At 39.0% G+C, this 57,671-nt stretch carries 51 protein-coding genes, 1 tRNA gene and 1 riboswitch; of the genes, 45 read left to right on the top strand and 7 right to left on the bottom strand.

Annotated features, from left to right (window positions below; all coding sequences use genetic code 11):
* Positions 1 to 340: 340 nt before the first annotated feature.
* Complete coding sequence (locus VEIT17_RS09440; RefSeq protein WP_178885875.1) at positions 341 to 931, bottom strand: nitroreductase; 591 nt, start codon at positions 929 to 931, stop codon at positions 341 to 343.
* Positions 932 to 1,242: 311 nt separating this feature from the next.
* On the opposite strand from VEIT17_RS09440, the gene VEIT17_RS09435 reads away from it, so the two are divergent.
* The 14 genes from VEIT17_RS09435 to VEIT17_RS09370 all read left to right on the top strand — a co-directional run bounded on the left by VEIT17_RS09435 (position 1,243) and on the right by VEIT17_RS09370 (position 16,212).
* Entirely contained in the window at positions 1,243 to 1,671 is a 429-nt protein-coding gene (locus VEIT17_RS09435) for a ferritin family protein (protein ID WP_178885873.1), read from the top strand.
* Positions 1,672 to 1,889: 218 nt separating this feature from the next.
* On the top strand, positions 1,890 to 2,408 hold the full coding sequence (locus VEIT17_RS09430) for a MarR family winged helix-turn-helix transcriptional regulator (protein ID WP_178885871.1): 519 nt from the start codon (positions 1,890 to 1,892) through the stop codon (positions 2,406 to 2,408).
* 161 nt (positions 2,409 to 2,569) lie between these two features.
* Positions 2,570 to 2,968 (top strand): hypothetical protein, encoded by a 399-nt coding sequence (locus VEIT17_RS09425; RefSeq protein ID WP_105089942.1) that lies wholly within the window; start codon positions 2,570 to 2,572, stop codon positions 2,966 to 2,968.
* An 88-nt stretch (positions 2,969 to 3,056) separates the two neighbouring features.
* Positions 3,057 to 3,827 (top strand): carboxymuconolactone decarboxylase family protein, encoded by a 771-nt coding sequence (locus VEIT17_RS09420; RefSeq protein WP_178885869.1) that lies wholly within the window; start codon positions 3,057 to 3,059, stop codon positions 3,825 to 3,827.
* An 86-nt stretch (positions 3,828 to 3,913) separates the two neighbouring features.
* A complete protein-coding gene (locus VEIT17_RS09415; protein WP_024047872.1) occupies positions 3,914 to 4,540 on the top strand; it encodes a site-2 protease family protein in 627 nt (208 codons plus the stop codon).
* A gap of 294 nt (positions 4,541 to 4,834) precedes the next feature.
* Positions 4,835 to 5,068 (top strand): (2Fe-2S)-binding protein, encoded by a 234-nt coding sequence (locus VEIT17_RS09410; protein WP_024047871.1) that lies wholly within the window; start codon positions 4,835 to 4,837, stop codon positions 5,066 to 5,068.
* A gap of 217 nt (positions 5,069 to 5,285) precedes the next feature.
* The gene (locus tag VEIT17_RS09405) at positions 5,286 to 6,434 is read left to right on the top strand and encodes a glycoside hydrolase family 3 N-terminal domain-containing protein (RefSeq protein ID WP_178885868.1); all 1,149 of its coding nucleotides are present in this window, start codon (positions 5,286 to 5,288) and stop codon (positions 6,432 to 6,434) included.
* A gap of 207 nt (positions 6,435 to 6,641) precedes the next feature.
* Positions 6,642 to 7,625: an Abi family protein gene (locus tag VEIT17_RS09400; protein WP_060923720.1), complete on the top strand. Its 984-nt coding sequence runs from the start codon at positions 6,642 to 6,644 to the stop codon at positions 7,623 to 7,625.
* A gap of 116 nt (positions 7,626 to 7,741) precedes the next feature.
* Positions 7,742 to 8,893: a lactaldehyde reductase gene (gene fucO / locus VEIT17_RS09395; protein ID WP_178885866.1), complete on the top strand. Its 1,152-nt coding sequence runs from the start codon at positions 7,742 to 7,744 to the stop codon at positions 8,891 to 8,893.
* 326 nt (positions 8,894 to 9,219) lie between these two features.
* Entirely contained in the window at positions 9,220 to 10,764 is a 1,545-nt protein-coding gene (locus VEIT17_RS09390) for a ClC family H(+)/Cl(-) exchange transporter (protein WP_178885864.1), read from the top strand.
* A gap of 46 nt (positions 10,765 to 10,810) precedes the next feature.
* On the top strand, positions 10,811 to 11,605 hold the full coding sequence (locus VEIT17_RS09385) for a sulfite exporter TauE/SafE family protein (RefSeq protein ID WP_178885862.1): 795 nt from the start codon (positions 10,811 to 10,813) through the stop codon (positions 11,603 to 11,605).
* 563 nt (positions 11,606 to 12,168) lie between these two features.
* Positions 12,169 to 14,991 (top strand): FAD-binding and (Fe-S)-binding domain-containing protein, encoded by a 2,823-nt coding sequence (locus VEIT17_RS09380; protein ID WP_178885860.1) that lies wholly within the window; start codon positions 12,169 to 12,171, stop codon positions 14,989 to 14,991.
* Between the two features lie 202 nt (positions 14,992 to 15,193).
* Entirely contained in the window at positions 15,194 to 15,796 is a 603-nt protein-coding gene (locus tag VEIT17_RS09375; protein WP_178885858.1) for a tetratricopeptide repeat protein, read from the top strand.
* A gap of 2 nt (positions 15,797 to 15,798) precedes the next feature.
* Positions 15,799 to 16,212 carry a hypothetical protein gene (locus tag VEIT17_RS09370; RefSeq protein WP_024064856.1) on the top strand — a complete coding sequence of 138 codons (414 nt, stop codon included), beginning with the start codon at positions 15,799 to 15,801 and terminating at the stop codon, positions 16,210 to 16,212.
* Positions 16,213 to 16,228: 16 nt separating this feature from the next.
* Here VEIT17_RS09370 and VEIT17_RS09365 read toward each other — a convergent pair whose 3' ends face one another.
* Entirely contained in the window at positions 16,229 to 16,606 is a 378-nt protein-coding gene (locus tag VEIT17_RS09365; protein ID WP_005384984.1) for a type II toxin-antitoxin system HicB family antitoxin, read from the bottom strand.
* A 9-nt stretch (positions 16,607 to 16,615) separates the two neighbouring features.
* Entirely contained in the window at positions 16,616 to 16,792 is a 177-nt protein-coding gene (locus VEIT17_RS09360; RefSeq protein WP_105089932.1) for a type II toxin-antitoxin system HicA family toxin, read from the bottom strand.
* A 247-nt stretch (positions 16,793 to 17,039) separates the two neighbouring features.
* Here VEIT17_RS09360 and VEIT17_RS09355 point away from each other — a divergent pair, with 247 nt between their 5' ends.
* Complete coding sequence (locus VEIT17_RS09355) at positions 17,040 to 17,942, top strand: DUF3829 domain-containing protein (RefSeq protein ID WP_105089931.1); 903 nt, start codon at positions 17,040 to 17,042, stop codon at positions 17,940 to 17,942.
* A 177-nt stretch (positions 17,943 to 18,119) separates the two neighbouring features.
* On the opposite strand, the gene rarD is transcribed toward VEIT17_RS09355, so the two are convergent.
* Complete coding sequence (gene rarD, locus VEIT17_RS09350) at positions 18,120 to 19,016, bottom strand: EamA family transporter RarD (RefSeq protein ID WP_178885856.1); 897 nt, start codon at positions 19,014 to 19,016, stop codon at positions 18,120 to 18,122.
* A gap of 269 nt (positions 19,017 to 19,285) precedes the next feature.
* Positions 19,286 to 19,461, top strand: a riboswitch (cobalamin riboswitch).
* Between the two features lie 294 nt (positions 19,462 to 19,755).
* On the opposite strand from rarD, the gene VEIT17_RS09345 reads away from it, so the two are divergent.
* The 10 genes from VEIT17_RS09345 to VEIT17_RS09300 all read left to right on the top strand — a co-directional run bounded on the left by VEIT17_RS09345 (position 19,756) and on the right by VEIT17_RS09300 (position 32,025).
* Positions 19,756 to 21,918 (top strand): methylmalonyl-CoA mutase family protein, encoded by a 2,163-nt coding sequence (locus VEIT17_RS09345; protein ID WP_178885854.1) that lies wholly within the window; start codon positions 19,756 to 19,758, stop codon positions 21,916 to 21,918.
* A 4-nt stretch (positions 21,919 to 21,922) separates the two neighbouring features.
* Positions 21,923 to 24,112, top strand: a complete 2,190-nt coding sequence (gene scpA / locus VEIT17_RS09340; RefSeq protein WP_178885852.1) for a methylmalonyl-CoA mutase — start codon at positions 21,923 to 21,925, stop codon at positions 24,110 to 24,112.
* On the top strand, positions 24,105 to 25,349 hold the full coding sequence (gene meaB / locus VEIT17_RS09335; RefSeq protein ID WP_178885850.1) for a methylmalonyl Co-A mutase-associated GTPase MeaB: 1,245 nt from the start codon (positions 24,105 to 24,107) through the stop codon (positions 25,347 to 25,349). The genes scpA and meaB overlap by 8 nt, the downstream gene beginning before the upstream one ends.
* 429 nt (positions 25,350 to 25,778) lie before the next feature.
* The gene (locus tag VEIT17_RS09330; RefSeq protein ID WP_178886054.1) at positions 25,779 to 26,891 is read left to right on the top strand and encodes an IS1249 family transposase; all 1,113 of its coding nucleotides are present in this window, start codon (positions 25,779 to 25,781) and stop codon (positions 26,889 to 26,891) included.
* A 98-nt stretch (positions 26,892 to 26,989) separates the two neighbouring features.
* Complete coding sequence (locus VEIT17_RS09325) at positions 26,990 to 27,880, top strand: DUF3829 domain-containing protein (protein WP_178885848.1); 891 nt, start codon at positions 26,990 to 26,992, stop codon at positions 27,878 to 27,880.
* A gap of 48 nt (positions 27,881 to 27,928) precedes the next feature.
* On the top strand, positions 27,929 to 28,189 hold the full coding sequence (locus VEIT17_RS09320; RefSeq protein ID WP_178885846.1) for a hypothetical protein: 261 nt from the start codon (positions 27,929 to 27,931) through the stop codon (positions 28,187 to 28,189).
* Between the two features lie 217 nt (positions 28,190 to 28,406).
* The gene (locus VEIT17_RS09315; protein WP_178885844.1) at positions 28,407 to 29,012 is read left to right on the top strand and encodes a MotA/TolQ/ExbB proton channel family protein; all 606 of its coding nucleotides are present in this window, start codon (positions 28,407 to 28,409) and stop codon (positions 29,010 to 29,012) included.
* Complete coding sequence (locus VEIT17_RS09310; protein ID WP_156719869.1) at positions 29,009 to 29,413, top strand: ExbD/TolR family protein; 405 nt, start codon at positions 29,009 to 29,011, stop codon at positions 29,411 to 29,413. Before VEIT17_RS09315 ends, VEIT17_RS09310 begins: the two co-directional genes overlap by 4 nt.
* Before the next feature lie 4 nt (positions 29,414 to 29,417).
* Positions 29,418 to 30,263, top strand: coding sequence for a hypothetical protein (locus tag VEIT17_RS09305; RefSeq protein WP_178885842.1), 846 nt, complete (start codon positions 29,418 to 29,420; stop codon positions 30,261 to 30,263).
* A 133-nt stretch (positions 30,264 to 30,396) separates the two neighbouring features.
* Complete coding sequence (locus VEIT17_RS09300) at positions 30,397 to 32,025, top strand: malolactic enzyme (RefSeq protein WP_178885840.1); 1,629 nt, start codon at positions 30,397 to 30,399, stop codon at positions 32,023 to 32,025.
* A gap of 88 nt (positions 32,026 to 32,113) precedes the next feature.
* Here VEIT17_RS09300 and VEIT17_RS09295 read toward each other — a convergent pair whose 3' ends face one another.
* Positions 32,114 to 32,524, bottom strand: coding sequence for a hypothetical protein (locus tag VEIT17_RS09295; protein WP_024064410.1), 411 nt, complete (start codon positions 32,522 to 32,524; stop codon positions 32,114 to 32,116).
* A gap of 345 nt (positions 32,525 to 32,869) precedes the next feature.
* On the opposite strand from VEIT17_RS09295, the gene purB reads away from it, so the two are divergent.
* The 7 genes from purB (at position 32,870) to VEIT17_RS09260 (ending at position 41,298) form a co-directional block, all read left to right on the top strand.
* The gene (gene purB, locus VEIT17_RS09290; protein ID WP_060923735.1) at positions 32,870 to 34,165 is read left to right on the top strand and encodes an adenylosuccinate lyase; all 1,296 of its coding nucleotides are present in this window, start codon (positions 32,870 to 32,872) and stop codon (positions 34,163 to 34,165) included.
* A 120-nt stretch (positions 34,166 to 34,285) separates the two neighbouring features.
* Positions 34,286 to 35,434, top strand: coding sequence for an MFS transporter (locus tag VEIT17_RS09285; protein ID WP_178885838.1), 1,149 nt, complete (start codon positions 34,286 to 34,288; stop codon positions 35,432 to 35,434).
* Between the two features lie 88 nt (positions 35,435 to 35,522).
* The gene (locus VEIT17_RS09280; protein WP_178885836.1) at positions 35,523 to 36,806 is read left to right on the top strand and encodes an adenylosuccinate synthase; all 1,284 of its coding nucleotides are present in this window, start codon (positions 35,523 to 35,525) and stop codon (positions 36,804 to 36,806) included.
* 541 nt (positions 36,807 to 37,347) lie between these two features.
* Positions 37,348 to 37,692, top strand: coding sequence for an ArsR/SmtB family transcription factor (locus VEIT17_RS09275; protein WP_009352539.1), 345 nt, complete (start codon positions 37,348 to 37,350; stop codon positions 37,690 to 37,692).
* Positions 37,693 to 37,694: 2 nt separating this feature from the next.
* Positions 37,695 to 39,128, top strand: a complete 1,434-nt coding sequence (gene dinB / locus VEIT17_RS09270) for a DNA polymerase IV (RefSeq protein ID WP_178885834.1) — start codon at positions 37,695 to 37,697, stop codon at positions 39,126 to 39,128.
* A 108-nt stretch (positions 39,129 to 39,236) separates the two neighbouring features.
* A complete protein-coding gene (locus VEIT17_RS09265) occupies positions 39,237 to 39,521 on the top strand; it encodes a hypothetical protein (RefSeq protein WP_060923739.1) in 285 nt (94 codons plus the stop codon).
* Between the two features lie 313 nt (positions 39,522 to 39,834).
* Complete coding sequence (locus VEIT17_RS09260) at positions 39,835 to 41,298, top strand: catalase (protein WP_178885832.1); 1,464 nt, start codon at positions 39,835 to 39,837, stop codon at positions 41,296 to 41,298.
* A 150-nt stretch (positions 41,299 to 41,448) separates the two neighbouring features.
* On the opposite strand, the gene VEIT17_RS09255 is transcribed toward VEIT17_RS09260, so the two are convergent.
* The gene (locus VEIT17_RS09255) at positions 41,449 to 42,330 is read right to left on the bottom strand and encodes a hypothetical protein (protein ID WP_178885830.1); all 882 of its coding nucleotides are present in this window, start codon (positions 42,328 to 42,330) and stop codon (positions 41,449 to 41,451) included.
* 187 nt (positions 42,331 to 42,517) lie between these two features.
* Between VEIT17_RS09255 and VEIT17_RS09250 the strand changes: the two genes are divergently transcribed.
* On the top strand, positions 42,518 to 43,507 hold the full coding sequence (locus tag VEIT17_RS09250) for a 5'-nucleotidase, lipoprotein e(P4) family (protein WP_178885828.1): 990 nt from the start codon (positions 42,518 to 42,520) through the stop codon (positions 43,505 to 43,507).
* A gap of 48 nt (positions 43,508 to 43,555) precedes the next feature.
* Positions 43,556 to 43,632: transfer RNA gene (locus VEIT17_RS09245), tRNA-Arg, on the top strand.
* A gap of 960 nt (positions 43,633 to 44,592) precedes the next feature.
* On the opposite strand, the gene VEIT17_RS09240 is transcribed toward VEIT17_RS09245, so the two are convergent.
* A complete protein-coding gene (locus VEIT17_RS09240) occupies positions 44,593 to 45,531 on the bottom strand; it encodes an IS30 family transposase (RefSeq protein WP_119207073.1) in 939 nt (312 codons plus the stop codon).
* A 140-nt stretch (positions 45,532 to 45,671) separates the two neighbouring features.
* Between VEIT17_RS09240 and cas9 the strand changes: the two genes are divergently transcribed.
* From cas9 to VEIT17_RS09185, 11 genes are all read left to right on the top strand, one after another.
* Entirely contained in the window at positions 45,672 to 48,866 is a 3,195-nt protein-coding gene (gene cas9 / locus VEIT17_RS09235; RefSeq protein WP_178885826.1) for a type II CRISPR RNA-guided endonuclease Cas9, read from the top strand.
* A 338-nt stretch (positions 48,867 to 49,204) separates the two neighbouring features.
* Complete coding sequence (gene tnpA / locus VEIT17_RS09230; protein ID WP_178885824.1) at positions 49,205 to 49,669, top strand: IS200/IS605 family transposase; 465 nt, start codon at positions 49,205 to 49,207, stop codon at positions 49,667 to 49,669.
* A gap of 322 nt (positions 49,670 to 49,991) precedes the next feature.
* On the top strand, positions 49,992 to 52,136 hold the full coding sequence (locus VEIT17_RS09225) for a YadA-like family protein (RefSeq protein ID WP_178885822.1): 2,145 nt from the start codon (positions 49,992 to 49,994) through the stop codon (positions 52,134 to 52,136).
* 182 nt (positions 52,137 to 52,318) lie between these two features.
* Positions 52,319 to 53,149 carry a DUF6630 family protein gene (locus VEIT17_RS09220; protein WP_156719883.1) on the top strand — a complete coding sequence of 277 codons (831 nt, stop codon included), beginning with the start codon at positions 52,319 to 52,321 and terminating at the stop codon, positions 53,147 to 53,149.
* 63 nt (positions 53,150 to 53,212) lie between these two features.
* Positions 53,213 to 54,028 carry a DUF2262 domain-containing protein gene (locus tag VEIT17_RS09215; RefSeq protein WP_156719884.1) on the top strand — a complete coding sequence of 272 codons (816 nt, stop codon included), beginning with the start codon at positions 53,213 to 53,215 and terminating at the stop codon, positions 54,026 to 54,028.
* A 20-nt stretch (positions 54,029 to 54,048) separates the two neighbouring features.
* Positions 54,049 to 54,480 carry a hypothetical protein gene (locus tag VEIT17_RS09210; protein WP_156719885.1) on the top strand — a complete coding sequence of 144 codons (432 nt, stop codon included), beginning with the start codon at positions 54,049 to 54,051 and terminating at the stop codon, positions 54,478 to 54,480.
* Between the two features lie 71 nt (positions 54,481 to 54,551).
* Positions 54,552 to 55,052 carry a hypothetical protein gene (locus VEIT17_RS09205; protein WP_178885820.1) on the top strand — a complete coding sequence of 167 codons (501 nt, stop codon included), beginning with the start codon at positions 54,552 to 54,554 and terminating at the stop codon, positions 55,050 to 55,052.
* Positions 55,053 to 55,063: 11 nt separating this feature from the next.
* Positions 55,064 to 55,870 (top strand): hypothetical protein, encoded by an 807-nt coding sequence (locus tag VEIT17_RS09200; RefSeq protein WP_156719887.1) that lies wholly within the window; start codon positions 55,064 to 55,066, stop codon positions 55,868 to 55,870.
* A gap of 52 nt (positions 55,871 to 55,922) precedes the next feature.
* Positions 55,923 to 56,519 (top strand): hypothetical protein, encoded by a 597-nt coding sequence (locus tag VEIT17_RS09195; protein ID WP_178885818.1) that lies wholly within the window; start codon positions 55,923 to 55,925, stop codon positions 56,517 to 56,519.
* Position 56,520: 1 nt separating this feature from the next.
* Positions 56,521 to 57,063, top strand: coding sequence for a hypothetical protein (locus VEIT17_RS09190; protein ID WP_156719889.1), 543 nt, complete (start codon positions 56,521 to 56,523; stop codon positions 57,061 to 57,063).
* A 31-nt stretch (positions 57,064 to 57,094) separates the two neighbouring features.
* Entirely contained in the window at positions 57,095 to 57,601 is a 507-nt protein-coding gene (locus tag VEIT17_RS09185) for a DUF1877 family protein (protein WP_178885816.1), read from the top strand.
* Positions 57,602 to 57,671 lie beyond the last annotated feature (70 nt).

Below are 57,671 nucleotides of genomic sequence, written 5' to 3'. Positions count from 1 at the left end.
GATAAATTGCTATTTTGGTGCACCATTATGGGCTTAGCGCATAGATTATAGGTCATTAAAATATCTACTATTTATTAGAGAGAACTAGCACCAAAATACATGAATGGTGTCAATAAAATAGCGCTATCTATTCCGATAGATACTCAATTAGAGTTGTGGGATAGATAGCGCTTTTGTGTTGTATATTAATTGTGAATATATTTATATATTGTACGTGAATATATTGATTTTACTAATCGATAAGATGCTACAGTATTCAGAGTATATTACATACTATAGCACGCACACAAAGATATAATATAGCACGCATACAAAGATATAATCGATTTTATAGGCTTAATTAATCAATATATGTTACAGGATAGCCTTTTGCTTCGATTTCGCGGCGGTTAAGACCGTTTGGTAAGTCTGGATAGCCAATAGCAAGGCTAGCATATACTTTTTCACCTTCTTTAAGGCCTAGTTCACGCATTTTAGCTTGGATGCGTTCGTTGTCTTGGAGGTGACGGATTTGGTTTACCCAGCAGCTGCCAAGATCGAGTTCATTGCAAGCAAGCATCATGTTTTGCATAGCACAAGACACATCGGCAAAGTTGTTTGCATAGCTCGCTTGGCTTGCTAGTACGATGAGCGCCGGTGCACCATAGTTAAATACAAATTTACCTTCTGCGGACATTTTAATGATATTCACCATGTAAGGTAATGTATTTTCTGTAATCGGCATTTTGCCGTATTCCTCTTGAACGAGTGTTACTAGCTCTTTGAGCACATTCTGGTTCGTAATGACCATAAAATGTGTCAATTGTGTATTACCACCAGATGGGGCACGGCGGCCAGCATCGAGGACTTGATCGATAAGTTCTCGAGATAATTGATCAGCTTTAAATTTACGCGTACTATGACGTGTTTTGATACATTCTAAGGTGTTCATATAGTCCTCCTATTATCAATCAGCTTTATATAGAATTTCTTTTATTATACTATATGACATAAATCTAGAAAGAAATTTAGAATGACATTTAGAAAGATCTCTAGAAGAATCTTTAGAAGGAATATGCTAAAGGGATACACTTTCAATACACTATGTAATCATATTAAGTAAATTGACAAAATTAGATATAAACCTTACAATAATAGTTGTATAAAATTATATTTTAAAATTTTGTTTTACAGTATATTTGTATGCATATAAATCTTAACAATTTAAGAGCTAAACAGCTGATTATATAAAAGGAGAATGTTATGAGTTTACATGGTATTGCAAAGGGTAAATCCTTTGAAAAAACTATTGAGATGTTAAAGAACGCAGAAATTAACGGTGCTAATCAATATTTCACTATGTATTTTTTAGCTAAAGAGCTTGGTTATGATGCAATTGCTGATGCAATCTATAAAAATGCTGCAGAAGATGCAGCACATGGCGGAATTTATAGCCATTTATTAGGCGATGGTCCTGATACAAAGGAAGATTTCATTAAGATGGTCATTAATTTCTACAAGGCTGAAGCGTCTGCAGATACTATCTTAGCTAAATTAGCTGATGAAGTTCGTCATTCTAATGAAGAGGGCGCTCATAAAATTGCTGAATTAATTGAGCATTCTATCCCAGAGGAATTAGATCATGCTAAACGTCTTGAAGAAGCCATGTCTGCATGTGGTATTGAATTCTAATATCAAAAAAATTTATTAATAGCCTTATATCTATATGGTGTGATTTTAGCCCATAAATTCTATAGAGCCCTTAGTTTCTTTAATAAAAAAGAAAAAATATATTAAATAATTGACAAATTTAAAAATTTATGTACAAAGTAGGTTTTTTACGTTGACTGCTTGCCGTAGAATTGTGTACAATTAATTTGTAGATTATTGTGTGCATATGGAGGTAGAATATGGCAGAAATTGGCGTACTCGAAGGTTACAAACATAAAGAAGACGTACCTGATGCAGAGTACATAAAATTAGAAAACCAATTGAGCTTCCCACTTTATGTAGTGGCGAAGGAAATTGTTAATGCATATCGCAGTCACTTAGATCCGTTAAATTTGACATATACTCAATACATCGTAATGATGGCATTGTGGCAATATGGTGATTTGTCCGTTAAAGAACTAGGCCAAGTATTGCGCCTTGATTCTGGTACATTAACACCACTTTTAAAGAAATTAGAAGCAAAAGCATTCTTAAAGCGTAAACGCAGCCGCCAAGATGAACGCGTAGTAATGGTAACCCTTACTGATACAGGTAAAGCATTACGTGATGAAGCAGTTCATATACCACGTCGCTTGTCTGAAGCTGCAGGCCCGATTTTTGACGTTGAAGAAACCCGTCAAATGCGTATGTTGCTTAACAAATTGTTAGAAGCAATCGATAACGCTAATGCTAGAACAGCAGAGAAGCTTAAGCGCTAATGTAGCGTACTCTAGTAAGATCTCATATGCATACATTCTGTAATTTAATATATCTAATATTTTCATAAAATGTGATATACTATACATATAACGTATTGTACGGAGGTCATGTGAGATATGACCTGTTCGTGAGATGCCGTTAAGGCAAAAAGGAGAGCATTATGAATAAAAATTTATTAGGCGCATTTGTATTAGCCGGTACATTATTAGTTGGTGGTGTTGCTAATGCAGCAAACTGGAATGGTTTAGCTAACTATCCAGAGGTTCCAAATAGTGCAAATGGTTCTGAAACATACTTCTTTGATAAAGCATCCCAATTCAGTGGTATTGATAGTAGCCGTAACTACGTATTCGGTATCAATGTAGTGAACATGCATAACAACCAATATGGTGAAGCTACATTGTTCAAATACATTGTTCACCCAAGCTTGCATACTGTATATCGTTTCTCTCCAGATGGTCAAGCGTACCAAATCACTCCTGGTTCTAATGAATACAACATGTTCTTGGCTGCTTGGAAAGAAGTATACGGCACTGATTTCTCTTTCCCAGCTTTATAATTTGATGGCGCAAGCCGTAATAATTACATAACTATTGCTGGTGAAAGCTCCTTTGGGCTTTCACCAGTGTTGTTTATGGAGGTTTCCTATGTCTAAATCTGAATTTGCTCAAGCCTATACGGAGCGCATGTTCCCTGATATTGCAGCCCCTGCAGGTTATATTGACCCTGAGTTTGAAGTTTTATTTGATAATTTTGCGTTCCATGAAGTTATCACCGAAGAGGGTCGTAATGTGCCTGCCAAGGATCGCTTCTTGGCTATCCTTGCTACATTAGTAGGGGCATCTGCTGTTGATGAATATGCGTTGATGCTACCGGCAGCACTTAACTTTGGCTTGATTCCCGATGAAGTAATCGAGCTTATTTATCAAGCTGTGCCATATCTTGGCATTGGTCGTGTACGCCCATTCTTTAAGGTTACAAATAAGATTTTTGACTATCGTGGGGAAACTGTTGCGGATCCATCTCGCAGTACAATTACTGCTGCATCTCGTCTTGAAAAGGGCGTAGAAAAACAGGTGGAAATCTTTGGTGAATCTGTGCGTCATTCTTACGAAGAAGGCCCTGAAGATACACGTCACATCAAAAAGTGGCTTGCTAATATGTTCGGCGACTACTACACACGTAAAGGCTTGAGTGTGGCTCATCGTGAAATGATTACCTTCTGTTTCTTGGCAGCTCAAGGTGGATGTGAACCTCAATTAAAGGCTCACGTAGAAGGCAACTTGAACGTAGGCAACAGTAAACAATATTTGATTAACATCGCATCTCAATGCGTGCCGTACATCGGCTATCCACGTACATTGAATGCCCTTCGCTGTATTCAAGACGGCTACACCGCATGGGAAGCTAAACAATAAGAATTTATGTAATACATCAACGTGTTATGTAATCTATATATGATATATAGTTCATAAACATGTTAGGTAACATATAAAGGAGTTTTATGTTTGATTTAAATCCGATACAGATATTAGCTAGTATTCCTGCTATTATCATCGTTTTTTCTGTCTTTGGATATGCAGAGGCCAAAGTAGCTACCTGGTTTGGCGATCCAACACCTCGGATGGCGGGGCGCCTCACATTATCTCCTTTGGCACACCTTGATTTAATAGGTACTATCTGTATCATTCTAGTTGGATTTGGCTGGCCTAAAGGGATGGCTATTAATCCATCTTACTTTAAAGACCCACGCCGTGATATGAGCCTACTTGCTTTTGCAGGTCCTATAGCAGGCCTGATTACAGGGTTCGTATTTACTTTCATATACGTACTTTTGGGTAATTTGAATCTTATGCAGTCTCCGGGTTTACCAATGGTTATGCAATACATTATTTTGTATAGCATCGGCCTTTCCATTTTCTGCTTAATTCCATTCCCACCATTACCTGGTTTTAATATCATTTTGCCGTGGCTACCGACAGAATGGCAAATTAAATATTACCAATTAGGGATGATTAACTTGATTTTCTTTATCATCCTTATTAATACACCGATTATTTCTATGGTAATCCGTCCATTGCAACAAACAATTTTCAAAATTTACTTTGCAATCATTGGGACGATTTTATAAATATATTTGGTGAAAGCCTCTATCGTATAGGTGATAAATCTATGGTAGAGGCTTTTTTGTGTTATAAGTATGAACAAAATTATGATTATATTTATATTAAAAACTATCGATATAGTTTCTAATATATGATATACTGTGTATAGAAATCGTAAATTTTCGATATATTAATGTTACAGTGTATGGTTAGATACTATTGATATAGTAAACTAATCCACTAAACTAAATTGATATGTAAATCGATATATTAAATTGATACAGTATATAGATATTCAAGTGAATAGAAGAGGAATACATATGGATTTTGAAGAAAATCAAGTGCCAGAGGCGATTCTGGACAAGCTTACAAAGGTGTGTACATGCCGTAGCATTACACGTAAAACGATTAAAGAAGCTATTTTGAATGGTGCTCATACATTTCCTGAGGTAAAAGAAGCAACTCGTGCCGGCACAGGTGCTTGCGGTGGTAAAGGCTGTGGCCCTCGCATCGTAAAGCTCTTAGCAGAAATGAAAGAGCAAGGTAAAATTTAAGGATAAGCAAAAGTTAAGCACAAGCAAAATTTAATCGTAAGTTTGATCTTAACTGATATAAAGACTATTACTTGGAACCAATACGGTATATATTCGTAGGTTTTGGGTAATAGTCTTTTTTGCGCTCACGATGCACTACATGTATTGGCGTTGTTGGGGTTGTCTTTATTATTTGATATACTATACATAATACTTTTTAGAGATTTTGGAGGTATATATGTTTCGACGTATCGTAGCGGCTACGATGATTGGCGCATTGGCGCTTACAACGGGCTGCGGTTTACATAACCCATTTACTTCTAAAGCGGAGCCTGTAACCTATGAATCCGTGGCACAGAGCGAGCTTTCACCAGAGGAAAAGGTGGACAAATTAGTAGCTAATATGTCTGACGCGGACAAGGTAGGCCAATTGTTGATGATTGGCATCCATGGCAAGACCTTGAACGATGATGCTAAATTCATGCTCAATGAGTATCGCGTGGGCGGTATCATCTTGTTTGACCGCAATATGGAGTCCAAGGATCAAGTGAAATCGCTGATTACAGATATTAATAAAACTGGTAAAAGCGCCGGTTTAACGCCATTGTTCATCGGTATCGACCAAGAGGGTGGTGCTGTGGCGCGCATGGAGAATCAGCTCATCAAGGTTCCTCCTGCAGAGGCGTTAGGCAAGGAACCTATTGAACAAGCGGTATCCTTGGCAAAACAGTCTGGTACAGAACTAAAGGACTTGGGATTCAACATTAACTTTGCTCCTGTAGCGGACTTGGGCTTGACCTATGGCCGTTCCTTTAGTACGAACCCTGATGAGGCCGTACGCTATGCCAGTGCAGTAGGCAAGGCCTATGATGAAGCGGGCTTGTGGTACTCTTACAAACACTTCCCAGGCATTGGTAAAACAGATGTAGACTTACATGCGGATACCAGTGTTGTGCCAGTGTCTAAAGAGACTTTGTTGAATGAAGATACGAAGGTATTTGTAGATCTCATTAAGCAGTCTAAACCGAATACATATGCAATTATGGTGTCCCACGCGATGTATCCTCAAATCGATGCAGATCATCCATCTAGTCTTTCTAAAGCGATTATTACTGACTGGTTGCGCAAAGATATGGGCTATAACGGCGTTGTCGTAACAGACGATATGGACATGGGCGCTCTTGCAAAACACTACACCTTCGGCGATATGGCCGTTCAATCTATCTTGGCTGGCAGTGATATCTTGCTCGTGTGCCATGAGTACGAACACATGCAAGAGGCGTATAATGGCCTTATGAAAGCTGTAAAAGATGGTCGCATCTCTAAAGAACGACTCGATGAATCTGTGAAACGAATCTTGCTTATGAAGATGAGTAAAATTTCTTAGAATGTCTTATTTTAAGGAAGGAATTTTAAGAGTATATCACGAATATAGACAGTGGAAATACTATTCATGGAAGGCGAATCTGAGTTGACACCCAAGGGAGAACTTTGTTATAGTTAATACACAGAGAAACTGTGCGAAACTTACGGGTAACGCGCAACACTCGTCGACTCAAGGGTCGGCGAGTTTTTTTGTTTGTAGGAGGGAGTTATGTCTAAGCCTTTTAAGTCTTTAGATTCCCTATTACGATTGATGAGAAAACGGAATATTACGATTGAAAAGGGAACTGAGGGCAGTCGAGTAAAGAGAATTTTAGCTAGAGATAATTATTACTCAATAATTAATGGTTACAAAGATATTTTTTTGGATATTAACGCTACAGTTAATAGTGGAGATGATTATTATATAACGGGAACAACATTTTTTCAGATTTATGGACTATATTGTTTTGACCGTAACCTTCGAATTATTCTATTGAAGGCTCTTTTACAAGCAGAGCAAAATATTTGTACGAAAGTATCTTATCGTTTTTCTGAAGTACATACATCTGAATTCAGCCATTTAAATGTAAATAATTTTTCTAAGACTAATTTACCTAAAGCTACAGAGTTGGTATCAAAATTATCAAATGCTACACAACGTAATGCAAGACATACTATGTTTTCCCATTATTTAACGACACATCAAGATTTACCTTTATGGGTTTTAGTAACAAAGCTTACATTTGGTGAGATTACGAATTTTTATAAATTAATTACTCCTAACATACAGGAGAAAATCTTGGAAGATATACATAAGGAATATACGACTGAGTACCGGATTTCTATAACGAATCCCACTTCAACCTTAATACCTATTTTTAGCGAAATATTAGATGTTTTGGTAGGGTATAGAAATGTATGTGCACATGGAGATCGACTTTATAATCATAGGATTACAGGTTCAAAAAGGACGATAAAAAAACTAACATACTATTTTGTGTCTAATCCAAAGGGGAGTGAATCTTCTGTATATGGATTATTGATTTCTTTGAGATTATTATTGCCACGAGTGGCATATAAAAGCATTATTGATGAGATTATAAGTGAGTTATTACTTTTAAAAGAACAGTTACCAATTATACAGTTTAATCAAGTTCTTGCTAAAATGGAGCTAACGCTTCAGTGGAAACAAACCTTAGAAACACTAAAATAATAAAATATATAGTGTATACATAACACAGCTTCAAGGATTTTAATAAACCGATAGAGAATTACTTAGTATAGTTATTCTCTATCGGTTTATTTTTTATTCGTTAGGAGTGAATGTATATGGCTTGGAGAATTATGTTGAACGGCACGTCCTATTTTGGACAAGGGGCGATTCAGGAGATTGTGAACGAAATTAAGAATCGCCATTTTAAAAAGGTTCTTGTTACGTCTACACCTGATTTATTTGAGTTTAAGGTAGCTACAAAGGTAACAGACTTACTTGATGCGGCAGGTATTGCTTACGATGTATATGACAATATTAAGCCGAATCCAACGATTGAAAACGTAACATCTGGTGTGGCTGCTTGTAAAGCCGCAGGTGCTGAAGCTATTGTTGCTGTAGGCGGTGGCAGTGCTATCGATACAAGTAAGGCTATTGCTACGATTGTGACGAACCCTGAGTTCAGCGATGTGCGTAGCCTTGAAGGGGTGGCACCTACGAAACATCCATGCTTGCCGATTATTGCTGTATCTACCACATCTGGTACGGCGGCAGAGGTTACTATTAACTACGTTATTACAGATGTTGAAAAGAACCGTAAATTCGTTTGTGTTGACCCTCATGACATACCAATCGTAGCCATCGTGGACCCTGATATGTCCGCATCGATGCCAACTGGCCTTTGTGCGTCTACCGGTATGGATGCCCTCGTGCATGCCGTAGAAGGTTACATTACAAAAGGTGCGTGGGAACTTACTGATATGCTTCATTTGAAAGCTATCGAAATCATCGGTCGTTCCTTGCGTAGCGCCGTAGCTGGTGACTTCGCAGGTCGTGAAGCTATGTCCCTTGGTCAATATATTGCAGGTATGGGCTTCTCCAACGTAGGTCTTGGCATCGTTCACTCCATGGCGCATCCATTGAGTGCTGTGTACGACATCCCTCATGGCAAGGCGTGTGCAATGCTTTTAACAGCAGTATTGAAATTCAATGCTCCTGCAACAGGCGAAAAATATCGTGAAATCGCTCGCGTTATGGGCGTTTCTGATGTAGACGAAATGGATCAAGAAACATATCGTCAAGCAGCTATTGATGTAATCCAAAAATTAGCTGACGATGTAGGCATTCCTAAATCCCTTAGCGAAGCAGGCGTAAAACGAGAAGACATTCCATTCCTCGCTGAATCTGCTTTCAACGATGCATGTACACCTGGTAATCCACGAGATGTGTCTTTGGAAGAAATTATTGGTATCTATGAATCCATATTCTAAGGAATTTTAGGACTTGTCTAAATAATCTAATAGCCTAAATGATGCTGAGCTCTGGCCCTAAGAACTTTACATCTTTAGTGTCTTTACATATTTCAGATGCCTCCGAATATGTAAAGAAAATACATTTATACACTTGCTTAACAAAGCTAGCCATCTCATTGTAGAGGTGGCTAGCTTTGCGTTTGTAGCGTTGTCTTCTAATTAGATAATTGACGTTGTATGTAATCATTTCTTGAAAATGATGGTTTACATAAGTATACTAAGGATATGAATACATAGTTTATGCACGAGTGTTTAAATTTTGGCTAATGCTAAGGAGGAATGGTATGAGGCTATGGAAATTTAATAAGCGCAGTTCTACCTTAGCAGATATGTCCATGAATCGTATATTGTTAACGGAGCTCATTGCAAAGGGCGCTCTTGTGGGCGTGATTGCAGGTTTTTGTGGTGCTACGTACCGTTATTTAATCCTTGAGTCAGAGCATATTCGTTGGCATTTGATGGACGACATTACCATGGAAGGGGCCATAGGCTGGCTTATAGTGATGGTTATTTTTGCCTTTATTGTCGACAGATTGCTTGCATGGGCCCCATTATCGGGGGGCTCTGGTATTCCTCAAATCGAAGGGGAAATGCTGGGCCTCTTTGATATGAAACCGTATCGGACGTTGGCTTCTAAGATGATTGGTGGTGTATTGACTGGGTTTGCAGGCTTTTCAGTAGGCCGTGAAGGGCCAGCCGTACAAATTGGTGGCTCTGCTGGTAAAATTGTATCCTATTGGATGAATTCAGGGCTGCGTGAGCAGCGCATCTTGACTTCTGCTGGCGCAGGGGCGGGCTTAACGGCTGCCTTTAGTGCACCCGTATCGGGGGCTATGTTCGTCTTTGAAGAGGTCCATAAAAGCTTTTATCCCTACCTCGTTGTGCCCACCTTTGTGGCCACATTGATTTCTAACTATATTACAGTTAGTATCTTTGGCCTCGACCCAGCTCTTGGATTTTCGGTCACCTCAGGGGTTCCTCTTGCGTACTTCCCTGTACTGCTTATGGTGGGCGTTATCATGGGGCTCTGTGGGGTGCTCTTCTGCCGCATGATCTTTGCGTTCAAGAAATTCTTTGAGTGGCTTAAATGCTCTCGGTTCTTGAAATTAGCCCTTACTTTTGTGACTGTGGCCGTCATCGGCTATGACTCGCAACTTCTTTTAGGCGGTGGCAATGATCTGGTAGGACAGCTAGCCTTTCAGTCGCATGGCGTATTGCTCTTGGGTGGTATCGTACTAGGTAAGATTTTACTTACCACCTTCTGCTATGGCAGTGGTGCGCAAGGCGGCATATTCTTGCCCATGCTCGTCATAGGTGCCTCTGCAGGTGCTTTTTGTGAAAGCGTGCTTTCATCAATCGGTATTATCTCACCTGATTTTGTACCTCAATTCGTCATCTGTGCCATGGGTGGTATGTTAGCAGCTGCGATGAGAACTCCGATTTTGGCGATTTTACTCGTCCTTGAAATGACGAATAGCTTCTCTAATATTTACGCCATCGGTATTGTTACACTTGTGGCATACCTTGTAGCAGAGCTTTTAAAAGAACCACCGATTTACGATTCCTTATTGCAAGCCATGACCGGTCAAAGCCATTTAGAAGCAGTGCAAACCTTCTTCCAAACGAAGGTGCCTGTAGTGGCAAACTATACAGAGGTGCAGTTACAAGACTTGGCATTGCCAGATGGCACATTAATCGTAAGTATTCGCCGAAATGGTACCTACATTGTACCTCTTGGGGATGTGAAACTCGAACCAGGTGACGAGCTACAAGTCTCTTGTGAACGAGGACGATTAAAAGCCGCGAAAGACTTTTTCCAATCGAATTAGTTATAGCAAAGAGATATTTCCAATCTAAGTAAAGGGAGACCTTATTATGCTGGATAACATTATAGTATTTTATATATTCTTTACCATAGTCGGCTTTTTAGCGGCTATGCTAGGCACCATCATCGGTGCCGGAGGGGGCCTTGTGTTCGTTCCTCTCTTCATGTATTGGTTCCCGGAGTGGTCCCCATCTATGATTGTAGGGACATCACTCTTTTCCGTTATGTGTAACGCCGTTTCTGGTTCTATTGCGTATATTAAGCAGAAGAAGGTACATATCAGTGCGGCCATAGTCTTTAGTTTATCTACCTTACCAGGTGCTATTTTAGGGGCCCAAATGTCTGGTTGGTTTTCTGGACAAGGCTTTATGTTTGCCTTTGGGTGCTTTATGCTATGCGCTTCTGGTTTGATTGGATTTAAGAACTTCAAAAAAGGGGAGCGGAAGGAAGAAAGCCTTACTCTTGATCAACTAACGTATAGCAAGCCTATCGGTATTAGCATTAGCTTTTTTGTAGGTTTTATCTCCAGTATCTTTGGTATTGGTGGTGGTCTTATTCATGTGCCGGCCTTAATTTATCTCATGGGATTTCCTACCCATATGGCTACAGCTACAAGCCAATCCATTCTTGCTGTATCTACAATGATAGGCGTTATAACCCATTTATTGGAAAATCATATCGTATTTAGTATTGCTATTCCTACTAGTATTGGCGCTATCTTTGGGGCCCAAGTAGGGGCGCGAATTGCTAAACGGTTGAAAGCAAAATCTATCCTTGCCCTTATGAGCGTTGCAGTTTTTGCACTAGCTGTACGTCTTATTCTTAAGTCTGGTATTTTGGGATAATATGGCTTCTCTGATGATCAATAGAAATTTGAATACTATACTGCTTATGTTCTAGCTAGTATGAGACGATAGATTTGATATGTTTACTCTAATCCCTCTAGTGATTGCTCGAAAGAGTTATATCGCTAGAGGGCTTTTTATGTGAAAGTGAACGATTATTAGTAGGGGAATCTAAAAGTTATGATTAAAAGTCATACTTAAATATAAATGAGAATGATAAAATTGAAATAAATGAAAATATACAGTTTTGTGTATAATTTATGTAAACTATTTCCTATAGAATTATATACACGATAAATCAAGTTTTATGGGCAATTTGGCGTTCATTTATTATAGAGTTCTTTAATTACTAAGTAAACAAAATAGTTTTATTTTAATATGTGAAAAAATGAGTACATGATAATGCCACTGAGATGCACTTTCAAGTAAAGAAATAAAAAAGCCATGCATATCGAGAATTATTAGGAGACATATAATTTATGCATAATTATAGTAGTGAGAATGAGAACGGCGTATACTAAATATAAGACAAATTTCTTAAGAGAGGATAGGAGGATATACAAGTGAGTACGCTTATAAAAGATTATGAACGTTTTGCCAAGGAGGCAAAAGAGATTTGCAAAGATCGTGTCTATACTGATCATTTACGTCGTTATGCATATGGTGTTGACGCATCCTGTTATAGCTATTTACCAAAGGTTGTTGTAAAGGCTGAGGATGAACGTGAAGTAAGACGCCTTATTCGTTTGTGCCAACAATGTGGTACACCATTTACATTCCGTGCAGCTGGTTCTTCTTTATCTGGTCAATGTTCCAGTGAAGACGTGCTTATCGTATGTAATGATGGCTTCAAAAAAATGGAAGTTATCGACGATGGCAAAGCTTTAAAATGCGAATGTGGTGTTATCGGTTCCGATGCGAATGATTTATTGAAACCATATAATCGCAAAATCGGTCCAGATCCTGCTACACTTGCAACAGCATTAGTAGGTGGTATTTTGAACAATAACTCCTCTGGTATGTGCTGTGGTACGGCTCAAAACTCCTATAAAACAATCCGTTCCATCCGCGTTGTATTATTAGATGGTACTGTTCTTGATACATCCGACAAAAAATCTATTGAACAATTCCTTCGTGAAAAACCTCAAATGGTTGAAGATATCTTGCAATTGCGCAAAGAAATCTTGGCTGATGAAGAATTGACTCATTTGATTCATCACAAATACAAAATCAAAAATACTACAGGCTATGGCTTGAACTCCCTTGTTGATTTCGAAGATATTATCGACATCATCAATCACTTGTTCATCGGTTCTGAAGGTACATTGGGCTTCGTATCTGAAATCGTGTACAACACTGTTGAAGACGTACCTCATAAAGGTTGCGGTCTCATGTTCTTCAGCACATTGAACGATGCATCTCTTGCGGTTGTAGCCTTGGCTAATATGGGCCGTGAAAAGGTTGTTGCTGCAGAAATGATGGACTATCAATCCTTGAAAGCAGTTCAAACTCTTGAAAATGTACCTGACTTCGTTCGTGAAGTACCAGAAGGTACAAGTGCTATCTTGTTCCAAACTGAAAGCTATTCCAAAGATACTGTAGATGAAAATTTAGCTTTCATTAAAGAACAATTGAAAGATATCCCAACAGCAATCCCAAGTCTTTACTCTCAAGATCCTAAAGAATACGATTCCTGGTGGGCAATCCGTAAAGGTATCTTGCCTATCGTTGGTGGTCAACGTAGAAAAGGTACGACTGTTATTACCGAAGACGTTTGCTTCCAAATCGAAGACTTCACTAAAGGCATTGAAATGCTTACTGAATTATTCCACAAATACGATTTCGTTGATGGTGGTGTAATCTTCGGTCATGCTTTGTCTGGTAACGTTCACTTTAACATTACACCTGATTTCAGCGATCCTAAAGATACTAAGAACTTCGGCGATTTGGTAAAAGAAATGTCCGAACGCGTATCTGGTTTCGGTGGTTCTTTGAAAGCCGAACATGGTACAGGCCGCATGGTAGCACCATTTGTTGAAATGGAATGGGGCAAAAAAGCGTACGAAATCAACCGTCGCATCAAAGCGATCTTTGACCCTGAACGCATCTTGAACCCAGATGTTATGATCACTGATGATCCAGATGTGTACAAGAAAAACCTTAAAGCTCAATGCGTTATCGACGATGCTTTCACAATCTGTATGGAATGCGGTTTCTGTGAAAAACATTGTCCAAGCCGTAATTTAACATTGACTCCACGTCAACGTATCGCGTTGTTGCGCGAAACTAAACGCCTTGAAAACGAAGGCAACTTCACATTGGCATCTGAACTTAGAAAAGGCTATGAATACTTTGGCGTAGATACTTGTGCTGCATGCTCCATGTGTAAAGGCCTTTGCCCACTTAGCATCGATACTGCTCAAATCGCTTTGTCCATGCGCCGCATCGATCCACCTGCACCAGAATTGGCTAAGAAAATCTACGATAACTTCTCCACAACACTTCAAATGTGTCGTGCTGGCGTAAGTCTTGAAGGCATTGCAGGTTCCATCATTACTCAAAAAGCAATTTCTAAGATTACTGAAGGTTTGCATGGCGTAACAGGTGTTACACCATATGTTCCTAAAACAACTCCTAAAGCTAATCGCTATAAATTGAAAAACCGCATCAAACCAACTAACTTTGAAAAGGTTGTATACTTTAGTACATGTGCAAACCGCGCATTCAAACCAAACCAAGGTTATGACGATGATCGCAGCTTGCAACAAGTTGTAGAAAGTCTCTGCAACAAGGCTCATATCGATATTATCTATCCAAAACATATCGAAAACCTCTGCTGTGGCTTGAGCTTTGAAAACTACGATGACGTTCATGAACGTGCTGTAAAAGACTTGCACGATGCATTGATGAAAGCATCTCAAAATGGTAAATATCCAATCGTGATCGACCATAGTGCATGCTTCAACCATGCTTTCAAACACATGCCGGACTTAGAAATCAACGATATTTCTGAATTCTTGTGCAAATACGTAGTACCTCATCTCGACATTGAAAAATGTGATGAACGCGTTATCGTACACAAACAATGTAAGATTAAATCTTTGAACAAATCTCAATATATTGAAGACTTGGCGCGCCTCTGCACAGACCATGTATTCAATATCAAATCCTTCGCATGCGATGGCTTTGCTGGTCAAAAAGGTTTCTTCACACCAGAACTTAACAAATCTGCTACAAAAGACCTTGCCGGTGAAATTGCTGAATACGGTGCAACACTAGGCGTAAGCTCCAGTTCCACATGTGAAATTGGCCTTGGTGAAAACGGTGGCATTCCATTCGTAGGCGTTGCATTCCTATTAGACCGTTGCTCTAAAGCAAAAAAATAAGATTTATAACATTACCTACCATATAACGAAAAAGGACGAGTTGCAGCTCGTCCTTTTTTGTATATAGTTTTGGTATAATTGTAATGGTAATTAAAAAACTATGTGCTAGTATTTAATGAATTATATGATAGTGCTATATAATGTAATGATAGTAAATAGTCGATTATGTAATTGTATTAAATGGCTAATATAGAGGTATTGTATGAAATATATTCTATTATGTATTTGTTTGCTTAGCTTATTAGGGTGTGGCACAGATACTAAGACTCAGCAAGACACTAAACCTACAACAACAGCTAACGAACAAGCTAAAACAGAGCAAGATGCTCGTGTTATGGCCGCTAAGCAGGCTTTATCCTCTGGCGATTATGCTAAAGCTATTGAGGAAGCAACAGCTTCTATTAAGGATAATCCTAATAATGCAGAGGCGTACTCCATCCGTGGCTTCGCTACGGCGTTGAGTGGTGATACCGCTAAAGGTTTAGTAGATACTAAAAAATCATATGATTTAGATCCTAATAATGTAGCGAATTACTACAACATGGCCATGGTGTACAAATTACAAGGCCAATTAAATGAGTCTAAACAATGGTTTGAAAAGGTATTAGAAAAGGACCCTAGTAACACCTGGTCTGTATACGGTATTGCTACCATTTATGCGGACCAAGGGGATGATACGAAGGCCCTTGATTGGCTTGAAAAAGCGATTACAATTGATCCATCTGTGAAAGCTGTGGCTGCTGAACAAGACCATTTTGAACGCTTTCACAATAATGCGCGATTTAAAACATTAGTAGGATTATAGGCATGGATGTGAAACAGATGATTCGCCTTATTATAAAGGCGATAGGATTTATATATTGGTTTGTTTTTCTATACCTTGGTGGTTTAATGGTCGTAGACTGGTCAGGGTTTATGTCCCAACATAATATAGAAACACCTCTATTCCTTACATACTTAGTATTTGTAGGATGTTTTGTAACACCGTATATTATGCTGTACTGGAAGAAGCTAAATCCTAATGTGAAAGTTCCATTTTTAGTGCGCCATCTCTCCGAATTTATGGCGCGATTAGAAGATTGCCATAGCATATGGTTTGATGTGCTATATGTACTAAAATTATTGCTCTATTTCGTAACAATTCTGTGGATGCTTTGTATCATATTACTTACCTTAGCAGTTATTGCGTGGACAGTAGTTCTAATTTTACTGAGCAATTGATGATGTACATTTACATTTACATTGTTTTCTCTACTAATGCTTCTTGTAAAAGTTGAGAAAAATTAATTCCTTTAGCTAGCGCTCGATCATTTAGCCATGCAGGAATTGTTAAGGTTTTCTTTACGGATTTACTATTTTTAGCTAAATCAATATCTGTTTGTACTAATGTAGGATACGTTGTATCTGTACAAGGTAAGTTGCGAATAGATGTAGGTGTAGGTAAGCTTTCTCCATCTTCTAAGGCACCTAAAATATATAGTTCCATTGCCTCTTGGGCATTAGTTACGAGCTCTGTTAGGGTTGAGCCAGTACTGCTAGTATATTCTAAGTCTGGAAACTCAGCCCAGAAACCATCAGCATCATCATGGATTATAGCAGGGTATATAAATTTCATAGGTCCTCCTCATTTTAGTCCCGTACGCTTTAAAATTGCATTTAATAAGCCGGCAGGTACATCTTTTCCGTGTACGGCAATCACTTCAACTTGATTATCCTTTTTCAAACGATGATGACTGCCGCGTTGCCGTACATCCTTCCAGCCGTTTTTGAGTAGCAGTTTTAGTAGATCTTTATCCTTCATATGCTCTCCTTTTATGGTAACACGTGTATACGTATAAAACAATTGTTAGGAGTTATATATTCTTATTTATAGTCTAACTGTATATAAAGGAAAACAGGGGTGACCAATGGTCACCCCTGACTCTATTAGTCACTTGACAAACTAGATGTATGAGTTATGTGCATTAATTCTATTTATATAAATCATATTGGTATATAATTAAGGTATATAAATTGGGTTGTATATTGATGAAAGGAGAGAATTCATCATGAAACCATTGGGTAAACGGATTGCAATGGCTGTGTTGTGTGCGGCGACGTTGACATCCCCCTTATTGTTGAGCGGGTGTAGTATGTCTGAGCTATGGCAGGGCACTGAACAGAGTCGTAAGGAAATTGCGCAACGGTCTGAGCAGGATCAGGTACAGTTATTTAATCAATATGTGAAAGCCATAAGCCGATTTAATCGCATGGCTGTAATGTTTGATTATGCGAATAGACCAACTCTTAATGAGTTAAAAGCGGGGCAGCATTTAACTGTATTTAATGCACCGAACTTTAAACAGCTACAAAAAGAATTAGAAGAGGCTAAGCAAGCGGGGGTTCCTTATGATGAAATGAAGGAGCCTTTAGATAAGCTACTTTCAAAATTGAACGAAATTACACCGGTTGCGGAAGAACTTGATGCATATTATAAATCTAAAGGGTATACTACAGATAACTATGCTAAGGAGCAACAATTAGGTCCTAAATATGTTCAGTTATACGAACAATTTATTCCTATTTATGCTGACTTTGATAATTTGATGCATAAGATTAACACGGACCGATTGCAACAACGGTTACAACAATTGCGCGATGCAGGTAAGAAAAATGCAGCCGCTGCACAAGAGGTTTCTTTGCGACTTACTGCAGTCCTAGAAAAGCTAGATAGTGAAAAAGAACCAGATGTAAATGCTATCAATCAAGAGCTACAAGCCATTGGCGATTTAGCGAATGGTATTTCTAGCCCTAAGTATGACCCTGTTAAGACCTCTGTAAACTCTACGATTGGTGCCATTCGTACCTATATGGGATCCAAACAAGATAACGATTATAAACATATGGTTGAGGCCTATAACCGTTATATTTCCAATATGAATACCACCAATATGAATGAATTGGATCAATAGAGTTAATACGGTTTAAGACGGATACGTTATATATGAGTTAATATAAGTATGAGCATCATATAAGCGTAACTTAGTGTGGATATTATATAAGCATAAGTTAATGTAAGTATTATATAAAAAGCTGTATCGAATGAGGATATCATTTGATACAGCTTTTTTAGTTGATTATTATATTGCTTATTTTTTTAGGCTAATGCGCGTTGTAATTTGATTGGATAATGAGAACAACACTAAGGCTATCCAGATACAACCGAAGGCAATCATTTGCGGTGTGCCAAAGCTTTCACCAAAGTAGAAAATAGCTAGCAACAAGGCAATGGTAGGGGAGACATATTGTAGGAAGCCTAGTAGGTTGAGTGGCAATAGTTGGGCCCCATAGGAGAATAGCACCAATGGAACCGATGTTGTTAGACCGCATGCTATGAGTAGCATGGACGTATACCAGTCTGTGCTGAAATAGGACCATACTGTATTATCGATCATGGTCGTATAGAGTAAGGCTAGTGGTGTTAATAGCCAAGCCTCAAAAGCGATGCTCGTAAAGGGCGAGATGAGCAGTTTCTTTTTTACGACCCCATAGAGGCCAAAGGAAACGGCAAGGATCATCGACACTAACGGCAAGGATCCCACTTGATAGGTGAGCAAGGCGATACCGATGGTAGCGATGAGGACGCTTAGCTTTTTCGGTACAGATAGGACCTCTTTAAATAGGATGACACCTAACACTACATTAAAGAGTGGGTTGATATAATAGCCAAGGCTCGTGTCCATAACTTGATTGTTGGCGATGGCCCAAATGTAGGTAAACCAATTTACGCTGATGATGACTGATGCTACCAACAGTAGTAATAGTTGTGAGCGCTGTTCTTTTAGTAATTGAAAGTCTTTTTTGAACTGTTTAAAATGTAGGCCAAATACGACGATGGCCATGCAAATGCCTGACCAGATAATGCGCTGCGCCAGTATATTATATGGTGAAACATGGTTTAATAATGCCCAATAGAGAGGGAGTAAGCCCCAGATGATATAGCAACTAAGGGCTGTCATTAGACCTTTTTTACTTGTGTGCTCCATAATGCCTCCTTGTGATTGTATTCATTATATCACGCATTGTGCTTGCATTTGTGCGTAGGCTTAGATTTTATGATGATTTGTACTCGATTTATAACTCGATTTGCAGACAATGAATACGTATATTTGATAGCGATGAATACGTATATTTGAAAGTGATGAGTTTTTGTCATTTTAAATATGCATTAGTTATAACCTAAAATTTGATACTTATGATTAACTGTTATGTTCATTGACTTTGTGCATATTGTTACACTATATTGGACTTAGAACAACGAATATAGAGAATAGGTGTCACAAGACTTAATAGAGAAATCGGTACAAGCCGATGCGGTCCCGCCACTGTAAGGACGAGCCTGCTTTCAAAAATGTCACTGGAGAAATCTGGGAAGGCGAAAGCGAGGTGATGAGCCCGAGCCAGGAGAACTGCCTATTTGATAATCACCGTTATGTACCTACGAGCGATAGGAAGGGGATTGGGGTATGCTGGTTTCAGTGTTTTTTGGCGTACCTTTCAATAAGAAACCTTACGTGTCACTTTTGGGTGGCACGTTTTTTGTTGCCCTTGAAAGTGGCTGTTAAGCATATATATCAGGCTTCATAGTTAATGAATTGATGGACACATATTTGAGGTTGATGTGATCCAAGTATAGGAAAGCTCGTGTGATGTATGTGTATAACAATTCGCAGGTACGGTGCGCTGTTTCTCGGTATGGTTTCGAGTTGAAAAGGAGGCACATATATGTCTGACAAAAAGACTTCAAAGGATGCTGAACGCGATCTATTAGCTCCTGTATCCTTTGATGAATTTGAGAAACCTACGTATGAACAATGGCAGGCTGAAGTTGAAAAGGCGTTAAAAGGTGGCGACTTCCACAAGAAGATGTTCACGAAAACCTATGAAGGTATCACGTTGCAGCCAATTTACACACCTGCACTGCATGCAGAAGCAATTCCAAAGGGCGTATACCCTGGGGCAGGTGAGTTCCTACGTGGTACTAAGGCAAGTGGTTATATTAAAGACTCTTGGGGTGTATCCCAATATGTAGATGACTCTTTGCCTAAGGATGCCAATCATGCAAGTTTATACGAGATTGTAAAAGGTGGCACCATTCACAACATCCGCCTAGATGAAGCAACACGCCATGATCAAGATGTGCAAGTAGGCGCATCCGTTGGCGTTGGTGGTACATCTGTATCCACTATGGATGACTGCAAACAATTGATTGACCGCTTCAATTTGAAGGAAAATCCTTTGTACATTGAAACAGGTGCTTCTGCAGCCATCTTGCTTGGCATGTTAGCGGCTACTGTGAAAGGCGCTAAAAAACAAACATCTGATTTGAAAGGTCTCGTTGGTGCTGACCCTATCGGTGTTTGGGTGAAAGATGGTGCTTTGCACATTTCCTTAGATACAGCCTTTGATGAAATGGCACATACTGTTGTGTGGGCTAAAGAACAAGCTCCAGAGCTTAAAACAGTACTCGTATCTGGCGATGTATACGCTAATGGCGGCGCTAACGATGTGCAAGAGGTTGCCTATGCATTGGCAACAGCTGTTTGCTACGTGCGTCAATTAGCACAACGGAACATCGATATTCACACCATCGCGAAGAGCATGATGTTCACATTCTCCTTAGGGGCTAATTTCTTTATGGAAATTGCTAAATTGCGTGCCTTGCGCGTACTTTGGGCTCGCATTATGGAAGCTTTCGGTGCTGAAGAAGCGGACCGTGCCGTCCATGTACACGGCAGAACATCGGCTTTCACAAAAACTGTATACGACCCATATGTAAACTTGTTGCGCAATACGACACAAGCATTCTCTGGTGTTGTAGGCGGTTTGAACAGCCTTGAAGTATCTCCGTTCGACCAACCAATTCGCAAAGCGGATGATTTCTCTCGCCGTATTGCTCGTAACATTCAAGTTATGTTGCAAACTGAATTTGAGTTGCGTCAACCTGTGGACCCTGTAGGCGGTTCTTGGTACGTGGAAACATTAGCTGCTGAACTATGCGAAAAAATCTGGTCTGAGTTCCAAACAATCGAGTCTAAAGGTGGCATCATTGCCGCATTGAAAGAAGGCTATCCTCAAGCTCAAGTGAAAGCCATCCTCGATGAACGCTTTAAGAACCTTGCATTCCGTAAGGACGTAGCAGTTGGTAACAATATGTATGCGAATATGACAGAAGAGTTACTTGATCCTAAACCAGAAAATCAAGAAACATTGTGTCAAAAACGAGCTGCTCAAATTGATGAGTACTTGGCAGGTGCAGAGACTGATGCAGTTGTGAAAGCACAGGCTACTCTAGAAGCAAGTACAACAGAACCAGGTGCGTTGATTGGTCTTATTGAGCTTGGGGCATTACAAAAATTGACAATCCGCCAAATCCGTAAGGCTTTAGATGCAGGCGATATTTCTTCTGAAACAATCGAACCAATTATTGCACATCGCTGGACTGAACAATTTGAAGCCCTCCGTATGCGTACGGAATCGTATAAACAACGTACGAAAGATAATGTGAAGGTATTCTTGGCAAATATGGGCCCAATCCCTCAACATAAACCTCGTGCGGACTTCTCCACAGGCTTCTTCGAAGTAGGTGCTTTTGAAGTTATTAAAAATGATGGCCATGAAACAACGGCTGATGCGGCGAAGGCTGCCCGTGAAAGTGGTGCCGATGTTGTGGTTATCTGTTCCACAGATGATACATATCCTGAGTTAGTACCACCACTCGCTAAAGAGTTGAAAGAAACTATGCCGAATGTAACAGTTATTTTGGCAGGGGCACCTCCTAAGGACCTTGAGCCTGTATACCGTGAAGCTGGCGTAGACGACTTCATTTCCGTTCGTGCAAATTGCTACGAAATCTTACATACGTTACAAGATAAGAAAGGGATGTGAGCTCATGTTTAAAAATCCAGACTTCTCCTCTCTTGGCTTGGGATCTCAGTCGCCGACATCTCGCGATGCATGGCTTGCTGAACTTCAAAAAGAAACAGGAAAAAGCTTTGAAGATTTATATAATACGACAATGGAGCAAATCCAACTAAAACCTCTCTACACAGAGATGGATTATGAAGGTATGACACACCTTGACTATATGGCTGGTGTACCTCCATTCTTGCGTGGACCTTATTCCACAATGTATGTTACTCGTCCTTGGACAGTACGTCAGTACGCTGGTTTCTCCACAGCAGAAGAATCCAATGCGTTTTACCGTCGTAACTTGGCAGCGGGCCAAAAAGGTTTATCTATCGCCTTTGACCTTGCCACACACCGTGGTTACGACTCCGACCATCCTCGCGTAGTAGGTGACGTTGGTAAAGCAGGTGTTGCGGTAGATTCCATCCTCGATATGGAAATTCTATTCTCCGGTATTCCTCTTGACCAAATGTCCGTATCCATGACAATGAACGGCGCCGTATTGCCTGTCATGGCGTTCTATATCCTAGCTGGTGAAGAACAAGGCGTTGATAAAAAGGTTATGGCTGGTACAATCCAAAATGATATCTTGAAAGAGTTCATGGTACGTAATACCTATATTTACCCTCCAGCTACGTCCATGCGCATCATCGGCGATATCTTTGCTTACACTTCTCAGTACATGCCTAAGTTCAACAGTATCTCCATTTCTGGCTATCATATGCAAGAAGCAGGCGCTACTGCAGATATCGAATTAGGTTACACATTGGCCGATGGTCTTGAATACATCCGTACCGGTGTAAATGCAGGCCTTCACGTAGATAAATTCGCTCCACGTTTGTCCTTCTTCTGGGCAATCGGTAAAAACTACTTCATGGAAGTAGCGAAAATGCGTGCAGCTCGTATGTTGTGGGCTAAGATTATTAAGAGCTTCGGTTCTGAAAATCCAAAATCAATGGCACTTCGTACACATAGCCAAACATCTGGGTGGTCTTTGACAGAACAAGATCCATTCAACAACGTAGCTCGTACATGTATGGAAGCAATGGGTGCCGCTTTGGGCCATACACAATCCTTACATACAAATGCGCTTGATGAAGCCATCGCGTTACCTACGGACTTCTCCGCGCGTATTGCTCGTAATACTCAGCTTTACATCCAAGACGAAACTAAGGTATGTAAAGTTATCGACCCATGGGGCGGTTCCTATTATGTAGAAGCCTTGACTGATGAATTGATCCGTCGTGCTTGGGGTCATATCCAAGAAATCGAATCCCTTGGTGGTATGGCGAAAGCGATTGATACTGGTCTTCCTAAGATGCGTATCGAAGAAGCGGCAGCTCGTCGCCAAGCTCGTATCGACTCTGGCCGTGAAGCGATTATCGGTATCAATAAATATCGTCTAGATAAAGAAGATCCATTGGATATCTTAGACGTAGATAACACAGCTGTACGGGAAGCGCAAATTCGTCGTCTCGAACAATTGCGTGCTAACCGTGACGAAGATAAGGTTCAATCCTGTCTCGAAGCGATTACAAATGCTACAGAATCCGGGGAAGGCAACTTGCTTGCTCTTGCGCTTGAAGCCGCTCGTGCTCGTGCATCCTTGGGTGAAATTTCCTTTGCTGTTGAAAAGGTTTGTGGCCGTCATAAAGCAGTTATCCGCTCTATTTCTGGCGTATATTCTAGTGAATATGAAGATGATGATGTTATCAAAGAAGTTCGCCAAATGGCAGATGATTTCGAAGAACTCGAAGGTCGTCGCCCTCGTATTATGATTGCGAAGATGGGCCAAGACGGTCATGACCGCGGTGCCAAAGTTATCGCTACATCCTTCGCGGATATGGGCTTTGACGTAGATATCGGACCTTTGTTCCAAACGCCAGAAGAAACAGCGCAAGATGCGGTGGATAATGACGTTCATATCGTCGGCTTCAGTTCCCTTGCGGCAGGTCACAAAACATTGTTACCTCAACTTGTAGAAGAACTCAACAAGCGAGGTCGTGGAGATATTTTGGTTGCCATCGGTGGCGTAATCCCTGCTCAGGACTATGAGTTCCTACGCGAACATGGCGCAGTGGCTATCTTTGGCCCTGGTACAGTTTTGCCAGTAGCGGCGAAAAAATTACTAGAAACATTGACTAGCCACGTTCAAGACGAAGGCAATGACTGATAATAAACGGCCTACTCCGGATATATTGCGTAATACACAGGTTGCCACTGGTGAAAGTAGCGCCCCTGAATTAGGTGTAAAAAACGCAAATGCCGAGGGTAGTACGTATCGTCCCGACTGGGTGCCAGAAGATGCGAAAAAAGATGATACCTTTGCGTGTCACGTGATGAAAGGCGTCAAGGAAATGCACGACGGCCTCTTGTCTAGCTCTGCTCATCTGGCTCCGTCGGTACGTCCCGTACAGCGGCGAAAGAAGTTAACTGTCGCTGATTATGTACGCGGTATCGAGCAGGGGGACCGCGTTATACTTTCACGGGCTATCACATTAGTAGAAAGTAATAATAAGGACCATTTCAAACTAGCTCAACAAGTATTGCAAGCCGTATTGCCTCGCACGGGCAAGGCGTTGCGCATCGGTATTACTGGTGTGCCTGGGGCCGGTAAAAGTACATTTATTGAAGCCTTTGGCAACATGCTCATTGAAGCTGGTTACAAGGTTGCCGTACTCGCTGTAGACCCTACAAGCCAAGTCACAAAAGGCAGTATTTTGGGCGATAAAACGCGGATGGAAACGTTGACGAAACATCCTGAAGCCTATATTCGTCCGTCGCCGGCTGGTGGTACACTAGGCGGTGTGGCTCGTAAAAGTAGAGAAACGATGCTACTTTGCGAGGCTGCTGGGTACGATATTATTCTCGTCGAAACCGTAGGGGTTGGGCAAAGCGAAGTCACTGTGCGCTCCATGGTAGACTTCTTTATGCTCATCGTCTTAACTGGTGCAGGCGATGAATTGCAAGGCATCAAAAAAGGCGTTATGGAGCTGGCTGATGCTATTGTGGTTAACAAGGCTGATGGGGACAACCTCAAGCGTGCTCTCATCGCTCGTAGCGATTACGATCGGATGTTACATTACATCCGTCCAGCTACGGAAAAATGGAAAACACAAGCCTATACTTGTTCAGCTGTTACGAAGGATGGTCTCGACGAATTGTGGGATGTAATCCAAGAATTTGCTGAACAAGGTAAAGAAAATGGCGTCTTCTTAAAACGCCGTCAAGAACAATCCCTCCGTTGGGTACGTGATATGATTGACGAACACTTGCACAACCTATTCTTTAATAATGTAGTCATTCAAGGTCGTATGGGCGAAGTCGAAGCAGCTGTTTTAGACGGTGAAATGAGCGAATCTCAAGCCGTTGAAGAATTAATTGGGGTTTTTGACAAGTCTATTAAATGAGTAGATAGCTACATACCTATTTGATAAGATGGCATAACTTATCTATTAAGACACTCCGATTAGCTATCATACTGATTTAGACATATAAGATGTATCCAGAAAAGGCATAGTATAAACATTACTATTGGGTTTAGCCCAATGAAGATGTATACTATGCCTTTTTATGTGCCTGTGAAAGCATATTCATGAAACAAATTTCATAAAAAACACGGTTGATACTTTCATAAATATCGGCTTATAGGACAAAAAGTGTGTGTAAAAACCCTTATAACACTAGATATTTACTAGTGTTATAAGGGTTTAATCTTTTTTTGGAGAAGTTTGAGGGTGGACAAAAAGTGTGGGTGAAAACATCAATTAACCCTTGTAATTACTGACTAAAATGAGGTTATATCTTCCTATATATAAACAAATATGGAGGAAGAGTTTATGCGACAAATAAAATGTCCTGATTGTAATGAAACATGCATTAAACACGGTGTTTTAAAATCTGGTTCTCAGCGTTGGTTTTGCAAACATTGTAAGGTGGCATTTACCGTTAAAATTAATAATTTAAGTAAAGAGTTAAGCCTATTCTTGAATTGGTTATTCAGCACCAATATTCAAGCTGATATGCCTGGTAAAGGTCGTACATTCAGGCGTAAAACCGCTAAATTTTGGTCCATATGGCCATTGCCACCAAAAGTGGAAGAAGTACATGATGTGGTATATCTTGATGGAATTTACTTAGCTAGGAATTTATGTGTTTTGATTTGTTGCAATGATACTCATGTTCTAGGATGGTATGTCTGTCGTTATGAGCATGCTAGAGCTTGGCAGTGTTTAATGGAACGGATTGCCGAACCTAAAGTTGTTGTGTCTGATGGTGCTAATGGTTTGCCTAAAGCATTACGTAAAGTTTGGCCTCATAGCAGTCACCAAAGATGCTTGTTTCACATTTTTTGTCAGGTTAGACGATATACGACAAGTAGACCTAAAACGTTAGCAGGAAAGGATCTTTATACTCTGGCTAAAGATTTATTTAATGTGAAAACAATGGATCAAGCTCTTGTATGGATTAATGAACTTTCAGCGTGGCGAATGACATATTCTGATTTTTTACGAGAAATGACGATTGATGAATTCGGAAACAAACGCTCTACACATGAGCGTTTGCTTAAAGCCGAATCATCATTATGGCGTCTGATTAGGCAACAAACTTTATTTACATTTTTGGAATGTATTGATATTATAGTACCTACAACAAATAATCGTATTGAAGGTGGAGTAAATGCTCAACTAAGAAGTATGTTACGATCTCATAGGGGCCTTTCACTTGAAAGAAGACTAAAAGCGGTCTATTGGTGGTGCTATATGCACTCACCAAGACCGCTTTCTATTTCAGATATATTAAATTGTATGCCTACAGATGAATCGATTGCTGCTATCTACAAACGGTTATCTGATTATTGCCAAATAGATCGCTCAATACCTCAATGGGGTGATGCTCCTGTTTGGAATGAGCTACATATGTCTACAGATTTTCCAACTTATTGGGATTAGTCACACACACTTTTTGTCCTATAACCCTAAATATCATATATGATATATAATTTAATCATAGATTGTTACTTGTATGTGATTAAAAAGAGAGGGTCATTATGAAACCACTAGTAAAGAAAATGCTAACAGTAGTATTGTGCGCATCAACTCTAACAGCACCATTATTCTTGACAGGATGTAGTGTTTCTAAGGTTGCCAATAGCGTACAACAAGGTGTTCAAAAGAAATCACAAGATGACGTTAAAGTGTTTAACAACTACATTAAAGCCGTTGGCGATTTTAACAGTCATACAGTGCGCTTTGGCTATGCTATCGGCCCAGACATTCAAAAACTAAGAGAAGGTCAACATTTAACAAGCTTTATGGCACCACATTTTGATTCTTTACAAAAGAACTTACAAGCCGCTAAGGATGCTGGCGTGCCATATGATGATATGAAAGAACCTTTAGATAATGTATTGGCTGTATTAAAGGATATTGTACCAGTAGCCAGTGAATTGGATACGTACTACGAAACTAATTCATATCAAGCAGATAATTATGCTAAGGAACAACAATTAGGACCTAAATACGTTCAATTATATGATCAGTTCTATGCAGCGTATAATCAACTAGACACAGTAATTCACAAACATAATACAGAAAATCAACAAGAACAATTGAAAGAACTTAAGGATTCTGGTAAGAAAAATGCAGCGGCAGCTCAAGAAGTTCATTTACGTTTAACTGCATTATTGGATGGCTTTGAAGAAGGCAAGCAAATTGATGTAAATGCGGCTAACCAAGAGTTGCAAGGTATCATGGATGTATCCAGTAGTATTACTAGTCCGGAATATAACAGTACTAAGAATTCATTAAATACAGCTATTGGTAGAATTCGTACATTCTTAGGTGACCAAACAAATGACCATTATAATGATATGGTTGAATCCTATAATAGCTTTATTGGCAGTATGAATCGTTTGGATATGAACAAACTTGATAAATAATATCTAATGGTATATACCGTTTCGTATAATGTTAAAGAGGGTCTTAAAATGAGTAAAAAAATGTTGTTACCCGTTGGTGTAGTTGTTTTAATCATAGGTGTTATTATCTTATTGTTGAATCCAGATCCTGCTACAACGAATTTGGAAATTGCAAGAAATGCTACTAATGCACGAGATGCAGCTAAAGCAATTTCCTCTAACAATCAAACCTATGCGTGGATGTATTCCATCGGTATGTTCTGTAGTGGCTTCGGTTTATCCTTAACAATCGGTGGCATACTTGTGAAATTCCTTAAAAAAGATCAATAAATCATACTTATGGTCATGCTATGATTAAATCATGACGGAATTAAGGATCAGCAAAGGCAAAATAGAAGCAAAATTAAAGCAAAGTTAAAGGCTATACTAATATGTGTATCATGATTAGTATAGCCTTTTTTTGTCTCATACATATTTTTAGATGCCTTAAAACGTGATATAATTAACTCTAATGGGGCCTAGAGGGTGAAGGCTTTTGGAGGTTAGTATGAGTAGCATAGCGCATTTATTTGTGGCTGGTGGATTTGTTATGTATCCGCTAGTAATTTTTTTGCTCTTTGCATTGATGATTGGCATTGAGCGTATCATTTTATATCGTAAGTTTACAAAGGACTTGCGCCGCTTTAATAAGGTGTTAGAGAAGAATCAATCTTGGGTCATGTTACCAAGTGTTCTGGAACGCGACACAGAGGAGCTTGGCGCTTTATTTGCTCGTGCTATGCGCAGTGCAAAGAACTATAATGGTCTAGAAAACCGTTTGCAAGACGTAGTATCTTACGCCGATGAGCGTTTAAAACGCGGCCTTAGCTGGCTTAGTATGATTGTAACGATGGCACCGTTGTTGGGGCTGTTGGGGACAGTGCTGGGTATGATTCGCGCCTTTGCTGTTGTAGGTGGCGATATTGGTGCGCCTACCATCATTACAGGCGGTGTATCTGAAGCCTTAGTGGCAACGGCTACAGGCTTGACTGTAGCGATTATCGCGCTTGGCTTTCACAGTTACTGTGCGGCAAAGGTAAACGATTCTATTACTACCTTAGAGCATGAGTGCGGCAACATCCTCGATGCGTACAACGAGGAACATGATATATGAGACGACGCACATTAGGGGTTAAAAAAGAACCGACCATCATGATTATCCCTATGATCGATATCGTATTTTTCTTATTGGTATTCTTCATGGTTGGCACGCTGTACATGAATACAGAGCAACAAATTCCGCTCAATTTGCCATCTGCATCCACATCTACAGCAAAATCTATTGAACCTATTACGATTACGCTCACCACAACGCACACGCTATATATCGACAATCAGGAAATCTCTTCCGAACGATTGGCTGAAGAGGTACAATCTATCGTGAAACAGGCACCTCGACAAGCTTTTGTCATTCGGGCATCTAAGGATGTTTACTATAGCGAGGTTATCGCCCTATTGGACATGCTCAAGGTGAATGGCGCTAAATATATTAGCGTCGCTACGGAACGGAAGTGATTCTATGTTTGAATCGCATTATTTGAAATCGTTTATTGTGTCCTTGGGAATTACAATTATCCTCATCTCTGGTATGGGCCTTTCTTTGCGTGGTATGGCAGGTACAGGTGCTGCCCATGATGCGGCGGAAATTAGCTTTAATTTGCCTGATGATGGTGAAAGCGATACAGGGGTTGAGGCTGTTGACACTGCACCGAAACCAGCGGAAAATCCTATGGAAAAACCACAGAATATAACTCCAGAAGGCGCGGCACCTAAGGCGAATTCTTTGGTGAATGAGCGCAAGCCAGAGGAGGAACGTACTAAAGAGTTAAGTGAAAGTACAGCAGCATCTAGTGTGCGCCGAGAATGGACCGTTCCAAAGGCTATTGAATCGGAAACGAGTAGCAGTGAACAAGCTGTAGTTACGCACGGAGCAGATTCTAAGAATGGAAAATCTTCCAAGAATAGTAAAGCGCCTATCGGTAAAGAGATAACATCAGATCCGAATGCAACTGGAGATGGATTGCCTGAATCTAGTGACTTATCTGTCTTATCTGATTTAGCATTGAGTTTATTGACGCCAGGACAACAAGCGCTTTTACAAAAACCAGATATTAATCCTCATGACTACTTGCGGACTGTGCAAGAACAGGGGCGAGCATCTGTCGTAACAGGCAAGGTGGTAGTACGAGTTAACTTTGATGTTAACGGTAATGTCATCGTTGGCGAACATACGCCACTGATCGTGGACGATGTACCACCAGCTGTACGAGACGAAGCACTGCGCATCATCAAAAGCAGTGGATCTATCGTTAACCGACGGGGTGAACCTGTTTACTTAGCAGTTCCCGTTATTCTAGGACAATAAAGAGGCATATCTCATACAAATGTATGTAAGATATGCCTCTTTTTATGTTTATAAAACTTTCTTGACATTTAGTATATAATTAAAGTAGGTACAGTAGTAAGTCGTACCAAGTAGTTCCTATTAGGAGGTTTATATGAAAGCTTATGAAATTTTGAATAATCCCTTCCTAAATAAAGGTACCGCCTTTACAAAGGAAGAACGTAAAAACCTTGGTCTTGAAGGTTTATTGCCTCCAGTTGTACAAACGTTAGAACAGCAAGCAATTCAAACTTATGAATTATTTAGTCGCAAAGATTCTCTATTACAAAAACGTGAATTCTTGATGCGTATTTTCTCCACAAATCGCACTCTATTCTTCAAAGTATTTAGCAATCATGTTGTTGAAATGATGCCAATCGTTTATGATCCTGTCATAGCTGAAAGTATAGAACGTTTTAGCCACGAATTTATTGATCCAGAATATGCAGCCTATATTACAGAAGAAAATATAGATCAACTTGATACTATTTTAGATCGAGCTGCAGATAGTCGTGATATTCGCTTAATTGTAGTTACTGACGCAGAAGAAATCTTGGGTATTGGCGATTGGGGTACTAACGGCGTAGATATTTCCGTAGGCAAATTAATGGTCTACACTGCAGCAGCAGGCGTAAATCCTGAATGGGTACTACCAGTTGTACTTGATGTAGGTACAAATAGACAAGAGCTTCTTGACGATCCATTATATTTAGGGGTTCGTAAAAACCGCATCACAGGAGATGCATACAACAAATTTATAGAAACTTTTGTTCGTTACGTAGAATCTAAATTCCCTAAATTATACCTACATTGGGAAGATTTTGGTCGCGACCATGCTACTGAAATTTTAAAAGTATATCGTCCTCAAATTGCTACCTTCAATGATGATGTCCAAGGTACTGGTATCATTTCCCTTGCAGGTATCTTAGGGGCACTCAAAATTAGTGGTGACACATTAACTGATAAGAAATATGTGTGCTTTGGCGCAGGTACAGCAGGTGTAGGTATCGCTAACCTCGTAATGTCTGAAATGGTAGCGCAAGGGCTATCTGAAGAGGAAGCTAGAAGTCGTTTCTACCTCGTAGATAAACAAGGTCTCCTATTCGATGATATGACAGACTTAACAATCGAGCAAAAACCGTTCGCTCGTAAACGTTCTGAATTCACTAATGCTAATGAATTAACTAATTTACATGCTGTCATTAAAGCGGTACAACCAGGCATCCTCGTTGGTACATCGACAGCACCAGGCACTTTCACAAAAGAGGTTGTCCAAGAAATGGCTAGTCATGTGGAAAGACCGATTATTTTCCCATTATCTAACCCGACAAAATTAGCAGAAGCAAGTGCACAAGATCTGTTAACGTGGACAGATGGAAAGGCGCTCATCGCAACAGGCGTACCATACTCACCTATTGAACTTAACGGTGTAACATATGATATTGGCCAAGCTAACAATGCACTCATTTATCCAGGCGTAGGTCTTGGTGTATTAGCTGTCAATGCAACTCGCTTAAGTGATGCTATGATTTCCGCAGCAGCTCATGCCTTACAAGGTATTGTAGATACTACAAAACCAGGTGCAGCTACGTTACCACCAGTAGAAAAATTAACACAATTCTCTCGTACAGTTGCTAAAGCTGTTGCCGAATGTGCCATCAAAGAAGGCTTGGCACCTGAACAAGATGTTGATGCTGCCATTGATGCTATCTTGTGGAAACCAGAATACAAAAATAATCAATAATAGTTCATTAACAGATACATAAATAATAACAAGAGGCATACCTCACATACGCATGTATGTAAGATATGCCTCTTTTGTTATGTTTGTATTAGTCTTGATTAGTAAGCATTGTCTTAGTGGAGTTGAACACCGCAAGGTATACGATGGCGCCACCGATAAATAAAGTGATTTGCATAGGTGCGCTAAATTGATCGACGCGCCATAATGCGAAGGCGTAGAAGAACATTGTTACTAGCATGATGAGGAATGCAATGATAACGCGTACATTGGTATTAACCGCTAAGGATGTAGTGATGCGAGATTTATTGAGTATCACGTAAATTAAGGATACGATGATGTCTGCTGTAAAGATGGAGAATACATAGTTGAGATCAAACTCTCCAAATAGAACTACAGCCAAGCCGATAAAGCTGAGCCCAAAGAATAGGCGTAATAGCATGCCTATAATATTCGATTCATTGCGCTGTGCACGACGCTCTTTGCGATTTAAATTTGCCATGAAAGCCTCCCGATAATGATATACAAGTTTATGTATATTTCAGATAATTCTAGTATATCATTTTATTAGCACGAATACATAGAGACGGAGTTAATATAACTCAATTCTATTAATTGTTTATTTAGAAAGGCATCATAAGCAAAGTCATCATAAGTAAAGTCATCATAAGTCAAAACGTATCATAAGACTTCAATGAATGGCTGTCATCTTCAACAAATACGAACGATTAGTAAATTTAATATAATTATCATTCGGAAAATTTAGGTCCATTCATTGAATGGAGCTTTCACATATGGTACAATTATCCTATAAGAAATCTAGCTTTTATCATGCAAAGGAGACATCATGATACCACGTTATACACGAGAAGAAATGGGCCATATTTGGAGCGAACGCAACGAGTTTGACACAATGTTATTAGTAGAAACATTGGCATCCGAGGCGCAAGCTGAGTTGGGAGTTATCCCTAAAGAAGCGGCTAAAGCCATTCGTGAAAAGGGCAATTTCGACGTTGAACGCATTCATGAAATCGAAAAGGAAACAAACCACGATATTATTTCCTTCGTAACAGCAGTAGGCGAATACGTAGGTCCTGAAGCGGCTAAATACATCCACCTTGGCCTTACATCTACTGACGTTAAAGATACAGCACTTGGTTACATGATGAAACAAGCATGCGACATCTTGATTGAAGATTTGAAACGTTTGCACGAAGTATTGCGTCGCCGCGCAGCTGAGTTCAAATATACACCTATGATTGGCCGTACTCACGGTATTCATGGTGAACCTACTACATTTGGTTTGAAATTAGCATTGTGGATGGCTGAAGTAGAACGCGATATCGAACGCATGGAGCACGCTCGTAAAAGCGTAGCTGTTGGTAAATTGTCCGGTGCTGTTGGTACATACTCCAACATCGATCCATTCGTAGAACAATATGTATGCGAAAAATTAGGTCTTGAACCTGTTAAAATCGCTACACAAGTCGTACAACGTGACCGTCACGCTGAATTGTTGTCCACTATCGCTGTTGTAGGCGGTACATTGGATAAAATCGCTTTGGAAATTCGTCATCTGCAACGTACAGAAGTGCGCGAAGCGGAAGAATATTTCAGCCCTAAACAAAAGGGTTCCTCTGCGATGCCTCATAAACGTAATCCGATTACATGTGAAAGAATTTGCGGTATGGCTCGCTTACTTCGTGGCTATGCTCAATCTGCTTACGAAGACCAAGCTTTGTGGCATGAACGCGACATTTCCCATAGCTCTGTAGAACGTGTCATCTTACCAGATGCAACAATTTCGTTGAACTACATGCTTCACCTTACAATCCGTACAATTGATAAATTGTTGGTATATCCTGAAACAATGCTTAAAAACCTTAACCTTACAGGTGGTCTTGTATTCAGCCAAACAATTTTGACTCACCTTGTAGACAAAGGTGCCGTACGTGACGAAGCATACCGTTGGGTTCAAAAATACGCTATGGAACGTTGGCTTGAAGGTAAAGATTTCGCTACAGGTCTTAAATCTGATGAAAACATCAAGAAATACATGACTGCTGAAGAAATCGATGCATGCTTCGATCCTCATAAATTATTGAAACATGTAGATACAATCATGGCTCGCTTTGGCCTATAATTGTAGGGTACTTCCCACATAACATATGAAAGATTAGGGTAGGTATAGACCAACAAGCCTATGGCACATGCATTAGGTGTTGGCTATATCTACCTGTTTTTATTTATTTTAGGAGGTTATATGAAACGTATTATACGAAAATACGGACCGCCTATTTTTCATTGTATTAATGACTTTGGACAAGGATCTCTAGCGGCGCTTATACCGTTTTTTATTGCTAACTTTGGGCTTAATTACTATCAATCAGCATCTATCATTTTCTGTAACACCATCGTGGCTTCTATAGCCCAACCTATCTTGGGCTATGTGGCGGATCGGTGGCGCGTGCCTTGGTTCATTCCTGTAGGTTTTTCTATAACATTAGTCTCCATTAGTGCCATTGCACTGGCGACGAGCTATGAGATGATACTTGCTCTATCGCTCATTGCAGGCCTTGGGGCTGCATTGTTCCATCCTGAGGCGGCACTTCTTGTAAACCGTATGCAATCCAATGAGCTTGGTAATGCTATGGGGCGCTTTGCCGTAGGCGGTAGCGCTGGTTTTGCATTGGGGCCGCTCCTTGCTGGTGGTGTGTACGTCTTTGGCGCTCAGTTCCTTTGGGTGTTCACGGCCATTGCCTTAATTGGCGTGTTATTGTATGTGTATGCCTTTACAGGTTCTGCGGCTACCGATGTTGTTGGTGAAAGTAAAAGCTCTGCTAAGTCCACTAATACTGGTGCCAACGATTGGGTAAGCTTCGGCAAGCTATTCTTTGTAATCGCTTCACGATCTATATTGTTCTCTGTACTATCTATCTTCATTCCTATCCTGTACATTACCGTTATAAACGGTGAAGCCAGTGCCTCTAGCTTGGCGCTCACAATGTACTTTGCAATGGGTGCAGTCCTTACCTATATGGGCGGGGCCTTATCTGATAAATTAGGCTTCCTTAAAACGGTGCGCTTAGGTAATCTTATCTTCTTGCCATCCGTTTTAGTATTTATCTTTGTCCCAAATATATGGGGCTTCTTCGGTGCTATGATACCGATGGCCTTTGGCGTATTCTCACAATACGGACCCATTACCGTACTCGGTCAAAAATACCTTGCTAAAAATGCAGGCTTTGCGTCGGGGATTACACTAGGCCTTGGCATTACCTTAGGTGGCCTTGTAGCGCCATATGTAGGCCATCTAGCAGACATCTATGACGTGCAAACTGCTTTGATGACCTTGATACCTGTAGGTCTTATGGGACTCCTAATGAGCCTATGGCTTAAAGAACCAAAATAGTACTGGCACAATAAATACTTTCACAGAGTCCGAACATTGTTGTATAATGTTAGTGAATTATTTAGACTTTCACATGGAGGATATAGATATGGCAACAAGTATGGTTATCGGCACTCAATGGGGTGACGAGGGTAAAGGTAAGATCGTTGACTGGATTGCGGAACGTGCGGACGTTGTAGTGCGCAGTCAAGGTGGTAATAACGCAGGTCATACTGTTGTAGTAGATGACAAAGCATTTGCGCTTCGCCTGTTACCAAGTGGTATCTTGTATGATGATAAACAAAATATCGTTGGTACTGGTGTTGTTATTGACCCTAAAGTTTTGTTACAAGAAATTGAAGGTCTTGAAAAACAAGGTAAATCTGCTAAATCCCTTCAAATTTCCGACCGTGCGCATGTTATCATGCCATATCATATCGCTTTAGATAATGCAGAGGAAGCATCTAAAGGGGATGCTAAAATCGGTACTACTAAAAACGGTATCGGTCCTTGCTATGCTGATAAGATTAACCGTATCGGCATCCGTATCTGCGATTTGTATGACTTGGATACATTCAAACAAAAATTAGCATACAATGTAGAATTCAAAAACAAAATGCTTACAAAGGTTTATGATGCTGAACCGGTTAACTATGATGAAATCTTAGCGGATTACATCAAATATGCTGAAGCATTGAAACCATATGTAACAGACACTAACATCGCTGTTTTGAAAGCAGTTCAAGAAGATAAAAAGGTATTGTTCGAAGGTGCGCAAGCAACTATGCTTGACCTTGATCACGGTACATATCCATTCGTAACATCCTCTCATCCAATCGCTGGTGGTGCTTCCACAGGTGCTGGTATTGGTCCTAACTACTTGAAAAATATCTTCGGCGTAGTAAAAGCTTACGCAACACGCGTTGGTGCAGGTCCATTCCCTACAGAGCTTCTTGATGAAACTGGCGATAACCTTCGCAAACTTGGTCATGAGTTTGGTACTGTAACTGGTCGTCCTCGTCGTTGCGGTTGGTTAGATCTTATGGTTGTAAAATACGCGGCAGGTCTTAACAGTCTTGATTACCTTGCAATTACTCGTTTGGATATTCTTGATACATTCAAAGAATTGAAAATCTGCGTAGGTTATAAATTGAATGGTAAAGATGTAGAAGGCTTCCCAGCTAACTTGAAAGACCTTGAAGCATGCGAAGCAGTGTACGAAACATTGCCAGGTTGGGAAACAGATATTTCTGGTATCCGTAAATACGAAGATCTTCCTGAAAATGCTCGCAAATATGTAGAACGTATTGCAGAAGTAACAGGTGTACCTTTGGGTATCGTATCCGTTGGCCCTAACCGCAGTCAAACTATTGATTTAGTAAACGTATTTTAAGCTATACTAATTTGATATAATAGGATTGCTCTAGAGTAGACTAGAATTCATCATTATAAATTCTATGTTTTTCCTACTATACAATCGACTTATAGAATTATACAGATAAGGCCCCTCTATGAGGGGTCTTTTGTATTGAAAGTCATTAGAACACAAAATCGGTATAGTTTATATCTAATCCTTTAGATTGCTAATATAGTGCGGTATATCGAAGTATGCTATAAGGTTATCAGAAAATGCGTATATCGAAAATTCTATAGAAGAATATTTTACGCAACTTTTATATATGCAGAATTATGTATAACTAAATAAATCTATGAGATGAAAATTTATTTAAAATATTCACAATATACAAACTATGACGTGCTTAAATTAGTTTATAATGTGGTAAAAATTACTCATCTATATAAAAATGATATTCATAATAAATTATTAAGATACAAATATAAAGAAAAAAATAGATTTACATTAAGAAATAGTATATAATAGAGTCAATAAAGTAGATTGACATTTTTTGATACGGATTTGAGGAGTTAAAGATATGGTTGAAGTTTCTTACGAACGTTTAGCTACGATTTTTAAGGCATTAAGCGATGAAACAAGATTACACATCATCGATATGTTGTCTTGCAATGAATTATGTGCAGCTGATATTTTAGCTAGCTTCAATTTGTCCCAATCTACGTTGAGCTACCACATGAAAATCTTAATTGATGCAGGTGTAGTTAATTCTCAACGTAATGGCTTATGGACTCGTTATTCCATTAATGAAGCTACATTTGGCGATATTTTAGAAATCATCCCTCAACTATATAAATCTAAGGATGAGTGTATTTGCGCGCAAATTAAATACTGCCGTATTTCTGAGCACGAAAAAGAAGCGTAACAATGAGACGATGGATTATGCATGTTGATATGGATGCATTTTTCGCGTCCATCGAACAATTGGATCATCCAGAATATAAAGGCCACCCCGTAATTGTGGGTGGTCTTTCTTCACGTGGCGTCGTTGCTACCTGCTCCTATGAGGCTCGTAAATTTGGCGTTCACTCCGCCATGCCCATCTCTCGTGCTAAGAAACTCTGTCCCGATGGCATCTATGTGTATCCGCGTATGGATCGTTACAAAGAGGTATCCCATCAGATTTTTTCTATTATGAAAGAATTTACGCCTCACATTGAGCCTCTATCTATTGACGAAGCCTTCCTCGAGGTTAGCGGTATGTCTACCATGTATAGTGGACCAAAAGCACTGGGCAGAGCCATTAAAGACCGAGTGTTTGAGAAAACAGGTCTTATTATCTCTGCAGGGCTAGCACCGAATAAATTCCTTGCCAAATTGGCATCCGATTTAGATAAGCCCGACGGCCTTGTAGTCATACCTTATGGTCGTGAAAAAGAGATCTTAGCTCCATTACCGATTAAACGCATTTGGGGCGTAGGTCCTCGTACAGAAAAAATCTTGAAAACAGGAGGCTTTCACTTGATGCGTCATATTCAAGCGTTACCTGATGAAAGCAGTTTAATTCCCCTCGTGGGCAACCAGGCGCGCCGCATATGGGAACTAGCGAACGGGATTGACGATAGACCGGTGGAAACAGATCGCAAAATACAATCTATCGGAGCTGAGGAGACATACGAAGAAGATTTAACGGATGGTAGTGCTATTGAACTAGAGTTTAGATACTTTGCGAACCGCTTATCAAAACGATTGAGAAAACGTAATCTCTTAGGTCATACCGTATCCATTAAGGTTCGGTACGATGATTTCACCACCGTATCCCGGCAAAAGCGGTTAGACACGCCATCAGACCATGAGCATGTGTTCTTTGAAACGGCTTTGCTCTTATGGAATAAACTGATGCAAGATAAGACGAGCAAGAAACCTAAAGGAAAAGCAAAAGAGCTTGAATCCTTAGGTGCTACAACTAAGATACAGGATAAAGCCTGTACGTATTCTTCTGAGGAAACCCGATGGATGGATCCACCTGGACCTATCCGTTTATTGGGCCTTACTGTGAGTGGTCTCGATGAAGAGGTACCTATGCAAGATAGTCTTTTCGAATCACCTAAATATGAGACTGAAAATAAACTAGCTGGCATATTAGATTCATTAGAATCTAAATTTGGTGAAACAGCCGTTATGAGTGGCGCATTATGGCAGCGCTTTCACGGAGACAATGGAACGCGTAGAAAACGATCGGAGCTAAAGGCCGCAGTAGATGCACAATCTACTAATGAGGATGTGGAATCTACTAAAATGGATAAGGGCCGTGACCTATATAAGAATAGTGATGTAGGCGACATTAACGAAGACATATAACTCGATACATAGACTCATAAAGTTTATATTGAATACTTTCGCTAATATATTTATTCATGTTACAATATGGATATAGTGTTTAAAAATTACCGCAAGAGAGGTATAGATATGAGTTTATTTCGCGTAGCCATCCATTATGGCATCAACAGCAATGGCTTCTTGTCCTATGACACAGAAGCAAAAACAGTGTCCGTAGATTTACCTGAACAAGAGTGGGTTGATAAGGTTATCGCTTACTTGAACGACGAACATGCCATCGAGCATGCTACAGGTCTTGATACATATGAACGCTTGACTGTAAAACCATTAGAATCTTTGGATAACCTAAAATTAGCTTTAACACGCATGTGGGAAGCTATCGACGTACAAGTCGACTGGAGCCGTCCAGCATAAATTGAATGAAAACACCTTGTGATCTACAAGTTGATGATAGAAGCAAGGTGTTTTTTATTTTGATAGAGAGATTTAGTTCGCATTTAAATATATATAATGCCACAATTCTCATTTTGGTCCTTGTAAATGATATCGTGTATACAAGATTTATAAAGGTTTAGGGTTGTTCTGTTAAAAAAAATGTGATATTCTAATTATAGATTAATGGATAATAATTATCCGTTAATAATATTTATCTTAATTGAGATATATAATCTAAAAATTATGTAAAGTAAATTACTTTTATTTTGATCTCTAAGTAGGAGTTTGTAATATGAATAATGAAAAGAAACTAACAACCGCCTTTGGCGCTCCCGTACCAGATAATCGCAACTCTGCTACAGCAGGTAAACGTGGTCCTGTACTGATGCAAGATGTTTGGCTTATGGAGAAATTAGCTCATTTTGAGCGCGAAGTGATTCCTGAACGCCGAATGCATGCTAAAGGATCCGGTGCATTTGGTACTTTCACAGTAACTAACGATATTACAAAATATACGAAAGCAAAAATTTTCTCTGAAGTAGGCAAGCAAACGCCGTTATTCGTGCGTTTCTCCACCGTTGCTGGTGAGCGTGGTGCGGCCGATGCAGAACGCGACATTCGTGGCTTTGCCGTAAAATTTTATACGGAAGAAGGAAACTGGGACCTCGTAGGTAACAATACACCGGTATTCTTTATCCGCGATCCATTGCAATTCCCTGATTTGAACCGCGCTGTAAAACGGAATCCGAAAACAAATCTTCGCGATGCGACAGCAAACTGGGATTTCTGGACTAGCTTGCCAGAGGCGATCCACCAAGTAACAATCGTCATGAGTGACCGTGGTATTCCTAAATCCTACCGCACAATGCATGGTTTTGGCAGTCATACATACAGTCTTATCAACGAAAACGATGAGCGCGTATGGGTTAAATTCCATTGGATTTGCCAACAGCCGATTGAAAATCTTTCCGACGCTGAGGCGGCTAATGTGGTAGCTAGTGACCGTGAAAGTCACCAACGCGACCTCTTTGAGGCTATTGAAAAAGGTGATTTCCCTAAATGGAAATTATGCATCCAAGTGATGACGGAAGAACAAGCTAACAATATGCCATACAATCCATTCGACTTAACTAAAGTATGGTATCACGATGAGTTCCCATTGATTGAAGTTGGTGTGATGGAACTTAATCGCAACCCAGAAAATTATTTCCAAGATGTAGAACAAGCTGCATTTGCACCGACTACTATCGTTCCTGGTATCTCTTTCTCTCCTGATAGAATGCTTCAAGGTCGTTTGTTCTCCTATGCGGATGCGCAACGTTATCGTCTAGGAGCAAATTATTATCAAATCCCTGTTAACGCCGCTAAATGTCCTGTAAATATCTATCATCGCGATGGTCAAGGACGTATAGATGGAAACCATGGGTCTACAATTGGCTACGCACCAAATAGCTTTGGTGAATGGGCTGAACAACCGGAATTCAAAAATCCTCCTCTCGACGTATCTGGTCCAGCCTACCAATATGACTTCTATGAAGACGACTCTGACTTCTTTACACAACCAGGTAAATTGTTCCGCCTCATGAGCCCTGAACAACAACAAGCCTTGTTTGACAATACGGCAGCGGCTATGAATGGTGTACCTGATTTCATCAAAGAACGTCATGCAAAACATTGCTACCAATGTGATCCAGCTTATGGTGAAGGCATTGCTAAAGCATTGGGCATGAACATTGATTTCAGCGATGTGAAATAGCATTATAAATACTTTTTACATAACAGAGATACTCTCTCTGAATAACACTGACGATTAAAAGAACTTCCTTAAATTAAAACGAAGCCCCTCCTTGCTATGTAGCTCATAGTAAGGAGGGGCTTTTGTCGTGGCGGGTATATTTAACTATTACTAGTCAAATTTTTTATTTGTTAGGTCTTGATACATAAGCTTAGCGATTTCATACTGCGGATCGCCGGCTTGTAATTGGTGTGATGGTAGTTTAAATACAGCTTCAGCTCTTTCCTCTTTCTTGATATCGATACCCTTTACATCTTCGGACCGACTTATGGAAATGGTATGTGTTGTTGGATTTATGAAGTACGCATTTACATCAATGCTGAAAGCTTTGTTTTCGTCTTTTCTCATGATTACACGTAGTATCATAGCTGAAATAGCAGTGGTACCATCTTTTTCACCTAATAGCTGCTTAGATGTGTAGTCCACATAATCTGCATAGACATAAATATCGCCAGGTTTAGCCTTGTCATAATCTTGTGTATAGGCCTCTACTAAACGCAAATCTAGTTGTCTGCCGAATGGTCTAGAGAACATTTCGCTTTGTAATACGCGTGTTTCGCTTACCGGTGGATAGGACGGTATTGGTGTTAAACCTTTTAGCATATCTGTGCGTGTTTCGTCTTTTCTTTTAGCCTGACGTTCAGCAGTGACCTTGTCTAAGCGTTTACGCTCTTTTAATATGGCTTTTTCTTGTTCTTCTTTAGTTTTGTAAGTTTTTACAGATACAACACGGTTACCAGACATAGTCACCGTTGAATAGATGGGCTTATCTTTAGTAGGTTTTCCTTTAGAAGCATCAAGCGTAGATTGCACCATAGCAGGTGTTGCGCTTTCGATAGATTTTTTTAACTCTGGAATATTAGAATAATCCATATCAACCACTGCAGTGTCTGTGCTTTCACTTGGCTGTACAGGTGTAGCCCCGTACGCAGATGATATAGCCAATACAGCTAATAGTGAACTGGTAATAATTGATCGTTTACATACTTTCATTACATATACCTCTTTTCTATAAGAACTCTCTAATACTATCAACAGCTGTATTATAGCATAGTTCTTGTGTAGATCGATTTAAAAGATACAGATAGTATATAAATCTATAGAGGACTTTCGTATACCTATGTAGAATTACATTGTGTATTGTATTTATACAGAGAACAAATGTGGTTAGGAGGCAATTATGAAACGTAGTAGTTTGGCATGGTATGTAGCGGTGGCTTGCCTTGGTGGTAGCCTTTGCGTAGGTTCTGTAGTACAGGCGGATTCTCCGACGACAGTGAAGGTAAATCCTGTAGTTCCTACAGTGATGGTAGCGCAGGTTCAATCAACTCAACCGACTAATAGTATAGCGGCTACGAATACGGTAGCTAATACTGTAGCTGCTAATAGTGAGCCGGCAAAAGCTGCAGTAGTACTAGATGAACAAGCAGCACTCAAGCAAAAGCAGCAGTACCAAGCTGATACTGAGACGATGGGGCTGTTATGGATGCGCACTTCTGCGGAGTATAGAGCACTGGCATATCAGGGGTATAATGTGGCGATGAATCTTGTTAAAATGGCTGTTACTGATCCATCTCATCAAAGAAAACCTTTAGCTATCGTTCTTGATGCGGATGAAACAGTAGTAGACAATACAAAACTGATGGGTGAAAGCATCGCTAACGGCAATGGCCGCTTCGATGCTCCTTGGTGGCGCCAAGCGGTACATCAAGGGAAATCACAAGCCATGCCTGGCGCTGTTGAATTCCTAAATGAAGTACATAAACAAGGTGTTGAAATATTCTATGTTTCAAACCGCTATGCACCTGTTAACTATGATGCAACAGTACAAAACTTTAAGGAACTAGGATTCCCATCCGTCGATAAAGACCATGTACTACTATTCGAAAAAGACTCTGACAAACAACCTCGCTTTGATGCGATTGCTAAAAAATATTATGTCGTTCTATACATGGGTGATAACGCTGGTGATTTCCCAATCGGTACAAAAGGTAAGACACTAGCTGAAAGAAATGGCATCATCGATGCACACAAAGAAGACTTTGGCACTACCTTTGTAGTATTCCCAAACCCTGCTTACGGATCTTGGGTAAGTGCATTAGCTAAAGGCTACCAAAACCTCAGCCCAGAAGAACAAAAACAAGTAAATAACCAATACCTACAACAATAAGGACGCCTTGCGTATACTTTATTAAAAACGATATAATAAAGTATACATGCGTCTATAGCTCAACCGGAGAGAGCGTCAGTTTCCTAAACTGTAGGTTGGGGGTTCGATTCCCTCTAGGCGCACCAGTAGGATAGAGCTGCAGTTTCGCCTTAATACTCGTGAGAATCTATTAAGGTAGGGCCTTATGCCGAAATCAAAGGACACAATTTATTTGTGTCCTTTTCCTCTTTTGATTATTTTAAATTATCTTTTTATGAAGACAATAATAGAGTAATTAAGGTTATTTGATAAAAATATAATGAATTGATGAATAAAAATTAGAAAGTGTTGACATATAAGTAATACTGATATAATATGTAATTAGATTTTACCATAGCGAAAGGTTACAGAATCTACTAAAATAAGACTTTATGTCGAAATCACTACTTTTAAGTAGTTATTAACAATAGTATATGTAAATTGAGTTAGTAGTACATATTACTAATGTTTTTGTGTGAAATTTTGAGCACAGGTCTTATGATCTGTGCTCTTTTTGTTTATGTTTTGTTATAGCGAAAGCTTACAAAGGTGCATAACTTCGTTGTTGAGGTTTTAGTACTCTGTAATTTTTCGCTATGATAAAACGACATGACATTAATTTAGACAGCGGAGCATGTTTTAGTACTCTGTAATTTTTCGCTATGATAAAACTGACTTTGTACAAATGGACAAAATGCAGCAGTTTTAGTACTCTGTAATTTTTCGCTATGATAAAACTTTTGGAAGTTCGATATAGTGAGATTGATTGTTTTAGTACTCTGTAATTTTTCGCTATGATAAAACAATAATATTCAATTCTATATAGGTTGGGTTGTTTTAGTACTCTGTAATTTTTCGCTATGATAAGTCTTTTGTGAGGTCAAAATTCAAAAACGGCTTGTTTTAATACTTTGTAATTTTCGATTAAAAATACCATTAAGAGTGTTCACTTACACAAGGTTTTAGTATTTTATGATTGTTGCTTATGATAAATCTAGAGTAAAAAATAATGATTTTCTGATTGTTATAATTTTATGTGATGAATTGCAATAAGTAATGCGACAAAACTAAATCAATTTTCTAATCTCATGTTTAAACATGTCAAATGGTGTTTTAAACCCAAGGCATTTTCTCGGTCGATTATTAATCAGCACTAGTGCTTCTGTTAGTTTATCTAGTGTTACTTTAGCTAAATCGGTTTTCTTAGGAAAAAACTCTCGAAGTAAACCATTACTATTTTCATTAGAGCCACGTTGCCATGCTGCATAGGCGTCAGCAAAATACATCGGTATCCCAAACTCGGTTTCAACCTGTTCAAAGCACGCAAATTCTTTACCACGGTCCACGGTAAAGGTTTTAAGTAATTTACTTGTTAATGTGTTGTATAGGGAACTAATAGCTAAAAACATAGAATCCTTAGATCGGTCATCCATCTTTATTGCTATATAGAATCGAGTTTTACGTTCAACAAATGTAGCTAAACACCCTTTACTTTGACCTCTGGAAGACACCATTGTATCTAGTTCCCAATGACCAAAAGTCTCCCGGTTTTCAACTTCTTGAGGTCGGTCCTTAATGGTCTTTTTCACATTGAAGCGTCCACGCTTTTCTTGAGTACCAGGTTTTTTGCCTTTCCGGCGAAGTACTTTCTCTGTTACAGCAAGAAAACCACGATGGATCCAAGAATATATTGTTTTAAAGCTTAGAACCCCAACTAATTCAGAACCAACTATTTCTTCTGGAGACCAAGTTTGTTGTAACCTGGATTCAATTAAAGCCGCTAATTGAGGGGTTAACTTTGTTGGTCTACCTTTATTAGCAGACTTACTAATTGCTAACTGTTGAGCTTTAATCGCAGAATATTCACCTTTAACGCGATTTAATTCTCTTGCTACAGTAGAATGGTGGACACCGATTAAGCTAGCAATTCTACGAACAGAGTATCCTTCTTTTCGTAAAACTTCTATTTGACTTCGTTTTTCTATGGTAAGATGTATGTAGCTCATATTAGAGACCTCCGTGTCATGTATTTGTGGTTATTTACATTTTACACGAGATCTCCAATATGAGTCTTTTTACTTGTCGCAATATATTTTACAATTCATCATGTATTAATAAAATTAATGATTATTAGGAGAGGGTATATATGGGATATATACTGGGATTAGATATCGGGGTTGCTTCTGTTGGTTATGCAATTATTGATGAAAACTATAATGTTCTAATTAGTGGGGTAAGATTATTTCGAGAAGGAATGGCAGAAGAGAATGTAGCACGTAGAGGGTTCAGAAGTAGTCGTAGAGGTGTGAGGCGGAGTCATCATAGATTAGAGCGATTAAAAGAACTCTTGTCAAATGTACTAGGGGTAAGTGGAAATAAGTCTTATACAAATCTTTATGAAATTAGAGTTAGAGGACTTAGTAATAAGCTTTTGCCTGATGAATTGGTAGCTGTTATCATTCAATTGGCAAAACATAGAGGTATCTTTTATCTGAGTCCAGAGGATCTTGCTACTGAGGACGGAAGTAATCGAAGTTCAGCAGATATTATCCGAAATAATGAGAATAAACTTATGGATGGAATTTATCCTTGTCATGTTCAGTTAGAGAAGTTGAACACTACGGGAACAGTACGAGGTATTGAAAATAAGTTTACTCATGAATCGTATCGTAGTGAATTAATTAAGCTTCTTGAGGTCCAATCATCATTTTATCCAAAATTAAAAGGGATAACAGATGAGGTTTTATGTATATATGACTCTAAACGTGAGTACTATGAGGGGCCCGGTAGTTATAAAAGTCCTACACCTTATGGAAGTTACCAATTAGATGAAAATGGTAATGTCATTAAGATTAATTTGATTGATAAAATGCGTGGTACGTGTACATATTTTCCTAATGAATTAAGAGCACCTAAATGGAGCTATAGTGCATGCTTATTTAATTTGTTAAATGATTTAAATAATTTAACGCTTCAAGGTATAAAGATAACTGAAGCTCAGAAACAAGAGTTGATTAATGAGTATGTAAATAAAGGTAAATCAGTAACGATTCCTGCTATTGCAAAAGTATGTGGTGTTAAAAAGGAAGATATTTTTGGCTTTAGAATAGATAAATCGGAAAAACCAGTTTTTACAAAATTTGAAGGTTACAACGAGTTATTAAAAATTGCAAAATCTGTAAACGAAGAAGCTACAATTGAAGGTAATAAACAATTAGTAGATGATACATCTGAAATTCTAACTAAAGAAAAAAGTATAGAAGTTCGTGAAAGAAAATTAGTAGATGATTTAAAATTATCTACTAGTTTAGCTAAAGAAATTGCAAAATCGGGAGGTTTTACTACATATCATTCTTTATCATTTAAGGCTATTAATTTAATCTTAGATGATTTATTGAGAACTAGTAAGAACCAAATAGAACTATATACTGAAGCAGGTATAAAGCCATATAATCATAACTTTTCACAGAACAATCAGTTATGTGCTAATTTATCTGATTGGATTGTATCACCTGTTGTTAAACGCTCTATTAATGAGACTATTAAGGTATTTAATGCACTGCGTAAATATCTTAAAAAACAAAATGGAGATGACGCTGAATTTAGTGATGTAGTAGTTGAATTAGCACGAGAAAAAAATAGTCAGGAAAAGAAAGATCTGATTAAGAAAATTCAGAAGGCTAATGAGGAAAAACGCTATAAAATCATGGAACTTGTTGAAAACAGGAAGCTTACGCGTGCAGAGCTTGAACGTATTAGTTTATTGTTAGAACAGGATTTTAAATGCGCATATTCTTTAAAGCCTATAGAGTTATCTGATGTATTTAAAGCAGGCCTTTTAGAAGTTGATCATATTATTCCTTTATCTATATCTCTAAGTGATGCTCAGTCTAATAAAGTTCTTGTATATCAGAAAGAAAATCAAGCGAAAGGCCAACGGTCACCATTCCAATATTTCAGTAGTGGTAAAGCAGAAATAGCTTTTGAAATATTTAAAGAATATGTTATTAGAAACTCGAATTTTAGTAATGCTAAGAAGAGAAACTTATTGTATCTTGGAAATCCAGTTGAAGATATGAAAGGCTTTATTGATCGCAATTTGGTCGATACACGTTATGCATCACGTGAAACCTATAATTTATTAAAATCCTTTTTTGATTACCATAATATAAATACTAATGTTAAAGTTATAAATGGTTCTGCTACAAGTTACTTTAGAAAAAAAGCGTACCTATCAAAAAATAGAGAAGAAACATATGCTCATCATGCACAAGATGCTATGATTATTGCTGGTTTTGCTAATACGAAACTGATAAAATTTTTCTCGAAAATAGGTGCCTTCTCGGAAAGTTTGAATAATAAGGAATCTATTGTAGAGGTAGATGGTAATATTATAAATTCTGAAACAGGCGAAGTACTAGAACAAGAATTATTTGATAAATCAGAGAATGTATCTAACTATATTCAGTTCTTAAAACATATTGAACGTATAGAACCGTTATATTCTCATAAGGTAGATCGTAAACCTAATAGAGCTTTATATGATCAACAGATAAAAGCAACTCGAAGCTTTGTTGAAGATAATAAAGAAGTGACCTATATTATCACTAAATATAGTGATATTTATAATACAGGTGCTGGTAATGTTGGAAGCAAACTAAAAAAAATGATTTTAGAGTCTCCTGATAAATTGTTGATGTATCACCATGATCCTAAAACTTTTGAGATTTTTCAAAAGATTGTAGAACAATATGGAGACGAATCTAATCCCTTTGCAGCTTATAAAGAAGATCATGGGCCAATTCGTAAATATTCAAAAAGAGGAAATGGTCCAATTATTGAATCAGTTAAATTCCGCGATAAACAATTAGGTGCTCATCGTGTTAATACAAAACAGCAAGGACATAATAAATCTGTATTCTTGAAGATAAAAAGTTTACGTACAGATATTTATCAAGAAGGGAATAACTATTTAGTACTAAATGTACCATATGATATGGTCCAATTTATAAATGGAAAGTATTTAATTAATCAAGATCAGTATTATAAGGCTAAAAAAAATCAGAGTATATCAGAGAAAGCTAAGTTTATTATGTCTCTTTATAGAGGAGATTTTATATCTTACGAATATAAAGGAGAAGTTTTAAGTTGTATATTTAAATGTATGAATAGTGAGAAGGAACATAAAATAGAAATTTCGTATATAGATCGACCTACAAATAAACAAGAACGGCTATCTGTGAAAACCTCTTTAAAGAATTTAACTAAATTCAATGTTGATGTATTAGGTAATAAATATAAAGTTATGGGTGAAAAGCTAGAATTTGATGTTACGATTTAATGTTGCAGGGAGAGCACATTATGGGTTGGCGGACAATTATTATATAAGATGAGTCGGTATCAAATGATTGGTTAATCGTAGTCTATTTGAAAGAAATTATAAAGAGATAAGTGATTTATTTTTTAGTAAATAATTTTGATTAAAAAATATCATATAAAGAAGGTATACGGCTTATAAAAGCCGTATGCCTTCTTTTTTGTACGCCGAATAGGCATGACTAAACCCCCAGTTAAACTGGGGGTTGGTAAAAATTCTTAGAGAAAAGGAAAGAACCTCCTAATGATAGAATGAAGTTGGTCTGGCAACCACAACATTTCAACATAGGAGGTTCAATGTCAATGAATGACGTAAAAAGCTTATCACATAGTAAATGGAGATGTAAATATCATATTGTTTTTGCTCCAAAGTATAGAAGACAAATAATTTATGGTCGGATAAAAGTTGATGTAGGTAAAATCTTACGAGATTTATGTAAGAGGAAAAATGTAGAGATTATAGAAGCGGAATGCTGTCCGGATCATATTCATATGCTAGTAACGATACCACCACATTTAAGCGTATCGAGTTTTATGGGATATTTAAAAAGCAAAAGTAGCCTCATGATATTCGATAAACACGAAAATTTAAAATATAAGTATGGAAATAGACATTTCTGGTGTAGAGGATATTATGTGGATACGGTAGGACGATATGAAGGAGCGATAAAAGAGTATATTCGCAATCAACTACAAGAGGATATAGCGCAAGATACATTAAACTTTAAAGAATACACCGACCCGTTTACGGGTGAGCCAGTAAAATAGGCAAAACAAAAGCCCCCGAGTAGGGGGCAGCCAGTGGTAATAGAGTGGTTGTCAGATCATTCAATGCCCTCTTTAGAGGGCCACCACTAGAGAAAGACCCTTATAGGGTCAGAGCAAACCACCCGTTCTACGGGTGGTTATGATTGCATTTTCTTGCATTTCTTATGAGCTAGAATTATAATATTAGAGTAATATTCATATTTTATTCACATTTTGACAATGAATAGTGTATAGAGGGATACAATAAGATTCAGGTTTCATTAGATAGCTTTGAATCTTTTTTTAGATTTATTGTTTGTGTTGTCTTAAAAGGGGAAACCAAATGAAAAAAGAATTACTGTTAACGGCTATGATTACCGCAAGTATTACTACTACAGCCTTTGCAGCATCTAATTTAGATATTAGTGCTACAACTGCTGCGCCACTAAGCATGCAAAATTCTATTGCCTATGGTGGGGATAATAAAGTTGAGCAGGGTATGTTCTCCCCTGTAAAAAATATATTGCTTGGTGGCGACAAGAATACCGTTCGACCTTCCGCTAATGATACTATCACCTCTGGTACTAATAATACTGTATCTGGCCCAGGGAGTATCGTAGCAGGTTGGTATAATACAAACTCTGCTACTCACAGCTTGGTAGTAGGTACTAGCAATACTGTTGGTGGTACTAATAATATCGTAGGCGGCTTTGGCCATGCCAATAATGACAATGCAATTAATTCTTTATTAGTTGGTTCATATAATAGTATTGACGGACATGACTCTGTGGCTTTAGGTAAGAATAATACCATTAAAGGTAATAATGCTTTGGTAGGTGGTACTGGTGCTAAGGTGCAAGGCAATAATGCTATCGCCTTTGGTGATACTGCGAAAGCAACAAGCGATGATGCGTATGCCATTGGTCGTAAAGCAGAAGCAACTGCTCTAAATACAGTTGCTATTGGTAATAATGCAAAGGCCAATAACATTATGGGCACAGCGATTGGCTATAATGCAAAAGCAAAAAATGATTACGCTACAGCAGTAGGTTATAGCTCCACAGGTTCTGGTAATCAGTCCTCTGCATTTGGTTTCAATTCGGAAGCAACTGCTATGAATACAACTGCAGTGGGATCTTATGCAAATGCTAGCGGTGCGTATTCTACCGCATTGGGCTTTAAAACTGCAGCTTCTAATGAGGACTCTGTAGCATTAGGCAACTATTCTACTAGTGCTGGTAAAAGTGCCTTTGCTGCTGGTACATTAGCTAACGCAGCAGAAAAGGACTCTTTAGCAATCGGTCATAGCGCAACTACAACAAAGGAAAATGGCATCGCTATCGGTACGAATGCGACTGTAGATGGCGTTGATTCTATTGCTATCGGTAAAGCAGCTAATATTGCTAAGGCAGGTAGTATTGTAATTGGTAGAAATACGACGGCTGATGAATTAGCCGTATCCATCGGTACTGACTCTGTAGCAACTGGCTGGGGTGGTACTGCAGTAGGTACTATTTCCAAAGCAACTGGTGCTCAATCCACTGCTATCGGTGATAATGCGCAAGCATCTGATACATATTCTACAGCACTTGGTGTGTCTTCCGTAGCGTCCGGCAGAGCCGCTAATGCGATTGGCCTCTCTAAAGCGACAGGCTTTGCATCCAATGCTATTGGTTTTGTCGCAGAGGCTTCTGGCAAGAATGCTACAGCAATAGGCAATGCAGCTAAAGCTCTTAATGAAAATTCCATCGCTATTGGTACAAATGCGAAGGCTGCTACAGATAATAGTATCGCGTTAGGTGCTAAGTCTGTTACTGATACAGCTGTATCTACTAGTTCCGGTATAATCGGCGGCAGAACATATAGTTTTGCTGGAGGAAATGCGGTTGGTACATTGAGTATTGGTGATAGTGGTGCAGAACGTACCATTACAAATGTAGCAGCAGGCCGTGTATCTGCAACCTCTACTGATGCAGTCAATGGGTCCCAATTACATGCCATTAAAGACGTGGTAGATAATCATGAAAACCGTATCACTACCATAGAAGGCGATATTAATACATTAAATAATCGTATTGTTAATGGTGGCGCTAATAGCTTAAATGAAGCTAAATCCTACACTGATCAACAAGTATCTAGCGTAGCAGCGGCTTCTGCAGCACTCGCTGGCTTGCATCCATTAGATTTCGATAAACATGATAAATGGTCCTACTCCGTTGGCTTTGGTAACTATAAAAATGCTAATGCAGCGGCGTTAGGTGCGTTCTATCGCCCTAATAAAAACACAATGTTTAATGCGGCTACTACCGTTGGTAACGGCCGTAATTCTATTAGCTTAGGTGCTAATTTCAAATTTGGTAAAAGCTCTGAAGAGGTAACTACTGAAGACGCTGCACAACTTAAGAAAGATATGAAAGACTTAGCTGAAAAGTATAATGAACTAGCACAAAAATATAGTGAATTAGCAGCTAAATTAGAATCTAAATAATATAATCAAAACTCCTACAAGGTTTCTCTTGTAGGAGTTTTGATTATATTATGCTTTTATTATAAGTATTCCTTAATAATGATATAATTAAGATATATATTCAGTTACATATTCGGTTACATATTAGTTACATAGTCAGCTAAACATTATATGTAAGCAACAGTATATGGGGGAGAGTGTATATGAGCTTTTACAATTGGATTCAAGAAAAACTATTTGATAATTTCGAAGAATGGCGCTTGAAGAGCCCTGGTTCTAATGGAAACGGTTTTAATATAGTCGGAATAGATAATACCTTAAAGGCTATGCATGATGGATTTTATATGTACATGGAGTTATACCCACCTCATGCCATCGATGGATGTACAGCCATGAAAGCACGTGTAGGTAAAACGCAGGATGCAGTAGATTTATTCTTAGATATAGATGGCAAGACCTATCGTATGGCTGATGTAAGTTATCCTGACGCAGTGAAGATGATGCGGGCTTTTATGAAAAAACGCAGAGTACCTGATTGTAGTTCATGTGTAGAAGCAGTGTATCTAGATATTGATCAGATGCGATCTACATTTACAGAATTAGCAACGTTGTTGCTAGGCGATGCAAAACAAGCTAAATCGTTTATGACCAAGGTAAAGTTGAGCTCCCTGGAAGAATTGGAAGATAGCTGGTGGAACTTCTATGAGGAACTACTCTCTAAAGGATATGCCGTAGAGTTAGACTGTAAATGTGAACTAGAGGATTTTATTTATCATGTACAGAAGTTAATACGTAATAAGTCTTTAGATACTAGAGAAAATCTAACTATTGATACAGCAGCATTAGATGAAGATCAAGTTATTATGGACTGGTGTGCTAGTCTTAATTCTACGTGGGAAAACTATACGTTAGCAGGCATGGACACAGGAACCGATAGCTTTGTACTTATGGTGCTTTCAAATGAGGAATTTAAAACAGCCAAAGAACTAGCGAAAGAATTATTACATAGAATCGATGTAGCTGAGCGATTATGATGATGTTAGGCTATAGACTAGTTATATATTTGCTTGTATGTGAGATAAATAGGAGAGAGTCATATGAGTATTGTACGTCTACCAGAATATGAAGCAGAGTTTGAATCGGAAGAGTTTGAAATTTATGCATTACCACGCAGTGATGCGAATGGGGCTAGTCCTTATTTAGAGAAGTACCATAGACCACTGGTGGACACCGATGCTATCCTAGATACTCGAACTGGTATGCTTGACCGTAGCGAAGGCATTTTGACGTGGATTATTGAGGGCCTTGACGATAGATGGGGTTATTCTTTTGAGCCCCATGGCGTTTACAAATTGTTGGTTAAGAAAGCAAAGCCTTTAGAGGACTTGGGCTATATGCGTCCTTCTTGGAATAATCGCTATTATGTGCTTGAGGTGTTAGAGGAACATGCTAAACATAGTGAGTTAGAGGCCTTGTCGGCTTATTTGAAAACCCCTAAATACCTTCATACTGATAGGGGTGATTTCCTGTTAAATCGAGAGTATCAATATTACACAGCCAGAATTGATGATTATGCATTCACCCTTGATGTGGATGAGGGTTCTGATGAAAGCTGTACCGTAGCATTGGCTACTTTCAATACAATCGATAATTTCAAAGCATTTGAACAACGAATTAGTACCTATATTAGTGAGACCTTGTTAGAACTCGCTAATTATTGGCTCGACAATGACGACCAAGATCCGATTACGTCAGACGTATTTGCTAAGCGTATTACGATGGGAGAATTGGCGTTTCGCAATGATGGCACCATAGAGGTCTATTATGACGATGACGATATCTTCTGGGGGCACTGCATCATAGCTCATATTGATGCAGATGGAAATCCTACTGATGCGGATATTGCAGGATAATCAATTAATGGAGCATCCTAATGAGAAAATCGGAATTAATGACATTATGGAATGTTGAAAGCTGGTCTGAAGAACCGTATGGCGTTTACTTTGTATCTCGCAGATTGGGCACTAATTGTTTAGAGAAGGTAGGACAAGCCTTTCAAAAACTTAATATTAGTTGCACCAGTTATACTGAGGTTGAGGTGCTTTCACTACCAATGTGGAAACAATTATCTGTTGAATTAGATGAATTAGATCAACTAGCACAGGAACTCATACAACAGGAAATACCGCAAGAAGAGTCTGTTGTACTGATGCTAACGGATATAATGTTAGATAAATCAGGTTGTTACGATGCATTTGCACTAGGCTATGATGTGGGAGAATCCCCAGCAGGACATCTATATGTTTTGGTTTCTTTTGATGAAAACTTTACGGTTCAACAAGATGTGATTTATGAAACCTTATAGAGTTGTATTAAAGTGGTGATACTGGTGTTGTATTCTACCTAAAAATATAAGTGATATGCAGGAGAGAGACCATGGAAGATATGTATACATTAGTTAAAGATTTCTTTAGTCATGATATGGATTTAGTTGATTTATTTGATTCTGAAGCTATTATCTGGATTGATTGGCGCGAGGATGACGAAGATGTGGTGAACTATTTCAATGATATGATGGATGAACCTATCGACATTCAAACCGTTAGTAATGGCAAGTCCTATGGTGACGATATTGTGTTACAAAAGGGCGATAAAGAACTCTTAATTCCTTACGGTGATGAGAAAGAGCGGGATGTAACGATCAAATACTTCAACGAATTTGTTAAACCTGATTATGAGGTACGCTGGTTTACTGAAAGCCTTGGAAACGATACGCTTGGGTTTACCGTGCTTTCAGGGGCAGAATGGGCTAAATTAAACGATGAATTTGGGGCAGATACAGTTCGTTACTATTTTGAACCTATCAATCTTGAAAGTAACATGTTTAATCTTGATATGGACGAAGTATTTGCACTACTGGCATTACGAGAGTCCTAGAGGAGATTCATATGGCAATTGACGGTGTGAAAATCATAGATAGTGATGACGGTCATGATATTTATAATGCCATTGTTGAGCGGTACAAGGATGGCGTCAGTGTTGATACCATAATTTCTGAAATCTTAAGTGAAGAACAAAATTTTTGCATTGATGAGTTTTACACAGAGATTTATTGGACTGCTGTGGCTTATTCGTTGTGGAAGATAGGGCATCTAACAGATGACATTAAACAGAAAGCCTTAGATATAATCGCTCAGGGTCCTCATGAGTTTTGGCTAGAAATCGATGATAAGGCCCTTAAACAGCGTCAAAAGGTATTAGATAAGTTAGCCCTGCAGCTACAGAGCGAAAATCCGAAGCCTGTTAAGGTTCGTAAATCTAAAACGAAGAGAGAACCTCATTTTAAGATGGGGGACGTATTAGCTGTTAAGTTTGAAAACAAGTATGGTGCTATATTCGTCTCTGACGTGGATCAATCGCCGCGGAAAATCGAATATCATTTAGCCTGTACGCGGCTTTTACAAGAAGAAAAACCAACGATGGAGCAATTTTTAAATAGCAAAATCGCATGCCGGAAAGATAATACAAATTTTGGTATCGATACAGATTGTTGGTTTAATCATAAGGACTTAGGCTTGTTACTGGATAATTTGGAAATTATCGGGACAGTTGAACTATATCCGTGTAAATTATGGACACTAGCACCAAGAAGAACGCTTGAGGATATCTATGAGGAGATTACAGACGAGCCAAGAATAGGTAGACTTCGCCTTATAGATACCTATGAATTGGTGAAAGCGGTTATTGAGAAATAATCATTGGCCGAAGGCGTTTCTACATGGGCGTATATATAAAGGTATAACTATAATGGATACTATGACGAAACAATATATAGAAACGGTAAAAGTCAGTGATATACCGTGGCATCGGTTAACCACAACCTATGGCCGTGCTACAGACTTTCCTACAGAACTTGATGTGTTGTGGAACATGGAAAGCATGGAAACTGTTGATGCGGCTGGTGAGGCGTTAGCACAGAATATTGAGCATCAATCGACGTTGTGGCATGCTACACCATTTGCCATGATTTTCTTGCTCCGTATTTTTAAGGAAGCTCAGGAAGAGAGCGCTCATAATGAGGTGGCTCAGTATTTAGCAGAACAATTGGTTGAGTTGTTTGTTGTGATTGCTGAGTGCATTCGAGATGGTCTTATGCTAGAGCATGCAGATCCATTGCCGAACTTTGAAGATATGCTCAACGAAGAATACCTTTGGTCGGAAGAATATGATGAAGACGAAGATGTTCTTAGATATGAGGAAGAGGACGTATTCCCTGATGATTTATTCTTTAGCTTTTATTATTACTCCTTGCAAGTACTTTTGTTAGCTATTCCGCTATTAGATACATCTGATGAAGGAGAGGCTAAATTGCTAGGAATAATTTCTGCTAATAGGAGCGTGTAAGATGGGTTATTTAGATATATTGCGAAATGATGCCAAGTTAGCTGAAAATTTTGATACACTATTTGATTTTCGCTTGCTAGATGCGTTGGAGGAACGAGATACGGCTGAAGGTCGCTGCACGTTCTCTGTGCCCGGTATGGCATTTGCTGTAGATGGCGCTGGCGGTGAATATCATCTATTGGAGGACGGATCCATAGGGTATTGGAGTAGCGAGGGTGCCGCTGGCCGTTTAGCTGAAAGTATAGACGATTTATTTCACTTAATCGTTTTTAGTATTTGTTGGCATGATTACTGTGACTCAAGTAAGTATTCTGATGCGGCAGTACTTGAAGAATATGGTCAGAATAAGCAGTCTCAGATTATCTCTTATTCGCCAATGGAACTATGGGAACCCATTGTGAAAGCTTTACATATGCCAATAGACATGAAACTTTCACTTGTATTACAGAAATTCTATGATGCGGCGCATCGTGAACCTGTATATACCTGCTATTTCCATGAAGATGATGGAAGTATTACAGAATCGGAAAATTTATTTTTCTAATGGTTAGAAGAGTTTATGAAAGGATTTAATTATGGGACTAATTGCCAATTATAGCTGTTTAAGCGATGTAAATTTAAAAGAGCTTAAAGCCATGGGCTCAGAAGAAGAGGAAATTCTTGAGAGCGTTGAAGAGTGGAATGACGATGATGAATTATTGCTTGATATCGACAAGATGTGGGATGTACTTCACTTTGTGCTAACTGGTGTGGGCACTGACCATAAAGACGATAAAAATCCTCTTAGCCAAGCGGTACTAGGCGTAATGGCTGTTGAGGATATATCAGACTATGTAGCATATACAGAACACAATCATTTAGCCAATATCGTGGCAGCTCTAGATCAATTTGATATTGAAAGTGCACTGGAATCTTTTGATATGACTGCTTGCAAAGAAGCAGAACTATACCCAAATATTTGGGACTACGACGAAGAAGAGGAGGAAATCAAAGATGAGATTCTCCACGATTTCGAGCAGATGAAGGTGTTCTATAAACAAGTGCTAGACACTAATGGGCATGTACTTGTATCGATTTGCTAAGTTCATTAAAATTTGTTGGTTATGGATCTAGTTATAGCTTAACTGATTATGCGACTAGCGAAGAAGAGGA

This window comes from Veillonella nakazawae (assembly GCF_013393365.1).
Taxonomy (GTDB): Bacteria; Bacillota; Negativicutes; order Veillonellales; family Veillonellaceae; genus Veillonella; species Veillonella nakazawae.
This window is presented reverse-complemented; position numbering and strand designations above follow the sequence as displayed.

Excerpts from the sequence above, each read along its gene's own strand:
- VEIT17_RS09440 (WP_178885875.1), bottom strand. The coding sequence starts at position 931 with ATGAACACCTTAGAATGTATCAAAACACGTCATAGTACGCGTAAATTT.
- VEIT17_RS09435 (WP_178885873.1), top strand. The coding sequence starts at position 1,243 with ATGAGTTTACATGGTATTGCAAAGGGTAAATCCTTTGAAAAAACTATT.
- VEIT17_RS09430 (WP_178885871.1), top strand. The coding sequence starts at position 1,890 with ATGGCAGAAATTGGCGTACTCGAAGGTTACAAACATAAAGAAGACGTA.
- VEIT17_RS09425 (WP_105089942.1), top strand. The coding sequence starts at position 2,570 with ATGAATAAAAATTTATTAGGCGCATTTGTATTAGCCGGTACATTATTA.
- VEIT17_RS09420 (WP_178885869.1), top strand. The coding sequence starts at position 3,057 with ATGTCTAAATCTGAATTTGCTCAAGCCTATACGGAGCGCATGTTCCCT.
- VEIT17_RS09415 (WP_024047872.1), top strand. The coding sequence starts at position 3,914 with ATGTTTGATTTAAATCCGATACAGATATTAGCTAGTATTCCTGCTATT.
- VEIT17_RS09410 (WP_024047871.1), top strand. The coding sequence starts at position 4,835 with ATGGATTTTGAAGAAAATCAAGTGCCAGAGGCGATTCTGGACAAGCTT.
- VEIT17_RS09405 (WP_178885868.1), top strand. The coding sequence starts at position 5,286 with ATGTTTCGACGTATCGTAGCGGCTACGATGATTGGCGCATTGGCGCTT.
- VEIT17_RS09400 (WP_060923720.1), top strand. The coding sequence starts at position 6,642 with ATGTCTAAGCCTTTTAAGTCTTTAGATTCCCTATTACGATTGATGAGA.
- fucO (WP_178885866.1), top strand. The coding sequence starts at position 7,742 with ATGGCTTGGAGAATTATGTTGAACGGCACGTCCTATTTTGGACAAGGG.
- VEIT17_RS09390 (WP_178885864.1), top strand. The coding sequence starts at position 9,220 with ATGAGGCTATGGAAATTTAATAAGCGCAGTTCTACCTTAGCAGATATG.
- VEIT17_RS09385 (WP_178885862.1), top strand. The coding sequence starts at position 10,811 with ATGCTGGATAACATTATAGTATTTTATATATTCTTTACCATAGTCGGC.
- VEIT17_RS09375 (WP_178885858.1), top strand. The coding sequence starts at position 15,194 with ATGAAATATATTCTATTATGTATTTGTTTGCTTAGCTTATTAGGGTGT.
- VEIT17_RS09370 (WP_024064856.1), top strand. The coding sequence starts at position 15,799 with ATGGATGTGAAACAGATGATTCGCCTTATTATAAAGGCGATAGGATTT.
- VEIT17_RS09365 (WP_005384984.1), bottom strand. The coding sequence starts at position 16,606 with ATGAAATTTATATACCCTGCTATAATCCATGATGATGCTGATGGTTTC.
- VEIT17_RS09360 (WP_105089932.1), bottom strand. The coding sequence starts at position 16,792 with ATGAAGGATAAAGATCTACTAAAACTGCTACTCAAAAACGGCTGGAAG.
- VEIT17_RS09355 (WP_105089931.1), top strand. The coding sequence starts at position 17,040 with ATGAAACCATTGGGTAAACGGATTGCAATGGCTGTGTTGTGTGCGGCG.
- rarD (WP_178885856.1), bottom strand. The coding sequence starts at position 19,016 with ATGGAGCACACAAGTAAAAAAGGTCTAATGACAGCCCTTAGTTGCTAT.
- VEIT17_RS09345 (WP_178885854.1), top strand. The coding sequence starts at position 19,756 with ATGTCTGACAAAAAGACTTCAAAGGATGCTGAACGCGATCTATTAGCT.
- scpA (WP_178885852.1), top strand. The coding sequence starts at position 21,923 with ATGTTTAAAAATCCAGACTTCTCCTCTCTTGGCTTGGGATCTCAGTCG.
- meaB (WP_178885850.1), top strand. The coding sequence starts at position 24,105 with ATGACTGATAATAAACGGCCTACTCCGGATATATTGCGTAATACACAG.
- VEIT17_RS09330 (WP_178886054.1), top strand. The coding sequence starts at position 25,779 with ATGCGACAAATAAAATGTCCTGATTGTAATGAAACATGCATTAAACAC.
- VEIT17_RS09325 (WP_178885848.1), top strand. The coding sequence starts at position 26,990 with ATGAAACCACTAGTAAAGAAAATGCTAACAGTAGTATTGTGCGCATCA.
- VEIT17_RS09320 (WP_178885846.1), top strand. The coding sequence starts at position 27,929 with ATGAGTAAAAAAATGTTGTTACCCGTTGGTGTAGTTGTTTTAATCATA.
- VEIT17_RS09315 (WP_178885844.1), top strand. The coding sequence starts at position 28,407 with ATGAGTAGCATAGCGCATTTATTTGTGGCTGGTGGATTTGTTATGTAT.
- VEIT17_RS09310 (WP_156719869.1), top strand. The coding sequence starts at position 29,009 with ATGAGACGACGCACATTAGGGGTTAAAAAAGAACCGACCATCATGATT.
- VEIT17_RS09305 (WP_178885842.1), top strand. The coding sequence starts at position 29,418 with ATGTTTGAATCGCATTATTTGAAATCGTTTATTGTGTCCTTGGGAATT.
- VEIT17_RS09300 (WP_178885840.1), top strand. The coding sequence starts at position 30,397 with ATGAAAGCTTATGAAATTTTGAATAATCCCTTCCTAAATAAAGGTACC.
- VEIT17_RS09295 (WP_024064410.1), bottom strand. The coding sequence starts at position 32,524 with ATGGCAAATTTAAATCGCAAAGAGCGTCGTGCACAGCGCAATGAATCG.
- purB (WP_060923735.1), top strand. The coding sequence starts at position 32,870 with ATGATACCACGTTATACACGAGAAGAAATGGGCCATATTTGGAGCGAA.
- VEIT17_RS09285 (WP_178885838.1), top strand. The coding sequence starts at position 34,286 with ATGAAACGTATTATACGAAAATACGGACCGCCTATTTTTCATTGTATT.
- VEIT17_RS09280 (WP_178885836.1), top strand. The coding sequence starts at position 35,523 with ATGGCAACAAGTATGGTTATCGGCACTCAATGGGGTGACGAGGGTAAA.
- VEIT17_RS09275 (WP_009352539.1), top strand. The coding sequence starts at position 37,348 with ATGGTTGAAGTTTCTTACGAACGTTTAGCTACGATTTTTAAGGCATTA.
- dinB (WP_178885834.1), top strand. The coding sequence starts at position 37,695 with ATGAGACGATGGATTATGCATGTTGATATGGATGCATTTTTCGCGTCC.
- VEIT17_RS09265 (WP_060923739.1), top strand. The coding sequence starts at position 39,237 with ATGAGTTTATTTCGCGTAGCCATCCATTATGGCATCAACAGCAATGGC.
- VEIT17_RS09260 (WP_178885832.1), top strand. The coding sequence starts at position 39,835 with ATGAATAATGAAAAGAAACTAACAACCGCCTTTGGCGCTCCCGTACCA.
- VEIT17_RS09255 (WP_178885830.1), bottom strand. The coding sequence starts at position 42,330 with ATGAAAGTATGTAAACGATCAATTATTACCAGTTCACTATTAGCTGTA.
- VEIT17_RS09250 (WP_178885828.1), top strand. The coding sequence starts at position 42,518 with ATGAAACGTAGTAGTTTGGCATGGTATGTAGCGGTGGCTTGCCTTGGT.
- VEIT17_RS09240 (WP_119207073.1), bottom strand. The coding sequence starts at position 45,531 with ATGAGCTACATACATCTTACCATAGAAAAACGAAGTCAAATAGAAGTT.
- cas9 (WP_178885826.1), top strand. The coding sequence starts at position 45,672 with ATGGGATATATACTGGGATTAGATATCGGGGTTGCTTCTGTTGGTTAT.
- tnpA (WP_178885824.1), top strand. The coding sequence starts at position 49,205 with ATGAATGACGTAAAAAGCTTATCACATAGTAAATGGAGATGTAAATAT.
- VEIT17_RS09225 (WP_178885822.1), top strand. The coding sequence starts at position 49,992 with ATGAAAAAAGAATTACTGTTAACGGCTATGATTACCGCAAGTATTACT.
- VEIT17_RS09220 (WP_156719883.1), top strand. The coding sequence starts at position 52,319 with ATGAGCTTTTACAATTGGATTCAAGAAAAACTATTTGATAATTTCGAA.
- VEIT17_RS09215 (WP_156719884.1), top strand. The coding sequence starts at position 53,213 with ATGAGTATTGTACGTCTACCAGAATATGAAGCAGAGTTTGAATCGGAA.
- VEIT17_RS09210 (WP_156719885.1), top strand. The coding sequence starts at position 54,049 with ATGAGAAAATCGGAATTAATGACATTATGGAATGTTGAAAGCTGGTCT.
- VEIT17_RS09205 (WP_178885820.1), top strand. The coding sequence starts at position 54,552 with ATGGAAGATATGTATACATTAGTTAAAGATTTCTTTAGTCATGATATG.
- VEIT17_RS09200 (WP_156719887.1), top strand. The coding sequence starts at position 55,064 with ATGGCAATTGACGGTGTGAAAATCATAGATAGTGATGACGGTCATGAT.
- VEIT17_RS09195 (WP_178885818.1), top strand. The coding sequence starts at position 55,923 with ATGGATACTATGACGAAACAATATATAGAAACGGTAAAAGTCAGTGAT.
- VEIT17_RS09190 (WP_156719889.1), top strand. The coding sequence starts at position 56,521 with ATGGGTTATTTAGATATATTGCGAAATGATGCCAAGTTAGCTGAAAAT.
- VEIT17_RS09185 (WP_178885816.1), top strand. The coding sequence starts at position 57,095 with ATGGGACTAATTGCCAATTATAGCTGTTTAAGCGATGTAAATTTAAAA.